This window comes from Thalassolituus alkanivorans (assembly GCF_020447205.1).
Taxonomy (GTDB): Bacteria; Pseudomonadota; Gammaproteobacteria; order Pseudomonadales; family Oceanobacteraceae; genus Venatoribacter; species Venatoribacter alkanivorans.
In genome coordinates this window covers 1-57,671 of the sequence record NZ_JAJAEL010000039.1, presented here as the reverse complement: position 1 = coordinate 57,671, position 57,671 = coordinate 1, and the positions used below count along the sequence as shown (strand labels likewise).

At 52.1% G+C, this 57,671-nt stretch carries 54 protein-coding genes and 1 riboswitch; of the genes, 30 read left to right on the top strand and 24 right to left on the bottom strand.

Going from position 1 to position 57,671, the window contains the following annotated elements; genetic code table 11:
- Positions 1-112: 112 nt before the first annotated feature.
- The 5 genes from LGT44_RS15620 to LGT44_RS15600 form a co-directional block, all read right to left on the bottom strand.
- On the bottom strand, positions 113-280 hold the full coding sequence (locus tag LGT44_RS15620) for a hypothetical protein (protein ID WP_186435843.1): 168 nt from the start codon (positions 278-280) through the stop codon (positions 113-115).
- Positions 277-1,065, bottom strand: a complete 789-nt coding sequence (locus LGT44_RS15615; protein ID WP_230330359.1) for a hypothetical protein — start codon at positions 1,063-1,065, stop codon at positions 277-279. The genes LGT44_RS15620 and LGT44_RS15615 overlap by 4 nt, the downstream gene beginning before the upstream one ends.
- Before the next feature lie 8 nt (positions 1,066-1,073).
- The gene (locus LGT44_RS15610; protein WP_230330358.1) at positions 1,074-1,934 is read right to left on the bottom strand and encodes a hypothetical protein; all 861 of its coding nucleotides are present in this window, start codon (positions 1,932-1,934) and stop codon (positions 1,074-1,076) included.
- A gap of 223 nt (positions 1,935-2,157) precedes the next feature.
- A complete protein-coding gene (locus LGT44_RS15605; RefSeq protein WP_230330357.1) occupies positions 2,158-2,895 on the bottom strand; it encodes an endonuclease in 738 nt (245 codons plus the stop codon).
- A 100-nt stretch (positions 2,896-2,995) separates the two neighbouring features.
- Positions 2,996-3,829 carry a hypothetical protein gene (locus LGT44_RS15600; protein WP_230330356.1) on the bottom strand — a complete coding sequence of 278 codons (834 nt, stop codon included), beginning with the start codon at positions 3,827-3,829 and terminating at the stop codon, positions 2,996-2,998.
- A gap of 401 nt (positions 3,830-4,230) precedes the next feature.
- Positions 4,231-4,404: riboswitch (molybdenum cofactor riboswitch) on the top strand.
- Between LGT44_RS15600 and moaA the strand changes: the two genes are divergently transcribed.
- The 10 genes from moaA to LGT44_RS15550 all read left to right on the top strand — a co-directional run bounded on the left by moaA (position 4,393) and on the right by LGT44_RS15550 (position 14,081).
- Entirely contained in the window at positions 4,393-5,460 is a 1,068-nt protein-coding gene (gene moaA / locus LGT44_RS15595) for a GTP 3',8-cyclase MoaA (RefSeq protein WP_230330355.1), read from the top strand. (Overlaps the previous riboswitch by 12 nt.)
- Entirely contained in the window at positions 5,461-6,075 is a 615-nt protein-coding gene (gene mobA, locus LGT44_RS15590; RefSeq protein ID WP_230330354.1) for a molybdenum cofactor guanylyltransferase, read from the top strand.
- 8 nt (positions 6,076-6,083) lie between these two features.
- Positions 6,084-6,623 (top strand): molybdenum cofactor biosynthesis protein B, encoded by a 540-nt coding sequence (gene moaB / locus LGT44_RS15585; protein ID WP_225691075.1) that lies wholly within the window; start codon positions 6,084-6,086, stop codon positions 6,621-6,623.
- Between the two features lie 51 nt (positions 6,624-6,674).
- Entirely contained in the window at positions 6,675-7,160 is a 486-nt protein-coding gene (moaC, locus tag LGT44_RS15580; RefSeq protein ID WP_145467893.1) for a cyclic pyranopterin monophosphate synthase MoaC, read from the top strand.
- 9 nt (positions 7,161-7,169) lie between these two features.
- Complete coding sequence (locus LGT44_RS15575) at positions 7,170-7,418, top strand: MoaD/ThiS family protein (RefSeq protein ID WP_230330353.1); 249 nt, start codon at positions 7,170-7,172, stop codon at positions 7,416-7,418.
- A gap of 2 nt (positions 7,419-7,420) precedes the next feature.
- On the top strand, positions 7,421-7,900 hold the full coding sequence (moaE, locus tag LGT44_RS15570; protein WP_230330352.1) for a molybdopterin synthase catalytic subunit MoaE: 480 nt from the start codon (positions 7,421-7,423) through the stop codon (positions 7,898-7,900).
- Positions 7,901-8,422: 522 nt separating this feature from the next.
- Complete coding sequence (locus LGT44_RS15565; protein WP_230330351.1) at positions 8,423-8,980, top strand: GNAT family N-acetyltransferase; 558 nt, start codon at positions 8,423-8,425, stop codon at positions 8,978-8,980.
- Positions 8,981-9,118: 138 nt separating this feature from the next.
- Positions 9,119-9,775, top strand: a complete 657-nt coding sequence (locus tag LGT44_RS15560) for a LysE family translocator (RefSeq protein WP_230330350.1) — start codon at positions 9,119-9,121, stop codon at positions 9,773-9,775.
- A 191-nt stretch (positions 9,776-9,966) separates the two neighbouring features.
- Positions 9,967-10,314 (top strand): hypothetical protein, encoded by a 348-nt coding sequence (locus LGT44_RS15555; protein ID WP_145467882.1) that lies wholly within the window; start codon positions 9,967-9,969, stop codon positions 10,312-10,314.
- 275 nt (positions 10,315-10,589) lie between these two features.
- Positions 10,590-14,081: a hypothetical protein gene (locus LGT44_RS15550; RefSeq protein ID WP_230330349.1), complete on the top strand. Its 3,492-nt coding sequence runs from the start codon at positions 10,590-10,592 to the stop codon at positions 14,079-14,081.
- A 64-nt stretch (positions 14,082-14,145) separates the two neighbouring features.
- Here LGT44_RS15550 and LGT44_RS15545 read toward each other — a convergent pair whose 3' ends face one another.
- The 5 genes from LGT44_RS15545 to LGT44_RS15525 form a co-directional block, all read right to left on the bottom strand.
- Positions 14,146-14,934, bottom strand: a complete 789-nt coding sequence (locus LGT44_RS15545) for an ABC transporter permease (protein ID WP_225691082.1) — start codon at positions 14,932-14,934, stop codon at positions 14,146-14,148.
- Positions 14,927-15,712: an ABC transporter ATP-binding protein gene (locus tag LGT44_RS15540; RefSeq protein WP_225691083.1), complete on the bottom strand. Its 786-nt coding sequence runs from the start codon at positions 15,710-15,712 to the stop codon at positions 14,927-14,929. Before LGT44_RS15540 ends, LGT44_RS15545 begins: the two co-directional genes overlap by 8 nt.
- 1 nt (position 15,713) lies before the next feature.
- A complete protein-coding gene (locus LGT44_RS15535) occupies positions 15,714-16,721 on the bottom strand; it encodes an ABC transporter substrate-binding protein (RefSeq protein ID WP_145467874.1) in 1,008 nt (335 codons plus the stop codon).
- Positions 16,722-17,141: 420 nt separating this feature from the next.
- On the bottom strand, positions 17,142-18,257 hold the full coding sequence (locus LGT44_RS15530) for a PilT/PilU family type 4a pilus ATPase (RefSeq protein ID WP_145467872.1): 1,116 nt from the start codon (positions 18,255-18,257) through the stop codon (positions 17,142-17,144).
- Positions 18,258-18,268: 11 nt separating this feature from the next.
- Entirely contained in the window at positions 18,269-19,303 is a 1,035-nt protein-coding gene (locus LGT44_RS15525) for a type IV pilus twitching motility protein PilT (protein ID WP_145467870.1), read from the bottom strand.
- Between the two features lie 127 nt (positions 19,304-19,430).
- Here LGT44_RS15525 and LGT44_RS15520 point away from each other — a divergent pair, with 127 nt between their 5' ends.
- From LGT44_RS15520 to dauA, 5 genes are all read left to right on the top strand, one after another.
- The gene (locus tag LGT44_RS15520) at positions 19,431-20,132 is read left to right on the top strand and encodes a YggS family pyridoxal phosphate-dependent enzyme (RefSeq protein WP_230330348.1); all 702 of its coding nucleotides are present in this window, start codon (positions 19,431-19,433) and stop codon (positions 20,130-20,132) included.
- A gap of 105 nt (positions 20,133-20,237) precedes the next feature.
- The gene (gene proC, locus LGT44_RS15515; RefSeq protein ID WP_225691085.1) at positions 20,238-21,059 is read left to right on the top strand and encodes a pyrroline-5-carboxylate reductase; all 822 of its coding nucleotides are present in this window, start codon (positions 20,238-20,240) and stop codon (positions 21,057-21,059) included.
- 137 nt (positions 21,060-21,196) lie between these two features.
- Positions 21,197-21,784 (top strand): YggT family protein, encoded by a 588-nt coding sequence (locus tag LGT44_RS15510; RefSeq protein WP_145467864.1) that lies wholly within the window; start codon positions 21,197-21,199, stop codon positions 21,782-21,784.
- A complete protein-coding gene (locus tag LGT44_RS15505) occupies positions 21,781-22,092 on the top strand; it encodes a DUF167 family protein (protein WP_230330347.1) in 312 nt (103 codons plus the stop codon). The genes LGT44_RS15510 and LGT44_RS15505 overlap by 4 nt, the downstream gene beginning before the upstream one ends.
- A gap of 107 nt (positions 22,093-22,199) precedes the next feature.
- Positions 22,200-23,903, top strand: a complete 1,704-nt coding sequence (gene dauA / locus LGT44_RS15500; RefSeq protein WP_230330346.1) for a C4-dicarboxylic acid transporter DauA — start codon at positions 22,200-22,202, stop codon at positions 23,901-23,903.
- Between the two features lie 59 nt (positions 23,904-23,962).
- On the opposite strand, the gene LGT44_RS15495 is transcribed toward dauA, so the two are convergent.
- From LGT44_RS15495 to LGT44_RS15450, 10 genes are all read right to left on the bottom strand, one after another.
- Positions 23,963-25,465, bottom strand: a complete 1,503-nt coding sequence (locus LGT44_RS15495; RefSeq protein WP_230330345.1) for a cytochrome D1 domain-containing protein — start codon at positions 25,463-25,465, stop codon at positions 23,963-23,965.
- Positions 25,459-26,277: a uroporphyrinogen-III C-methyltransferase gene (cobA, locus tag LGT44_RS15490; protein ID WP_230330344.1), complete on the bottom strand. Its 819-nt coding sequence runs from the start codon at positions 26,275-26,277 to the stop codon at positions 25,459-25,461. The genes LGT44_RS15495 and cobA overlap by 7 nt, the downstream gene beginning before the upstream one ends.
- Positions 26,278-26,290: 13 nt before the next feature.
- Positions 26,291-27,469 (bottom strand): heme d1 biosynthesis radical SAM protein NirJ, encoded by a 1,179-nt coding sequence (gene nirJ, locus LGT44_RS15485; RefSeq protein WP_230330343.1) that lies wholly within the window; start codon positions 27,467-27,469, stop codon positions 26,291-26,293.
- 12 nt (positions 27,470-27,481) lie between these two features.
- Complete coding sequence (gene ahbB, locus LGT44_RS15480) at positions 27,482-27,967, bottom strand: siroheme decarboxylase subunit beta (RefSeq protein WP_230330342.1); 486 nt, start codon at positions 27,965-27,967, stop codon at positions 27,482-27,484.
- Between the two features lie 4 nt (positions 27,968-27,971).
- Positions 27,972-28,445: an Lrp/AsnC family transcriptional regulator gene (locus tag LGT44_RS15475; RefSeq protein WP_230330341.1), complete on the bottom strand. Its 474-nt coding sequence runs from the start codon at positions 28,443-28,445 to the stop codon at positions 27,972-27,974.
- Positions 28,435-28,944, bottom strand: a complete 510-nt coding sequence (gene ahbB, locus LGT44_RS15470; RefSeq protein WP_230330340.1) for a siroheme decarboxylase subunit beta — start codon at positions 28,942-28,944, stop codon at positions 28,435-28,437. The genes LGT44_RS15475 and ahbB (LGT44_RS15470) overlap by 11 nt, the downstream gene beginning before the upstream one ends.
- Complete coding sequence (locus LGT44_RS15465) at positions 28,922-29,416, bottom strand: Lrp/AsnC family transcriptional regulator (RefSeq protein ID WP_230330339.1); 495 nt, start codon at positions 29,414-29,416, stop codon at positions 28,922-28,924. Before LGT44_RS15465 ends, ahbB (LGT44_RS15470) begins: the two co-directional genes overlap by 23 nt.
- Before the next feature lie 12 nt (positions 29,417-29,428).
- Entirely contained in the window at positions 29,429-30,577 is a 1,149-nt protein-coding gene (locus LGT44_RS15460; protein ID WP_328296356.1) for a cytochrome D1 domain-containing protein, read from the bottom strand.
- Between the two features lie 50 nt (positions 30,578-30,627).
- Entirely contained in the window at positions 30,628-30,957 is a 330-nt protein-coding gene (locus LGT44_RS15455) for a c-type cytochrome (RefSeq protein WP_230330338.1), read from the bottom strand.
- A 384-nt stretch (positions 30,958-31,341) separates the two neighbouring features.
- Entirely contained in the window at positions 31,342-33,837 is a 2,496-nt protein-coding gene (locus tag LGT44_RS15450; protein WP_230330337.1) for a penicillin acylase family protein, read from the bottom strand.
- A 176-nt stretch (positions 33,838-34,013) separates the two neighbouring features.
- Here LGT44_RS15450 and LGT44_RS15445 point away from each other — a divergent pair, with 176 nt between their 5' ends.
- The 3 genes from LGT44_RS15445 to LGT44_RS15435 all read left to right on the top strand — a co-directional run bounded on the left by LGT44_RS15445 (position 34,014) and on the right by LGT44_RS15435 (position 37,251).
- Positions 34,014-35,174, top strand: coding sequence for a helix-turn-helix domain-containing protein (locus LGT44_RS15445; RefSeq protein ID WP_230330336.1), 1,161 nt, complete (start codon positions 34,014-34,016; stop codon positions 35,172-35,174).
- Positions 35,171-35,590, top strand: a complete 420-nt coding sequence (locus LGT44_RS15440; protein ID WP_230330335.1) for a hypothetical protein — start codon at positions 35,171-35,173, stop codon at positions 35,588-35,590. Before LGT44_RS15445 ends, LGT44_RS15440 begins: the two co-directional genes overlap by 4 nt.
- A 707-nt stretch (positions 35,591-36,297) precedes the next feature.
- The gene (locus LGT44_RS15435; protein WP_230330334.1) at positions 36,298-37,251 is read left to right on the top strand and encodes a hypothetical protein; all 954 of its coding nucleotides are present in this window, start codon (positions 36,298-36,300) and stop codon (positions 37,249-37,251) included.
- 645 nt (positions 37,252-37,896) lie between these two features.
- Here LGT44_RS15435 and LGT44_RS15430 read toward each other — a convergent pair.
- Positions 37,897-38,865, bottom strand: a complete 969-nt coding sequence (locus LGT44_RS15430; protein WP_225691099.1) for a helix-turn-helix domain-containing protein — start codon at positions 38,863-38,865, stop codon at positions 37,897-37,899.
- A 285-nt stretch (positions 38,866-39,150) separates the two neighbouring features.
- Between LGT44_RS15430 and LGT44_RS15425 the strand changes: the two genes are divergently transcribed.
- Genes LGT44_RS15425 through eat form a run of 3 tightly spaced genes read left to right on the top strand, consistent with a single transcriptional unit; the run spans position 39,151 to position 43,009 of the window.
- Entirely contained in the window at positions 39,151-40,578 is a 1,428-nt protein-coding gene (locus tag LGT44_RS15425; protein WP_230330333.1) for an ethanolamine ammonia-lyase subunit EutB, read from the top strand.
- On the top strand, positions 40,571-41,524 hold the full coding sequence (gene eutC, locus LGT44_RS15420; protein WP_230330332.1) for an ethanolamine ammonia-lyase subunit EutC: 954 nt from the start codon (positions 40,571-40,573) through the stop codon (positions 41,522-41,524). Before LGT44_RS15425 ends, eutC begins: the two co-directional genes overlap by 8 nt.
- A gap of 54 nt (positions 41,525-41,578) precedes the next feature.
- On the top strand, positions 41,579-43,009 hold the full coding sequence (gene eat, locus LGT44_RS15415) for an ethanolamine permease (protein ID WP_145467832.1): 1,431 nt from the start codon (positions 41,579-41,581) through the stop codon (positions 43,007-43,009).
- Positions 43,010-43,077: 68 nt separating this feature from the next.
- On the opposite strand, the gene LGT44_RS15410 is transcribed toward eat, so the two are convergent.
- Entirely contained in the window at positions 43,078-43,683 is a 606-nt protein-coding gene (locus tag LGT44_RS15410; protein ID WP_225691103.1) for an outer membrane beta-barrel protein, read from the bottom strand.
- 181 nt (positions 43,684-43,864) lie between these two features.
- On the opposite strand from LGT44_RS15410, the gene LGT44_RS15405 reads away from it, so the two are divergent.
- The 4 genes from LGT44_RS15405 to LGT44_RS15390 all read left to right on the top strand — a co-directional run bounded on the left by LGT44_RS15405 (position 43,865) and on the right by LGT44_RS15390 (position 49,850).
- Entirely contained in the window at positions 43,865-44,284 is a 420-nt protein-coding gene (locus LGT44_RS15405; protein WP_230330331.1) for a MarR family winged helix-turn-helix transcriptional regulator, read from the top strand.
- A 69-nt stretch (positions 44,285-44,353) separates the two neighbouring features.
- The gene (locus LGT44_RS15400) at positions 44,354-47,608 is read left to right on the top strand and encodes an outer membrane lipoprotein-sorting protein (protein ID WP_230330330.1); all 3,255 of its coding nucleotides are present in this window, start codon (positions 44,354-44,356) and stop codon (positions 47,606-47,608) included.
- On the top strand, positions 47,609-48,976 hold the full coding sequence (locus LGT44_RS15395) for a DUF1302 family protein (protein WP_230330329.1): 1,368 nt from the start codon (positions 47,609-47,611) through the stop codon (positions 48,974-48,976).
- Between the two features lie 10 nt (positions 48,977-48,986).
- The gene (locus LGT44_RS15390; protein WP_230330328.1) at positions 48,987-49,850 is read left to right on the top strand and encodes an alpha/beta fold hydrolase; all 864 of its coding nucleotides are present in this window, start codon (positions 48,987-48,989) and stop codon (positions 49,848-49,850) included.
- A 105-nt stretch (positions 49,851-49,955) separates the two neighbouring features.
- On the opposite strand, the gene LGT44_RS15385 is transcribed toward LGT44_RS15390, so the two are convergent.
- On the bottom strand, positions 49,956-50,213 hold the full coding sequence (locus tag LGT44_RS15385) for a DUF1145 domain-containing protein (protein ID WP_186435842.1): 258 nt from the start codon (positions 50,211-50,213) through the stop codon (positions 49,956-49,958).
- Between the two features lie 150 nt (positions 50,214-50,363).
- The gene (locus LGT44_RS15380; RefSeq protein ID WP_186435841.1) at positions 50,364-51,122 is read right to left on the bottom strand and encodes a substrate-binding periplasmic protein; all 759 of its coding nucleotides are present in this window, start codon (positions 51,120-51,122) and stop codon (positions 50,364-50,366) included.
- A gap of 192 nt (positions 51,123-51,314) precedes the next feature.
- Between LGT44_RS15380 and ubiE the strand changes: the two genes are divergently transcribed.
- The 5 genes from ubiE to LGT44_RS15355 form a co-directional block, all read left to right on the top strand.
- Positions 51,315-52,064: a bifunctional demethylmenaquinone methyltransferase/2-methoxy-6-polyprenyl-1,4-benzoquinol methylase UbiE gene (ubiE, locus tag LGT44_RS15375; protein ID WP_230330327.1), complete on the top strand. Its 750-nt coding sequence runs from the start codon at positions 51,315-51,317 to the stop codon at positions 52,062-52,064.
- The gene (locus LGT44_RS15370) at positions 52,064-52,825 is read left to right on the top strand and encodes a ubiquinone biosynthesis accessory factor UbiJ (protein ID WP_230330326.1); all 762 of its coding nucleotides are present in this window, start codon (positions 52,064-52,066) and stop codon (positions 52,823-52,825) included. Before ubiE ends, LGT44_RS15370 begins: the two co-directional genes overlap by 1 nt.
- 7 nt (positions 52,826-52,832) lie before the next feature.
- Positions 52,833-54,485, top strand: a complete 1,653-nt coding sequence (gene ubiB / locus LGT44_RS15365; RefSeq protein WP_230330325.1) for a ubiquinone biosynthesis regulatory protein kinase UbiB — start codon at positions 52,833-52,835, stop codon at positions 54,483-54,485.
- Between the two features lie 1,688 nt (positions 54,486-56,173).
- The gene (locus LGT44_RS15360; RefSeq protein WP_230330324.1) at positions 56,174-56,779 is read left to right on the top strand and encodes a hypothetical protein; all 606 of its coding nucleotides are present in this window, start codon (positions 56,174-56,176) and stop codon (positions 56,777-56,779) included.
- A partial coding sequence (locus LGT44_RS15355) for a caspase family protein (RefSeq protein ID WP_230330323.1) occupies positions 56,776-57,671 on the top strand: 896 nt, incomplete at its 3' end. The genes LGT44_RS15360 and LGT44_RS15355, both read left to right, overlap by 4 nt.

Below are 57,671 nucleotides of genomic sequence, written 5' to 3'. Positions count from 1 at the left end.
CGGCCATGGCTTATGTTCAGCGGCCGCATAGCCGCAAACAACATTAAAAAACAATAGTTCAGCGCTAGGGGATGGAAGGCAACATACAGGAATGACCGCTGACAAATATCACTCAGGATGAGCGTTGCCATTCCACGGTCAGAGGAGGTAAGCCGGGAGTATGAACTTCGATACTGATGACCTTATCAGGCTGACGTCTGAGCCAGGCTTCGGCCACCGGACCCAGACGCGCCAGTTCCGCCAGCAGTAACTGCAATTGCTGCTGTTGTGCCGGCGTCATACGGTTTTAAAACGGATGGTTACCTGCGAATACACCGAACTGCTGTTGCTGCTGGGCAGGGGTTTGGCACTGATGCGTACCGGACTGTCGGCCGTGGCCGCGAGGGTTTTATCCAGCGTGGCACCATCGAGAAACAGGGTTTTCTCCAGTGTTTCAGCATCCACCAGCTCTTTTACTCCGCTGCTCAGCGTGCTGTTGACCAGCGTCGTGTTAAGCACTGCATCGGATGCCGCCAGACGCTTAACGCCGCTGACCGCTGTTTTACCATCATTACCCGCTGCTGTTTCGGCGGATGCATCGGTCGCGGTCTGATACAGGCTGCTGAGCTCCAGCTTGGCATTAATTTCACCACTGTCGACCACCAGCCGCGCCTGCTCCATACGATTAAGCAGCGCCTGCAGGCTGGCTTTTTGCTCATCCACAAGCTGCTCATCAATCACTGCGCGCAGCGCTTCAAAGCCATAGTTGGTCAGGCGGTTTTTAAAAATAACCGATTCTTCTTCAAACTCTTCGGTCAGCTCCAGAATAAACGCCTGCCGCTCGGGCGGAACAATCATCTGCCGGGCAATCGGGCTACCGGCAATGAGTGTTTCGCGCGTGAACACCAGCTGCGGATCAATAAACTGCAGCAGAAACTGCTCGTCGGGCAGATCGATTGCCGCCTGCAGTTCAGCATAACGGCGCAGCTGGTATTGCTGCGCGTTAATGGTGGCTTCAAAAGTTTCGGTCAGCAGCTGGCCGACAAACTCCGCAAAACCAAGACTGACATACTGAAAGTCAGACACAAATCACCTCACCCGTTCAGCGGCGCATAATCGGTTTTAAAGCGGATCAGCACACGGCCAAAAATATCGACCTTGGTGCCACTGGTGTCGCGCTGGTAACTCTTGGCGGTATTCACCGTCACCTGACGCTGACGCTCTTTGCGTCTGGCTTTTTTGAAAGCGCCCAAAGCACCTTTGCGCAGTTTGGTTCTGCTGGACTGGCGCGCACGGATTTTGTTTTTGGTTTCCAGTGTGCTTTCACGTTCCTGCCAGGTGGAGAAGGTAATCTTGGTTTCGATTTCACCTTCGGTTACCACCAGACGCATCATCCCCTGCTGCGCCATATTCTGCAGTATGCTGTATTTATTCGAGGAAATCAGGGAAGCAATGGCATCGTGAATCTGCTGATAATTCGGCAGCGTACTGGTAACACCATTGTTATAGGCAGCCAGTGCCTGCAGGTCATCGTGCTGTGACGGGTCGGCAATTTTATCAACCAGCGAATCCACAGCCGGCGCCAATGCATTCATCAACCCACCCCACCAGGTATCGGTTGTGGCTGGCTGGGCCGCATTAACCGGCGAGGATGTGGATGGCGCTTCCAGACTGTTCAGTACGGCTTCCAGCTCGGTTTCGCTGAGCGTCGGCAATTCGTACTTGAGCACAAAATCGCTGATTTCATCAAAGCTGACACCGTCGTTGGTGTTGTTGATATAACTGGATAAATCCTGCGTCAGGGTCTGAACAAATTCGGCATATTCTTCAACCTGCAGAATATGCGCTTCGACCAGCGAATCGAACACGCCGGTAATCAGTTCCTGGGTAAATTCAACAAAAGGGATGTCGCCAAAGCGGGCGGCGGTATCGATGGCAGAATTAAAATTCGGCATGGTCTCTTCCTTGATAAATGGCAGTTTATTGGCCGGTGCGGAAAATATCCGGGCACTGCTGATGCTTTCCCTGCACCACTGATCGCAGCCAGATTACTGCGCACTATCAGGAATGTCTACCGCGCAGAAATGACAATACAGGCCTTATAATGCTCAACCTCCGGTGGCGCAGGATAACGCTGGAATGCCCCCTTTCATTTGCTGTTATCAAACCCGATAGTTATTACTTTTTATTATCACAACTGCGCACATAACAATTACCATTCCCCTGCAACGCGCTGATCCTGCGGTCACGCTCACGTTCGGCATCATCCACCGCATCCAGCTTATGCCAGGCATTAAACAGCTGTGTTTGCTGGCGGCTGATTTTCAGGCCATAGCGGTCACGCATATAGAAATAAACCCGCGCCACATCACCGCGGCGGTCGTCTTTCGGCTCGGCACGGCGCAGTTTGAAATCCACTTCAAAATCACAGCGGCCATAGACACGCGGCTCACCTTCGAGCATACCGAAACGGAAGTTGGAACGGTCGCCGTTTAACTCGCCAACAGCAGGCACAAGATTGTGCAGGTCGGCTTCCATACGGCGGAATTGCGCATCGTTTTTACTGCAGTTCTTGCGGCCACCGTTCTGCCAGCACTGCAGCTGATGGCCAAACTCCCAGGCAGGAACCACATGCTCCCATTCCAGCCGCGCACCGCGTTTGGCATTTTTACGCGCACTGTAGCCGCAGGCTGAAGCATCAATATCTTTGCCGGAGAAAGCACAGTCACAATAAAAGGTGCGCAGACCACCCGGCAGACTGGCGTACAGCTTAGCCGCCATACGCTTGGCTTCACGGAAGGATTGCGGACCGGACTGGCGCTCATCGGCCTGACTGGCCTGCGCTGCCTGCAGAGGTAAACAACAGAATAACAGCAGGGCAACCGCACACTGCCTGACAGTAAAACGCATGATCATTTTTGCCCTCCGGTTTCGCAGCGCGCAATGTATCACTGCCGCCCGGAGGGGTCACGGTTTGCCGTGTGAGCGTGCGTAAAGCCAGCTCATTTAAGCAGCCTCAGAAGCGATAACCGAATACGCCAATATATTCATCAAAGTAAAAACTCTGATCGGCTTTATCGCCTTTATTGCTGGTCAGCACATCATCCATATCGGCATGCCCATATTTACCGAGGAAGCGGAAAAAGAAGCCTTTCCACAGCGTGGCTTCAACACCCACTTTAACCGTGGTGGCATAACCGGCGACATGCCACTCATCATTACGTTCGCCACTAAGCAGTTTAACGTTGCTTTTCGGATACAGAATGCCGGCACCCAAACCGGCAAATACCGCCAGATCCATTTTATTGCCCCAGGACCACAGCGGCAGAAAACGCTCGGTTTCCAGTGAGATCATGTTAAAGCCGTCGGTATGCTCATAATCAAGAAAATCAGTGCTGAGCTTCTGCTGACCACGGGCCGGGTCGGTGCGTTCAAACCCGGGACGATTAATAGTACCGCTGATATCGACGGTCTGATCCTGCACCATCACATACTTCATATGATCAAAGCCGAGCGATACCGACCAGTTATCAGCAACAAAATAACCAACACGCCAGTTGTACTGTGGAATCGTCAGTCGGCCGGGATTCAGATAAGAGTGGAAAACCTCATTCCACGACACCTGATTCTGACGGTCGCGGGCTTTAACGCCGTACAACGTGAAATCGTGATCATCACCTTTAAAGTGAATATCACTGTTGGAATACGTGGCATTGTTCCAGCCCCAGTAGCCATACCACTGCCCCTGAGTACGCAGAGTGGTGACCGCCTGAACAGAAAACGAGAAAAAAGCCGACGCCAGCAGCGTCAACAGCAGGGCCATCCGCTGGCGCAGAGATTTTAACAACATAAGTAACTACCAGGAAAAAGAAGGTGTGAACAGCAGAGACCGGCGGTACCGGGGAGCCTTATGCCCGATGAACAACACCGGAGTGAAGCCAAAGGCCACAAAGAGATACCGGCCAGTCTCATTCGCGCGCACCTTAACAGCCGCTATAGAGAGGCGTAACAACGCCTGCCAGAACAGCCTGATCCACCCGCCAGAACAATGTAAAATATCAGCAACAACGGGAGCTGCAGCGCTGTCAGGCCCTTCATAAGGGATTGATGCAAATGCGCAACAGAGTGTTGGGAGGGGCTTGGCAGGCACTGACGCCAGCGCCTGCAATCAGAAACGCACTCCTGCCAATCCTGAAACAGCCGGTAAAAGTGGCACATTTCGCCTTCAGCTTTCAGCGCAAAGCTCATACACTGGAGTCAAACCACCGAGCTGCCGCGCCTACGTTGCCAACCTGTTTTACAGCCGCAATAGGGCGCGCCAGCCGTGACCGCCACGCACTGCAACCGCACAGCGTCCGGCCACCAGGGTCCGCAAAGAAATGCCCGGGCCTCCCACTCTTGGAAAGGTGAACAATGACACCGCAACAACCGCTGATTCCCCTGCGGCCTGTTGCCGACATCCCGCCAGCACCGGCGTCTGCCACCGGCATTGTGCCGCAATCATCAGACACCACGCTGCAGGATACCCATGGCCGGCGCTTCAGCTATCTGCGTCTGTCGGTAACCGATGTCTGCAACTTCCGCTGCAATTACTGCCTGCCGGATGGCTACCAGTGCAGTGATACGCCTGCGCCCCTCAGTCTGGATGAAATTGCCACGCTGGCGCAGACCTTTGCCGCTCTGGGCACACGTAAAATCCGCATTACCGGCGGCGAGCCCAGCCTGCGCAAAGACCTGCCAGAGATTATCCGCATCCTGAAAAACACCGCCGGTATTGAGCAGGTTGCGCTCACCACCAATGGTTACCGTTTAAGCAAACAGATTGATGACTGGGTAGCTGCCGGACTCGACCAGCTCAATGTCAGCATCGACAGCCTCGACCCGCAGCAGTTTCAGGCCATTACCGGCCACGACAAACTGCAGGAAATTCTTAACGGTATTGAACGTGCACGCGCCCTTGGCTTAACCCGCATTAAAGTGAATGCGGTGCTGCTGAAAACCTTTAATGAAAGCGGCCTTGGCCAGTTTTTAAACTGGTTAAAAGCCACACCGGTAACCCTGCGTTTTATCGAACTGATGCAGACCGGCGACAACGCCGGATTTTTTGCCGCTCAGCATGTGCGTGGTGAAGATATTAAACAGCAGTTACTGCAGGATGGCTGGCAACCGAAATTACGCGGCAGCCACGACGGGCCGGCACAGGAATTTTATCACCCGGATTTCAGCGGACAGATCGGCCTGATCATGCCTTACAGTCAGGATTTCTGTAAAAGCTGCAATCGTCTGCGAATTTCTGCTCAGGGCAAATTACACCTGTGTTTATTCGGTGAAGAAGGCTATGAATTACGGCCACTGCTTCATCATGCCAGTGCTGACATACAGCAGCATATCCGTACCCTGCTCGGCCAGAAAAAAGAAAGCCATTATCTGCAGGCCGGACGCACCGGCGCGATATCTCATTTTGCGATGATTGGTGGCTGAATGAACGCGCCACAGCTTGCTGCCGTATTACTGGCCGGTGGTTCATCACAGCGTATGGGACAGGATAAAGCCCTGCTGCCGGTGAAAGGTTTTCGTCATCTCGGCGAACGCAACTGGCAACAGTTAATTGACCTTAAACCGACTGTGCTCTGGCTCAGCCGCCAGCCGCATCAGGTGGAGCTGGGTTTATCGGCACCCGATGGTTGTCACTATAAAATACTGGCCGATGACATTGCCGGAGCCGGGCCTCTGGCGGGTATTCAGGCTGCAGTTAAAGCAGCACTGAACGATCAGATTGACGAATTAATATTGCTGCCGGTCGATATGCCGCATATCCGCAGTCAGGATTTACAGCTGCTGATCAGCAGCGGACGTGCAGCCTGTAAAGCCGCCTGTTATCAGCAGGATTCTTTACCGATCTGCCTGCCACTTTATTTACCAATCAGTCAGGAGCTGCTGCGCTGGCTGAACGAGCAACTGCAGAATCCGGCGGCACGGCGTTCTGTCGGTTCATTAATTCATACCTTTGCCAGCGTGCAGCTACCCTCTCCCGGCACGCATGCACTGACCAATACCAACACACCGGACGAATGGGCGGAACACGCCCATCACTGAGGACAATCATGGCCAAAACCTTTACCGAAGATTTTATTCCACTGAATATCGCGGTATTAACCGTGTCCGACTCACGCACCGAAGACACCGACACCTCCGGCCAGCTGCTGGTCGAAAAACTGACCGATGCCGGGCACTTTTTAAGCGATAAAAAAATCGTTGTGGATAACGTCTATAAAATCCGCGCCGCCGTATCCCAGTGGATTGCCGACGATAAAACCCAGGCTGTGCTGATTACCGGCGGTACCGGTTTTACCAGCTGCGACTCCACCCCCGAAGCGGTAACGCCACTGCTGGATAAAACCGTTGATGGTTTTGGTGAACTGTTCCGCCAGATTTCCTACAACCAGATCGGCACCTCCACCATTCAGAGCCGTGCCATTGCCGGACTGGCCAACCAGACTATCGTCTTCTGCATGCCCGGTTCCACCAATGCCTGCCGTACCGCCTGGGACGATATTATTCAGACCCAGCTCGACAGCCGCCACCGCCCATGCAACTTTGTACCGCAGTTAAAAAATACCGCCCACTGTGGCAGCCGCGGTTAAAGCACATAAATACCGCCAATATTGTGAGTGATTATTTAAGAATGAAAGCTTATGAGTGAATTTTCCCATATTAATCAGCGCGGCGAAGCCAGCATGGTGGATGTCAGCAATAAAGCCGCCACGGTGCGTGAAGCACGGGCCGAAGGTTACGTGCGCATGAGCGCCGACACCTTGCAGAAAATTCTTGCTGGCGAACATCATAAAGGCGATGTGTTTTCCGTCGCCCGTATTGCCGGCATTCAGGCCGCCAAACAGACCAGCCAGCTGATTCCGCTCTGCCATCCGCTGATGCTGAGTAAAGTGGCCGTCGATTTTGAAGCACAACCGGAGCACAACCGGGTGCGCATCACCAGTCTGGCCAAACTCACCGGCCAGACCGGTGTAGAGATGGAGGCACTTACCGCCGTATCCGTTGCCGCACTCACCCTGTTTGATATGTGCAAGGCCGTTGACCCGGCCATGGTACTCGAAGGCATTCGTGTGCTGGAAAAACAGGGCGGAAAAACCGGCCACTGGCAGGCCGACAGCACAGGATAAAATCTGTTTATGAATATTCTATTTTTTGCCGCCCTGCGCGAACAACTCGGTTGCGCACACTGTGATATCGACCTGCCGTTACCAGCCAGCCTGGCAACCGTGCGCGCTGCGTTAATACAGCATTTTCCACAGCAGGCAAAACGGCTGGCAGTGGGGCATGCACTGGCCGCCATCAATCAGACACTGATCAACGACGAAAACACCCCGATTAACAGCAGTGATGAAGTGGCATTTTTCCCGCCGGTGACCGGAGGCTGACGATGAGTACAGAAAACGCCAGCAACAGCCAACACTATATTGCAGTGCAACAGGCGGATTTCGACGTTGCCCACGAATACGCCGAGCTGCGCAACGATAACCGCAGCGACGGCGCCGTGGTGTTCTTTACCGGACTGGTACGTGAAATGAATCAGGGGGCACAAGTGAGCGGCCTGACGCTGGAGCACTATCCGGGCATGACCGAAAAAGCGCTGCAGCAGATTGTCGCAGATGCCAGTACCCGCTGGCCCATTAACCGCGTGCGCCTGATACACCGCGTTGGCGCCCTGGCGATTTCCGATCAGATTGTTTTTGTGGGAGTCAGCAGCTCACACCGTGAAGCTGCCTTCGATGCCTGCTATTACATAATGGATTATCTGAAAAACCGCGCACCTTTCTGGAAAAAGGAGGTTACCAGCCAGGGTGATCGCTGGGTAGAAGCGCTGGATAAAGACAAACAGGCGCTGGATAAGTGGCAGTAAGGGTTTCCGGCGATCTTATGCCAGCTTCTCCTGCTCTTTCCGCCAGCCCGGCACGGGTGTTCAGCTAGGGCCTGTCGACACTAAGTAAATCCGGCCTGCTGAGAGCCAGTTTTTCTCAGAACAAGGAGAGAGGAGTGATATTAGCGGGCTAAATGAATGACGAGCGACGACGTTTATGTGGAAAACTGGCCTCAGCCCGAAGGGTTATGGCTAAAAATACCTCATTCTGCGTTGCTGTTCGCTCGCTTAACCCGTTAGGCCACACTCTCAGCGCCTTGCCTGAGATATTTTTAGCCGATAACAGGCCTATTTAATTAGTGTCGACAGGCCCTAACACAAACTATTGATAACTAAGTCATCTTAAGTGTACCCTCGTTATCCAGCTTAAATCTTTCTCTCATAGCTAGCTGCTCTGATGCTAGCTACCGCAGCTCACACCGTATTTAAAAAGCACGGCCTTCGCTGGCGCTTGATATTTAACGGGAGCGATATTTCAGGGTTACCTACGAAATGGAGGCGTGCATGCCCGAAGGATTATTTTTTCCGGTTATTGAAACCGAACGCTTATCACTGAAACCTTTGGCGATTAATGATGCGGAAAGCCTGCTGGAAATTTTCTCCGATCCTGAAGTTATGCGCTATTGGAATACGCCCCCCTGGAAAGCCCTTCAGGATTCTCTGGACTTTATAAATGCGAGCAATGATTCGATGCAACGCCAGGAATCGCTGGTTCTCGGGGTGTATCTGCAATCCACTGGTGAGCTGATCGGAAAGTGCATGCTATTCAGCTATGACGCAGAATCCAAACGTGCCGAAATCGGTTTTGGTTTGGGCCACGCAGCCTGGGGAAAGGGTTACATTAATGAGGCAGGCGAGGCCCTGATACAGTACGGTTTCAGTGTATTGGGGCTGCGCCGGATTGAAGCAGAGATCGATCCAGACAATCAGTCATCTGCAAAAACGCTGGAGAAGCTCGGATTTTCCCGGGAAGGTTTGTTAAGGCAGCGCTGGGAGGTCAACGGTATTGTCTCTGACTCAGCCATGTATGGACGGCTGAAGAGTGACCATCCGAAGCCGTAAACCAATCGCGTAATGGCGCAGGATAAGCATGGATAAAATCGCAGAACTGATAAGGGCTCAGGCCAGAGCGCCCTTCACAAATCAACATGGTACTAGACTCCTCTGAAATTCATCAATTTTTATTAAGAAGAGAACCCTATGGAACTTAGTTTGATCAGCATCTTCATCACCGTAGCAATCGCCCATTTCCTTGCGCTACTCAGTCCGGGGCCTGACTTTGTGTTGGTTGTAAAAAGTGCCTTAAAGGGAAATCGTAAAAATGCCATTGGCGTTGCACTTGGGATTGCCTCTGCCAATGCCGTTTACATTGGCCTATGCCTTATTGGTGTAGGAGCAATTCTTTCAGCTTCAACCTCCATAATGATTGCACTTAAAGTTGTTGGCGGTCTTTTCCTTATGTACATTGCGTTTCATGCATTAAAGGCACCCAGAAGTTCATATCAGAATATGGCAACCACATCCGAAGGTACTGAAAGATTCTCGCTGATTTCCTTTTCAAAAGAATTCATTACTGGTTTTCTGTCCGGAATTTTAAACCCTAAAAACCTGTTATTTTACCTGAGTCTCTTCACTGTTGCGCTTACACCAGAGATCAGCTTAAAGTTCAAAATTCTTCTTGGCGCCTGGATGACGGCTATCGTTTTTCTATGGGATGTGGCTATTATCTATTTGTTATCCAACAACAACGTACGCAATAAATTTACCCGAATGGCGTTCTATATCGACAAAGTGACTGGTGCAATTTTAGGTGCCATTGGCTTTGGCATTGTCAAATCAGTTTGGACTAAACAGTAACAACATGACGAACTGCTGCAGTTTTGCCCGGTTAAACTGGCAGCAGAGGATCAGGTACCGAATTTATTGAATCAGGGTTCACCTTCGGTGTACCCTCTCTTTATACAACTCTTCATAAATCCAACTGATATTTTCCAGTACCGAAGAAAATATCAGTCGGTAAAGCTACTGAAATAAGTGAAAACATACCCATGTCTGACAATTACACTTTCTTCGCCAGTGCAACCAACTCCATCGGTACGCTGATAGCTCTGTTTATCCTGTTTGCACCGCTGGCCCTTGCTGTAGCGGCTACGATAAAAATTCATAAACAGTTGGGCGGGGGCGCGGCTCATCTTCTGAGCTTCGGCGTCATCATGTTTTCTCTTTTGCCTCTGGATCTTATGATTTCTATGGCCGGAGCTTTTATGGATACCCAGGCTCTGGCCGAATTTATGCTGGTCAAAAGTTATATATCCATGACTCTGACTTATCTGGGCGCAATCTCCACCGGAATAGGGATACTTATCCTCTGTCAGCGGCAGAAGAATGCAACCTGAAGTAAGAACCTGAGCAGAGCGCTGCTCAGGCCACTAGCTAAAGACAGAGATAATCTTTTGCGGCAGCACGACGACTGCCGTCACGACGGCGTTCATTCCCCAGCTATCCGCCTCCTTACCTGCCGTTACTTTTTTTATCATCTTCACACGCCCTGAGCGGTCATCCTCTGCTATCATTCCCGCTATTTTGAGAAAGCTATCATTACAACCAGAAGGCGCAGTCAGCACAGAATCAGCCTGTGTATTATCACACTGCCGCCACTACAGGGAACCGCATGCATCAGTTCGATAAATCTACTCTTATTGCTTTTAATCCACACGACAGTGAGTCGCTTGCTGCTGCGCTGTTGCAGTATCAGCAGCATCTGGAAGATGGCAGTGCCTTCAGGAAGCAGGTTTTTAATATCGAATTTGTTGCGCTTGAGAATAATGGCCAGCGTCGCCTGCAACTGAGTGATATCAGTGACGAAACACTGCGCACTTATGTCAGAGACGCCCTGAGGCTGACGCCGGATGGTTACAGCGAATCCTCCCATGAGGCCATCGCAGAAGATGATCCGGTCTATATTTCTGAGCCCATCTTCTTTGCCTTAGCGTTGCAGTTTCCACAACTGCAAGAACAGATTATCCATTGTGCCCGCAGTATCGTTGCCTATGCCCGTGACAATAACGATACGGACGATATGTGGCGCGATGATATGGACGTATTCGGCGCCGAAGCCCTGTATTTACTGGCGCGCAGCGATCTGAATAATCTGCCGTTATTGGCGCAGTTTTTTATTCCTTACTGGGATGACGAGCACGCCGGCGAATACCATCAATTTCTTGCCGATATTGTGCATCGCTATGGCTGGTGCCGCGAAGTTATCAGTGCCTATATCTGGTGCGATAACGACCGGTTCCGCTATCAGATGTTTGGCCAGGAGTGGGGCAGCGACACCCACTATCAGCCACTGGGAGAATATCTGCGTGCCAACCCGCAGGAATATCTGTGGTTTAAACAGGCGCTGCAGGAGCGCCTGATCGACACGCCTAAAATGATGGAATCGATACATGATGAAGAAACACACAACCCGGTGCTGGATTTTTATCTGACGCTGTTGCCGATGGATGGTGACCGTTTTGATGATGAAGATTGCGCAGAATTTGCCCAGCAGCATTTTATTCATGCCAGCCTTGAAGACGAAGCACTGGATCTGCAGAACAGAATTCAGGCACACAGCAGCAAGCCGTTATTCTGTTATTCCGCCAGTGATCTGCGTTCACAGGAATCCATGGACCGGGAGGATGCCAGAGGTGATGGTCTGCGCAGGGTTAAACCGCTGATACTCGCTCTGCCTCAGGGCGAAGCACTGTGGCACTACGTTTATGATGGCAGCCAGCAGGATGCGCTGCAGCAATTGCCCGTCACCGAACTTGCAGTACTGGCCAAACATGCAGCGCCGGAATTTTACCGTGATTTACAGGATGAGCTGATCTTTGGCGACAGCAACAAAGACATCTGCGATGACCTGTTTTCCGTTCTGTACAGCGTACGCCGCGAATTACAAAGCGATGATGAAGACGCCGAAGACTTTGCCGATGTATTAACCTCCGACAGTGAAGAACAGCGCGCTCAGCAATACCTGCGTCTGCTGGATATTTTTTACCGCGTACTGGGGCAGGATGAATTTCCCGATAGTATGCGCGAGCTTCTGGTCGACGACGATGAGCTGTTAACCACTGCCGAATATTTCCGCCGTTTCAGCCGTATTCCGGCCGAAGATCAGGAAAAAGCGCTGCAACAAAAAGTGCTGCACAGCCTGCTGGACGAATTCTGCGATATGGATGAGCGGCTGGGCAAGACACTGCTGCAGCGCGCACAACAGCTTATCAGTTCGGAGCGTACTCTGGCCAACCCTGCCCATTGGGCAGACGATGCAGCACAAAGCGATCTCGAAATCGGCCATTTTGCTCTGATGGCCTTTATTCTGCACAACGACTGGCAGCAGAATTTTGCCGATGACCAGACTCCGGTTCTGGCTGAATACCTGCAGCAGGGTAATTTATGGTTAAAAGCCGCAAGCCTGCCACTGAAACGCTTTCATATTGAAGGCGGCCGTTACTGCGCGGAAGGCCGGGGTATGAATACTGAGCAGGTACAGCTTTTCCGCGATTATTTCTGCGCACAGCAACCGGTATTAAATCAGCAACAGATGATCGACCTGATCAACCGCCATGCCCACCGTGACGATTGTACCCGCCGCAGTTCACTGTCGTTTAATCAGTTCAGCGAACTCCAGAATGGCTATCACTTTTTTAACGACCACGACGATGATTACCAACGCATACTGCTGATCTGCTTCTGGTTGCAGCACCTGCCTCTGCCCTGCAGCGTGCCAGCCAAACGTATCTGGAAGCTGATGGTCGCGCTGGCACCGATACGGGTCACCCGGCTGGTGATGCAGGCATTTTCTGATGACAGCTACGATGTGGAATTTGAAGATGTATTGCAGGAAATCAATCATTACGAAGCACTGGAAAAGGCCGGAATTAATCAGGGTTATTTAATGGCCTTCCAGCTCAGCCAGTGCCAGCCGGCTTACCACACCGAAAAATACGTTAGCTGGCTCGATCAGTATGCCGCCATTGATGATACCGACACCTCGATGTTCGGCAGCCGCAGCCGCAAGCTGGCGCAGGAGCTGCAACACGGACTGCGTTATATCAACGAGGCCGATAAAATTCAGTTTTATCGGCTGCTGGAACTGCGCCATCCGCGCTTCAGTTACAGCAGTAATGACGAGCTGCAACAAAACTTCCGCCGCACACTGGAGCGTAATCTGCGCCTCAGCCTGAAACACTGGCACAGCATTCTGGTCAGCGAGAGTGGTTCGTCCCAACTGGATTGCGACAGCAAAGTGCTGAACAAAAAACCGTTGCGTATCGCGGCGGACTATCACACGCGGGAAGATTTTGTTCCCGGTGATATGACCTGGCTCGGCGTCTGGCTGGTTGAAGATATGGGTGACGACTACGAAATATTTGCCGGCCCGGAACTGCAAAGTGCGGAACTGAACCATTGCCGGGGCTATGTATTGTTATTTAAAGGCAATATTGACCGTGCTCAGATTTTAGCCCGCTCTAATGAATTGTTAGACAGCGAAGCCTGCCTGCAGCAACTGTATCAGCAGGTTCTGAATTATCTGGACGGCAATGCCGGTTATGAACAAACCGCCACTCTGGCAGGACATTATCTGCTGGGTGAAGGTCTGGAACTGCAGGCTCCGGAATACACCATGACCGGAGTCGACAGCTTTATCTGGTTGCTGGATGAAGAGCAACGCGACCGTCTGGCGCTACTGTTTTTTAATAACAATTACCGTGGCTTTAAACTTGTGCGTGACACCATTGTTCAGGGCTATCTGAGCGATCAGGTTAAGCAGGGCAAGATGACCTTCAGCGACATGCTGGAGGCTGATGAAGACGACTACGAAGAACAGGCCGCGGCCTTTTTATTGCTGTGGTTACTGCGTCTGGATATCCGCCCTGAACATATCCTGCTGTACTGCGTTAAAAACCGTCAGTTCGAAGCCTGCCGGCATTATGTCATGGTGCTGGCCAATGACGGTCTGCTGAAGCCCTGTGCCGCCTTTCTGCATACTGAGAACCGCGCCATTCTGGTGGAAATGCTCGCAGAGCAGAATAATGGCCGTTCTTTCCTCAGTATTTTCGCCAAAGATAAAGCACGTAAAATACGCGATATTGTTGCGCGCTTTATCGGCTGAAGCAGGTCAGACAAAACAGCGGGCTGCTGTTATCATCCCGGATAACAGCAGCATTCTGTCTGATTCAGCGTTTATTCTTCGGAATACTCCACGGATACAGCCACTGCTGTGCCCATTGCACACTTTTGAATAACACCAGACTGACCACTGCAAGGAATATTAATCCGGCAAATGCCTGCGGAATTTTAAAGAAGGATGTTGAGAACTGAATAAAGTAGCCCAGGCCTTTTTCCGCAGCGACAAACTCCGCCACCACAGCACCGATAATGGCCAGCGTAATGGACACTTTCAGGCCGCTGAAAATATGCGGGATGGCATAAGGAATACGGATCTGCCAGGTTTCCCGGTAACGCGGAGCCCGCAATGATTTACTCAGTTCAATCAGTTCTTCCGGTGTTTCCAGCATGCCGGTTGCCGCCGAAACCACCAGCGGGAAAAAGGTAATCAGACAGGTAATCAATACCCGCGACATATCGCCGGTGCCCATCAGTACAATAATCAGTGGTGCCACCGCCACCACCGGAGTCGACTGAATCACCACCAGCGCCGGATAAATAGTGCGCGATAATACTTCCGAACGAACCATCGCAATGGCCAAAGGAATACTGATACAGATCGACAGTGCAAAACCCATCAGGGCCACCCGCAGTGTTGCCCACAGATGCTCCAGCCAGCGACTGAATTCCACGTCGAAGAAAGCATTCACAATCGATACCGGCGACGGCAGGATATAGACAGGTACCTTACCGAAACGGCAGATCAGTTCCCATAACAGTACAAAGGTAATAAAGAACAGCGCCGCCGCATAACTCAGCAGCCACTGGCGGACAGGAAAAGACGTTGATTTAAGCATGGGCTTCCGGCTCATAAATATGTTTTCTGATACGCGCAGTCAGCTCAGCAAAGCGCGGAGTGTTAATGGTGTTGGCGCTGCGCGGTCTTGGAATATCAATATCAATTAAATCCAGTACGGTTCCCGGACGCTGACTCATCACCAGTACACGATCAGCCAGCAGCACTGCCTCGGAAATTGAGTGGGTAATAAAGAGAACGGTCTTGGGATTTTCTGTCCAGATATTCAACAGATCAAAACCGATCTGTTCACGAGTCATGGCATCCAGTGCCGAGAACGGCTCGTCCATCAATAAAATATCCGGGTTTAATAACAGTGCGCGCACAATGCCGACACGCTGCTGCATACCGCCGGATAATTCATCCGGCATGCGTGCCGAAAACTGTGATAAACCGGCCATCGCCAGTAATTCTTCAGCGCGGTTTTTATCGGCGGCCGTTACCAGCCCGTATTTATGTTTCAGCGGGAACAGCACATTGTCACGTACCGTCAGCCAGGGTAATAACGTCGGCTTCTGAAAAACGATGCCGACATCATCACGCGGCTCAGTCACCTGACGATCAAACACGCTGACTTTACCTGCGCTGGGAATCAGCAGCCCCGCCACCATACGTAACAGCGTGGATTTACCGCAGCCGGACGGCCCCACCACCGCTACAAATTCATGGCGATGAATTTCCAGATCAATCTGCTGTACCGCCATATTGCCGGCAGCCGGGTCATAACAATGACCAACCTGTTCCATGCGTACAAAAGCACGTTCTGACGCCTTACTCATATCAGTTCTGCTCCGGCATAAAATCACGGTTAACGGCGATTTCCGGATTCATAGCATCGGCGGCAATATCGTTAGCCTGCGAAACCCACTTCCAGGTTAACGCCATACGCTCTGGTGTTAAGGCACCAAAACCGTCGTTGCTGGTTACTTCGTTATACACCAGACCGTTAATGCTGCGGATTTGTGCACTGGCAACCGCAGCATCCACCTCAGGTACCATGGCGTGAATATCGGCACCGGCTTTATCCGGGTGGGCATAGGTGAATTGCACGGCTTTGGCGTAGGCTTTAACAAAGCGTTTGGCAACGTCCGGACGCTCGCTGAGGAATTTATCGGCGGCCACTAAGGATGAGCTGTATAAATCCAGACCGCCCTCTGTCCAGGGAATAACACGCAGGGTTTTTCCGGCTTCTGCCGCTTGTTTCTCGAATAAGGCAACATTGGTGACCCAGGCGATAATGCCTTCGATATTGCCGGTCATCAGCATCGGGCTTAATGCTCCCGGGTCCGATTTCACCAGCGTCACACTGTCTTCGGCCATGCCATTTTCTTTTAATACCAACGGTAAAAAGGCATTGGAGGAGGTAAACGGAGAGGTCGCAATTCTTTTACCGGCAACGTCTTTAAGGGTTTTAATCGAGCTGCCTTCAAGGGTGAAAAAAGCATGGGGCGCCTGAGAAAAATACGACAGCACCGCCGATACCGGTACGCCATCGCGCGCTTTGGCTGCCATTAAGGCGCCGATATCTGCAATACCAACGTCCGACTGGCCCGTCGCCATTTTGGTAACGGCATCCGTTGAGCCGCGACCACTGGCAATTTTTACTTCAAGATCTTCGGCGGCAAAAAATCCCTGCTGAATACCAACATAAACCGGTGCTTTATCACCACCGGGCAACCAGTCGAGCTGGAAGGTTACTTTATCCGCCGCCAGTGTCATGGCCGAACAGCCTAACGCAGCCGCCAGTGCGGTAACCTGCAATAAAGGTTTGGTCAGTTTCTTGAACATGGATTTTCTCCTGATTTTTAAGTCGTTTGTCCGCTCCAGAAAATTCTGATCAATCGGACAGTTTTTATTCGCTATCAGCAATAACCGTACCCGAGTTCAGATTTATTTTTCGTAAGCCTGCGCCTTACGCAGAAAACGCCCTGTTGCTGAAAGGAGAGCCTAGGGCCTGTCGAGAAATAAGCTTTCGCCATAGCACCGAGAAAACACTTTATGCTTGCTTGTGGTGCATAAAGGTTGAGTCGTGACTCAATATGGGTGCAAATTTCTGCGCAGTATTCGCAGCTCGTTTGAGTTGTTGATACTTTTCATGGCGGGGAGAATAAAAGAAGGTATTGTCCGCTTTGTCAGCGCACTGCTTTACCGGAAAAAATAAAGGCCTCCTGTGAGGCCTTTATTAATGACGTACTACAGGCTGAGAAATCAGTCCTGCAGCCGCAGATTACGTGTTGCACCATCCAGATGATCGGCGTCGGCTTCGGAGCCGAGTTTAATCATCAGACGCAGATCGTTTGGCGAGTCGGCGTGAGCAATAGCATCTTCATAGGTGATTTCACCCTGCTCGTAGAGTGCATACAACGCCTGATCGTAAGTCTGCATACCGGCTTCGTTGGACTTGGCCATTAATGGCTTCAGTTCGTGCACTTCACCTTTACGGATCAGGTCCGACGCCAGTGGTGTATTCAGCAGAACCTCCACCACCGCGCGGCGTGAACGGCCATCCGGTGTGGCAATTAACTGCTGGGCCACAATAGCGCGCAGGTTAAGGGATAAATCCATCCACACCTGGTTATGACGGTCCGGTGGAAAAAAGTGAATCACACGTTCCAGTGCCTGGTTAGCATTGTTAGCGTGCAGGGTCGCCAGACACAGGTGTCCGGTTTCGGCGAAGGTAATGGCGTGCTCCATGGTTTCGGCAGAACGCACCTCACCAATCATGATCACATCCGGCGCCTGACGCAGACAGTTTTTCAGGGCGGTATCAAAGCTCTCGGTATCTAAGCCCACTTCACGCTGGGTAATAATGCAGCCATCGTGCTGGTGAATAAATTCGATCGGGTCTTCGATGCTGAGAATATGGCCCTTACTGTTTTTATTACGGTGACCAATCATCGACGCCAGCGAGGTCGACTTACCGGCACCGGTGGCACCGACAAACAGAATCAGGCCGCGCTTGGCCATGGATATTTCTTTAATAATATCCGGCAGGCCGAGCTGATCGACACTCGGAATACGGGTTTCGATACGGCGCAGCACCATACCGGAAACGTTACGCTGATAAAAAGCACTGGCACGGAAACGTCCGATACCACTGGCATTAATGGCGAAGTTGAGTTCTTTTTTCTCCTCAAATTCGTCCTGCTGTTTGCTGTTCATCAGCCCCAGTACCACTTCGCGCGTTTGCTCGGCACTGAGCGGGTTTTTGCTTAACGGCATAATTTTACCGTTTACCTTCATGGAAGGCGGAACCCCGGCTGTAATAAACAGATCCGAGGCACCTTTTTCTACCATCAGGCGTAAAAACTTATCCATCGCCATGTTCAGTTACCTCAGAAATTATCCGGGATTTTGGCTTTTTCACGCGCCACATCCCGGCTGATCAGACCTTTGTTCAACAGGTTCTGCAGGCACTGATCCATGGTCTGCATACCGTAGGCCGAACCGGTCTGAATGGCCGAATACATCTGGGCAATTTTATCTTCACGGATCAGGTTACGGATGGCCGGTGTGCCCACCATGATTTCGTGGGCCGCAACCCGGCCGCCGCCATTCTTCTTCAGCAGTGTCTGGGAAATGACCCCCTGCAAAGATTCCGACAGCATGGAACGCACCATGGATTTTTCTTCCGCCGGGAATACGTCGACGATACGGTCGATGGTTTTTGCCGCCGAGCTGGTGTGCAGGGTGCCGAATACAATGTGACCGGTTTCTGCCGCGGTCAGCGCCAGACGAATGGTTTCAAGGTCACGCATCTCACCCACCAGAATCACATCCGGGTCTTCACGCAGCGCCGAGCGCAGTGCTTCGTTAAAGCCTAAGGTGTCACGGTGAACTTCACGCTGGTTAACCAGCGATTTTTTCGATTCGTGTACGAATTCGATCGGGTCTTCCACGGTGAGGATGTGGTCGTATTTGCTTTCGTTGATATAGTCGATCATCGCCGCCAGCGTGGTCGATTTACCGGAACCTGTCGGGCCGGTAACCAGTACGATACCGCGTGGAATCTTCGCCAGATCTTTGAACACCTGACCCATGCCCAGCTGGTCCATGGTCAGAACTTTCGACGGAATGGTACGGAACACCGCACCGGCACCGCGGTTGTGGTTAAAGGCGTTCACACGGAAACGCGCCACACCCGGCACTTCGAACGAGAAGTCAGTCTCAAGGAATTCTTCGAAATCCTTACGCTGCTTATCGTTCATGATGTCATACACCAGGCTATGAACTTCTTTATGCCCCAGTGCTGGCAGGTTGATACGGCGCACATCGCCATCAACCCGGATCATTGGCGGCAAGCCGGCCGATAAATGCAGATCCGACGCGCCTTGCTTGGCACTGAAGGCAAGCAGTTCAGTAATATCCATAGCCACTCCTCGTTATTTTTTACTGGCTGGCCCGGCGAAGGGTGCGCCAGCCGACAAGCTTCTATATTATCAGGATTCACCAACCCGGAATGGGTTGCAGGTCAAAAAGATAAACCAAGCCCCTGAAATGTCTACTCTTGAACTGAATTACCAGAATGTGCTGCAACGCCTGCAACAGGCCTGTACACAAAACAACCGCCCTGCTCAGAGTGTACGCCTGCTTGCGGTCAGTAAGACCAAACCCGCAGCGATGGTCGAGGCTGTCTACGCCCTCGGCCAGCGCAGCTTTGGTGAAAACTACCTGCAGGACGGCATGGACAAAATCACCGCCCTCAGCCATCTGACCGATATTGAATGGCATTTTATCGGCCCGCTGCAGTCCAACAAGACGCGTCCTGTAGCCGAACACTTCCAGTGGGTAGAAACCGTTGACCGTGACAAAATTGCCCGCCGCCTGAGCGAACAACGCCCCGCTGGCCTGCCAGCGCTGAATGTACTGGTGCAGGTGAATATTTCTGCCGAAGAGCAAAAAGCCGGAGTGCTGCCCGCTGAAGCGCACGCCCTCTGCACTCTGGTCAGCGAACTGCCCAATCTGTGCCTGCGCGGCCTGATGTGTATTCCGGAAGCGACCGGTAATGAAGAGCGCCTGCGCACCCAGCTTGAGGCGATGCAGGCGCTGTATCAGCAGCTGGCGGCAGAATTTCCGGCAATGGATACGCTCTCAATGGGTATGTCCGGCGACCTGGAGCTGGCGATAGCCTGCGGCAGTACCGAGATCCGCATCGGTACCGATATTTTTGGTGCCCGCGACTATCCTGCCAACAACTGATACCGGAATGCCGGAAGAAACGGCAAACTGCTCATAATCGACCAGAATTAATGCAGCTCCCGCTCACACCGGGCGCTGCGACTTTATACAAAAGAAGGAACCAGCATGACTCAAATCGCATTTATCGGTGGCGGTAACATGGCCTCCAGCATTATTGGCGGCCTGATCAAACAGGGCGAAACCAAGGCCAGCCTGATTCATGTTTCCGACCCCGGCGCCGAACAACGCAGCAAGCTGGAAAAAGAATTCGGCGTAACTACCCATGCCGATAACCTTGATGCCATCGCCAAAGCCGATGTCGTCATCATGGCGGTCAAACCACAGATGATGAAAGAGGTTCTCGAACCCCTGCAGGCCACCCTGAGCAAGCGTCAGCCACTGCTGATTTCCATTGCCGCCGGTATCAATATGGACAGCCTGGCACGCTGGAGCAGCTGCCGCGCCATCGTACGCTGCATGCCCAACACTCCGTCTCTGCTGGGACTGGGCGCAACCGGCCTGCTCGGCAGCAAAGACGTCAGCCTCGACCAGCGCAACCAGGCCGATTCCCTGCTGCGCGCCGTTGGCCTGACCGTGTGGGTAAAAACCGAAGCCGAAATCGATGCCGTAACCGCTGTTTCCGGCAGTGGCCCGGCGTATTATTTCCTGCTGATGGAAGCCATGATCGAAGCCGGTAAAAAGCTTGGTCTGAGCGAACAGACGGCAACCAAACTGACCCTGCAAACCGCACTGGGCGCGGGTCAGATGGCGATGCAATCCGATGTTGGTCCGGCCGAACTGCGCCGCCGTGTAACCTCTCCGGGTGGCACCACCGAGCGCGCTATTGCCACTTTTGAAGCCGCCCATATGCGCGATATTGTCGATGCTGCCTTAAAAGCCGCCAGCGACCGTGCCGCCGAGCTGAGTGAACAGCTGGGTAAAGCCTGAATAGCCGTACCGGGGTGTGCTGAGGTTTCCTGACAAATAAGACCATTGTCAGGACTGGAAAAGGCGCTGAGGCGCCTATATGTTAAAGGCTGACGGCCATAAGCGGCCGCCAGCCATTAAATATTCACGGAGTTACCATGTCACCGTTCTCTCAGGTCGGACTGTTACTGATCAATACCATCGGCAGCATGGCGCTGTTTATTATTATTCTGCGCTTTCTGCTGCAGCTGGTGCGCGCCGATTTTTACAACCCGATTTCGCAGTTTCTGGTCAAAGCCACCAATCCGGTATTAATTCCGTTACGCCGTATTATTCCGGGCTTTGGCGGACTGGACGTTGCATCACTGGTACTCGCCTATGTTGTTCAGGCGCTGTTGTTTGCCGCTATCTTTATGTTTGCCGGATATGGCCTGCCCTGGGCCAACATTCTCCTGTGGGCGCCGGTCGGACTGTTTGCGCTGCTGCTGAATATCTACTTCTGGGGTCTGGTGATTACCGTGATTGCCTCCTGGATTGCGCCAGGCTCTTACAACCCGGCACTGATTCTTATTAACCAGATTCTCGAACCTGTCGTACGTCCTATCCGCAAAATGATGCCGGATATGGGTGGCCTCGACCTGTCGCCGATTCTGGTTTTTCTGGCAATTAAAATTGTCGAAATAATGCTGCTTGGCCCGCTGGTGCAGATGCTGCAGATTCCGCGCGGACTGATCATCGGCCTGTGAGCACACCCGAACACTCTGCCGCACATTACCAATGGGCAGACGGGGATTTACTCCTCGTCTGCCACCTGCAGCCCAAAGCGTCTAAAAGCGAATTCTCTGGCTTACACGGTGATGCCCTGAAAGTCCGTATTCAGGCGCCACCGGTTGAAGGCAAAGCCAACAGCGAACTGGTTAAATTTCTCGCCAAACAGTTTGGCGTCAGCAAAAGTGCTGTCAGCATTATCAGTGGCGAGCTGAATCGCCATAAACGCGTGCGCATCACACAACCGCAAAGGCTGCCGGCAGAAGCCCTGATCACACAGTCTTAATCCCGCACCTCTTCTTCTCCCATCCCTTATCCCAACCCTGCACCCAACAAAAACCCCACTCTTTGTGTTATAGTGCCGCCCTCTTATCTCCTGCCGGGAGCCCCTGAATGCCGCACCGCGCTCATTTATTTTCCCTGCGCATCGCCAATGCCCTGCGCGAATCCCTGAAAGAATCACCCTACACCGCACAACGTTTTGGCAAAGATATTATTGCCGGTATCACCGTTGGTATTATCGCCATTCCACTGTCGATGGCACTGGCAATCGCCAGCGGAGTCGCACCGCAATACGGTTTATACACCGCCATGATTGCCGGTTTTATTATTGCCCTGACCGGCGGCTCACGCTTCAGCATTTCCGGCCCGACCGCGGCCTTTGTGGTCATTCTTTACCCCATTGCGGAAAAGTTCGGCCTCGGAGGTTTGCTGATTGCCACCCTGTTATCCGGCCTGATTCTGATTGCCATGGCCTTTGCCCGCCTTGGGCGTTTTATCGAATATATTCCCGAGTCGGTAACCCTCGGCTTTACCTCCGGTATTGCCATCGTGATTGCGACTCTGCAATTAAAGGATTTTTTCGGGCTGACTATTCAATACCCGGAAACCTATGTCGAAAAAGTACACACCCTGGCACAGGCGTTACCCGGCTTTGATAGTGCCAGCCTGACCGTCGGTCTCACCACCTTTGCGACTCTGCTGCTGTGGAAAAAAATCAGCAGCCTGCCGCCCCATATTCCGGCACTGCTGGTTGGTGTATTAACCGCCTGGCTGCTGGGCTTACAGGGCCACGAAGTCGACACCATCGGCAGCCGTTTCAGTTATTTATTACCGGATGGTTCGGTTGGCAACGGTATTCCACCAATATTGCCGGAATTTTTCTGGCCCTGGGAACAGCCCGGCGCCGACGGCCAGCCGATTGGTTTGTCCTGGTCGCTGCTGCAGTTATTACTGCCTGCAGCATTTTCCATTGCCATGCTCGGCGCGATTGAATCCCTGCTCTGCGCCGTGGTGCTCGATGGCATGACCAACACCCGCCACAGCGCCAACAGCGAGTTACTGGGTCAGGGCATCGGCAATATTGTGGTGCCATTTTTTGGTGGTATTACCGCCACCGCCGCCATTGCCCGCTCGGCCGCCAATTTCCGCGCCGGTGCGCAAACGCCAATCGCGGCAATGGTTCATGCCCTGGTGGTAATGGCCGGTCTGCTGGTACTGGCACCGGTACTGGCGCACTTGCCCATGGCCTCGATGGCCGCGCTGTTATTACTGGTGGCGTGGAATATCAGTGAGGCCGATAAAGTGCTGCACTTTTTCCGCACCGCGCCCAGAGGCGACATTATGGTGCTGGCAACCTGCCTGAGCCTGACGGTATTGTTCGACATGGTGATCGCCATTGGCGTTGGTATCGTGCTCGCCTCGCTGTTATTTATGCGCGATATTTCCGAAATGACCAAAGTCAGCGATATCAGCGACAACAGCAAATTAATCAGCGAACCTCTGCCTGCAGGCTGGGCAGTTTATAAAATAAACGGGCCGCTGTTTTTTGCCGCCGCTGACCGGATTTTCTCTGAACTGGCGATTCACAGCCGCGATAAAAAAGCCGTGATTCTGTATATGGATGCCGTCCCTGTGATAGATGCCGGCGGCCTGGCGGCCTTGCTGAAATTTTTAAATGCCAGCGCCAAATACAATACCGAAGTGCGTATTGCCGACCTGCAATTTCAGCCGCTGAAAACCCTCGCCCGCGCGGGGCTTAAGCCACAGGATAATATATTGTCTTTTTATCCGAGACTGCAGGATTCATTACCATAAAGAGCAAGAACCAATGATTTAAGCACTGCTGATCTGCCGGTTAATCCACGATTAACCGGCTAATGGCTTGTTCCCCGGACGTAGCGGGTTTTATTGTAAACATTGTATTTTCCCGATGGTTTTTTCATTGGCAGGCGTTTGATCTCTTCCAGTGTTTTGGAATCGTAAACAATCAGCTCACCATCATCATCCCAGATGCTCAGCAGGGCATAACGACCATCACGGGTAAACTCGACATGGCCGGATGTTTTTCCCGGAGAGGGACGCAGGGTTTTAACAATTTCCAGTGACTTTTTATCAATAATATTAATCAGGTCTTTATGCGGACCAAAGAACACATCTGACCAGGCATAAGGACTACCATCATGACTGCGGGTAAAGAAACCCGGCCCCTGAGTATCAAGCTGGCGAATGGTTTTCCAGTTGCTCATATCAATAATGGTTAAGCGGCTGTCTTTCAGGTTTGGCGTCATAAGGACTTCAGTATCCTGATATTTCCAGGTAATTCCTGACCCCAGATGCGGCATGCCTTCTATGCTGAGGTCTGCCACCGTATTACCGGAATCCAGATTCACGACCTGAGCACTGTTACCCTTTCTTGAAGAGCCGATAAGGTACTGATAATTCTGGTCAAAGAAAAAGTCATCCAGATAATCGCTGGTCGGAATGCGGCGTATTTTGGCATCGGTATCTGACGGAGTAATTTCCCAGACCTCGGCAATATCTTTCAGTGCTGCAACAAAGCTGTGGCGCGGTGGTGCGGTGTATACCGCACTGACGCGTGAGGTTGTATCACCACTGCTGGCCGGAATAATCTTAATAAGGCTCAGATCTTTACTGCTCAGTAAAATCAGATTACCCGGCAGGTAATTAGCGGCGATCAGGTATTGGCCATCTGCCGAAATGGCAAGATTGCGGGTATTGATACCAACCCGGATTTCGGCGAGATAGGTCATGTTGTAAATATCGTATTTACTGATCCAGCCATCACGGGAAGCAAAATAAACGTAACGCCCATCCGGTGAAAATTTAGGGCCGCCATGCAGGGCGAAACGGGTTTTAAAACGGGTTATGGCTTCAAATTTATCGCCGTCCAGCAGAGTGGCGGAATGATCACCCAGCTCCACCACAATAAACAGATTCTGCGGGTCTGCACTGAACAGTGGTTTGTCGTTATCAGGAACCGGATAACTTACCCGCGACTGTGTAATATCTTTTTCTTCCCAGCGCGGAGGCTCGGCCGGCGGGCTGTAAATCAGCTCTATCAGCCGCTGCAGTTTTTCTTCCGGAATCTGTCTGGCAAAAGCTGGCATCTGAGTCAGGACCCGACCGTGCAGCATAACATTCAGTGCCTCTGCTTTACGCAAACGTGCCAGGCTTTCCGGCAGCAGTGCCGGCCCCATGGCTCCGGTACGCTGCGCACCATGACAACCGGCACAATGATCCTGATATATCTGCAGGGCCTCAGAGTCTTCTGCCGTGCTGGTCTGCGCCACACAGGTCAGAATGCTCAGGTTGCCGATAAGCAATGGCAGCAGCCAGCGGGAAAGAGGGTTCAACATGCGACAGACTCCTGTACAACCGGCTGGAATTCGTCATAGGCAAGTGCCGTAACGCTGCCAATAATCAGCAGTGATGGCGGACGGATATCTTCGCGGGCAACAAGCCGTGGCAGATCATCCAAAGTGGAGCGCAGGACCCGCTGTTGTGCTGTCGTGCCACGCTCAATCACCGCAACCGGCGTCTCTGCTGCCAGGCCAGCGGCCGTCAGATTCTCAGTAATAACAACCGTACTGTTGACCCCCATATAAAACACCAGGGTTTGTCCGGGCTGAGCAAGCGCCTGCCAGTTGAGGTCAAGCTCGCCATCCTTTTTCAGGTGCCCGGTAACCAGCGTGCAGCTTTGCGCATGATCACGGTGGGTCAGCGGGATACCGGCGTATGTGGCACAGCCGGAAGCGGCGGTAATGCCGGGGATGACCCGATAAGAAAGGCCGGCATGACGCAGATCTTCAATCTCTTCCCCGCCACGGCCAAAAATATAAGGGTCCCCTCCCTTAAGGCGGACAATACGCTTTCCGGTACGGGCCAGACGAACCAGCAACTGGTTGATTTCTTCCTGTGGCAGAACATGGTCTCCGGCGGCTTTGCCCACATAGATGGTCTGACACTGCGGCGGCAGAAGTGCCATGATGCCGGCACCGACCAGGCGGTCATAAATAACCGTGTCAGCCTGGGCCAGCAGGCGCAGCGCCCTTACTGTCAGCAACCCGGGATCGCCGGGACCGGCACCGATCAGCGCGACTTCGCCCGGTTGCAGTGGTGAGTCATCAGGCACTGAGGACAACATCTGATTAAGGATTGGCGGGTGCATAATTAGTCTCCAGTTATCCTTCGGCCTGCAGCAGCGGAATCTGCACGGGCTGATGCGGATTAATTTCGTCATCACTCAGGTAGCAGGCCGGATCTTCAGCCCAGGGATTTCCTGTCATCTGAAAGGCACGTACACGGGTATTTCCGCCACACAGATTCAGGTATTGGCAGGTGGCGCAGCGTCCTTCCAGCGGGCGGGGGGTCTGACGCATTCCCTGCATCAGCGGATCTGTGGTATTGCGCCAGATATCACTGAAGGGACGTTCGCGGACATTGCCGAGATTATGTTTCCACCAGAAAGTGTCCGGATGAACCTGGCCAAGGTTATCGATGTTGGCGATATTCACACCGGATGAATTCCCTCCCCACTGCACCAGCTTTTGCTGTAGCAGATCGGCACGTTCAGGGTAGTGTTGCCGTGCCCACATCAGCAGCCAGACACCATCGGCATCATTATTACCCGTGACGTACTCACGGTTTTTACCGGCTTTAAGTTCGCTCTGGCAGCGTTCAAATAAATCCGTCATTACCCTGCGGGTAGTGTTCAGGAAGGCATCCTGTTTACGGTTACGCCCTCCCCGTCCGGCATAATTCAGGTGGGATAAATAAAATTTGTCGATATCCAGCTGATCCATAAGATCCAGCATGGCGGGCAGCTGTGGTGCATTTTCTTCCGTCAGGGTAAAGCGCCCGCCCACCCGGATACCATGTTCACGGCACAGTGCCATCGCATCCAGAGAGGCACGGTAAGCTCCCTTCATCTGCCGGAAGCGGTCATGGGTTTCTTCATCGCCGTCCAGACTGATGCCAACGTAATCAAACCCCGCCGCCGCCAGCTGCTGAATATTGTCACGGTTGATCAGTGTGCCATTGGTGGATAATCCAACATAAAAACCCAGCTCACGCGCCTTCTGCGCAATATCATAAATATCCGGCCGCATCAGCGGTTCACCGCCGGAAAGTATCAGGGCCGGTACCCGGAACTGGCGCAGATCCTCCAGTGTGCGGAATACTTCTTCTGTGCTCAGCTCGCCGTGGAAGTGGGTGTCAGCCGAGGTTGAATAGCAGTGTTTACAGGTCAGATTGCAGCGCCGGATCAGATTCCAGATCACCACCGGGCCTGGCGGCTTGCGTGCCGGAGGCAGCGGCTGATCCGACAGTAGCCACTCCATCTGCTGAGTCAGTCTGAACATAAGAACCTCCGGTTATTGCGATGTGCCGGCCAGACGAAGACCGGTTTTTTTCAGAATTTGACTGCTGTACAGCACATCATGGCGATGACAGCTGTCCCCCAGCAGAGTGCGGATGCGGCTCACCAGTTCTTCAACCTGTTCGCGGCTGGTGCCGTGTACCATGGCAAACAGGTTATAGGGCCACTGTTCACCTTTGGCCGGACGCTGATAGCAGTGGCTGACATAGCCGCTGGCGGCCAGTCTGGCCCCGGCTGCGGACAGCTGCTGCGGATCGATTTCCCAGACACTCATGCCGTTAAAGCGATAGCCGATAGCGTAATGATTCGGCACCAGCGCAATACGCCGGATCACACCGCTATCCTGCATTTGCTGCAGGCTATCCAGCACCTCCTGTTCACTGACACCTAACTGCCGGGCCAGCTGCAGATAGGGTTTTTCATGCAGCGGCAGCCCCTGCTGGGTCAGCTGCATCAGGCGTTGCATCAGAGGACTGAGCACAGACTCAGACCGGCAGATAGAGCTGCACATAAAACTCCTGCTCCTTGGGAAAATTCAGCATTTCGCAACCGCTGGCTTTTTCCAGCTCGTCCAGTACGCAGGCAACCTGCTGCGGCTGTTCGCAGGCCAGCACAAACCACATATTCAGCCAGTGCTCACGCCGGTAGTTATGGGCAACCTCATGGCGGGCATTAACAATTGCAGCAACCTCGTCAAATCGGTGTTCATCGACGTGCGTGGCAACCAGCGTAAAAGCGCCACCGGCACGCTCAATCTGAAACATCGGGCCAAAACGGGTGGCCAGGCCGCAGTCGAGAAACTGCGTTATGCGTTCCAGAATCACCGCCGGTGTTGTCTGAAGTTCTTCCGCCAGCTGCTGAAAAGGCTCTGAACAAACAGGTAATCCCTGTTGCAAACGGTTGATCAGCGCCCGGTTCAGCTCATCGCTGAGCAACGTCTGATATGTTTCAGTTACCATTGGCCGCACCTTTTGCATCAGACTCAAAATAGTCGCCACCACACTGCTTAAACTGCTGCCGGCTGAACAATATTTGAAAAGGAAAAACCGACAGACCCAGGCTCTGGCGCAACTGCGCAATCTGCTGCAACACCTGATCGCGACAGCGGCCATGAATCATGCAGAACAGGTTGTAATGCCAGCCGGGACGCCGCGGACGCCGGTAGCAAAGTGACACACGGCCACTGGCAGCAATGGTTTCACCAACCAGATCGACCTGCTCTGTTGGAATATCAAATACCAGCATGGCATTGGCGTTGTAGCCCAGCTGATGGTGATCGACGATGGCCCCCATACGTCTGATCAGCCCCTCCTGCTGCCATTGCTGAATCCGTTGCAGAACCTGCTCTTCACTCAGCCCTGTTTGCTGCGCCAATACCCGGTACGGGCGGGAGTCGAGAGGCAATCCCTGCTGCAGCAGGAATTTCAGTTGTTGCTCAGCGTTTTGCACAGACATCATCCGCGCCTCCATTCCAGTTCAGCGGAAATCCGAGGTTGATGTGGTAAGCCTGCTCCATTGGCAGCACCAGTACCGGCCACGGATGACGCTCACATATGGCTTCCAGACGTTGCTGCAAAGCCTGATCATGGCTGGCCGTCAGCACAAACCACAGATTGTATTGATGCTCCCGCTCATAGTTATGATTGATGCCGGCAAAGGTATTCAGGCTGAGCGCTTCCTGTTCCAGCTTGTCAGCCGGAATCGCCATCGCCACCAGCGTACTGGCTCCGGCACGGTGATGATCGAATACCGGGCCAAGACGTCTGATCAGACCCCGCTGAATTAAATCGTCTATAGCAGCAATAACATCGGCTTCGTTGCTGCCCAGTTCGCTGGCCATATCCTGATATGGCGTCAGTGATGACGGCAGGTGTTGCTGGTAACCGTCAATAATGGCCCGCTGTAAATCCGTCAGAGCCGGAGCCGTCATACTCATCTCCTCTTAAAGACCAATGACATGAGCACGGCGGGTCAGAAAAATACCACTCGGACTGTGAACCGGCAGAGTCGCTTTTTTCTCATAGGTGGCAGTGTCATAAAGCTGTACCTGATGATCGTCCCGGACCGATACCCAGACCTGCTCACCACGGGGAGAAAATTCCATATGCAACACTGCAGTACCGGGATTAATGGTGCGTAATAAACTGAAGTTTTCCGCATCAAGAACCTGGACCTGATTATTATCGGGGAAAGCAAAAGAGACCCATATTTCACGGTCATCCGGACGGGCCATAACAAATACAGGTTGTCCGGCAACCGGAATATGCGCCACCTGTTGCCAGGTATCACTGTCAATTACCAGTACCTGATGATGACCGACTCCCGGTACAAATAAATAATTACCAGACTGAGCCCAGCCCTCGAGATGCGGCATTTTGTATACCGGCAGGCGCTGGTCCTTGTTGCCATAATCCGGCAGAACCCGTACCGGAGCCTGCTGCGGATGCCAGAGATCAAGGCGTGCCATACCGGGTTCACCAAACAAACCCGCCACATAAAAACGGCCATTATCGGTAATTAATGCATCGTATGGTTTTTGCCCGATATTTTTATGACGGCGAATATCCCATTCACCATCAACAGCGAAGTGTGAGAAATCCGCGATCCAGATTTCATTGCCATCAAACAGACTGAAAACAAAGCGATTACCAGGCGCATCAACCAAACCAACCGTTTTTGACGATTTTTCTGCGCCACTTTCGTCGGTGTAAACCGCCGGAATATCGGCAACAAGTTCCAGTGTTGCCGCATCAAACACACGTACCCCTCCGGGACTGTAATTAGAGACGGCAATCAGTTTCCCATCCTGAGAAATGGCACCACCAATACTGTTGCCACTTTGCAGAATACGCTTATCGATTTTGTTCAGAATAAGATCGACTTTAGTCAGGCCACCATCACGCCCGAATACATAGGCGAAACGTTCATCGCGGGAAAAAACAACCGACGCGTGTGATAAATCGCCCAGACCATTAATCGTGGCTACAAGGTTCTGCCCGGTACTGTTAAAAACAGCCAGACTTCCGCTTTCCCGTTCAATAATAACGCCGAGATCACCGCTGGCATAAACCGTTTCCGGTTTTTCAGACATTTGACTGCAGGCAGCATTCAGAAGCACCGTTAAGATTAAAATACAATATTTCATTGTCCGGTCTCCGGAAGAGGGCTGAGAATAATATTTACCAGATAATTAATTTCATCATCCTGCAGCAAATGTTCCCAGGGCGGCATGGCCGTACCGCTTATTCCTTTGCTGATAATATGTTGCAGATATTCAGGATCACGGCTGCGCAGATCCTGCGGCAGCAAACTGGGACCAAGCCCGCCTTTAAGCGTCATGCCATGACATGAACCGCAATCATGTTTAAGAAGATGAACCAGCCCCGCCTGCTGTTCTTTTGTAAGATCAGCCCGGGCCGGCATAAACAGCAGACAGAGCAGTGCCAGCAGCAGTATCCGGTTAACGTACATCCTGTTCACCTTGCACCCCGATCCAAACAACTGTTCCGGATACTAGCAGCCTGCTTCTTTCCAAACCTGACTCAACTCAACAACTTAAAGCCATGCATCTGCGCACAGGTGGTATTTACATACCCATTAATTTCCACAAAATCCGGAAAATCACTACCCTAAGCGTATTGCAGAAGAATCCTGAATTACGCTAATGCGATAATCGTTAATAACAATGGAGGCTTACGGTAAGCAGAAATAATGGGGCACTACACGACTTTAAAAAATAAACGCCATTCAGTGGCGACAAGCTAATCAATACCCCTGCATTGCAGATAAGTCATACAACAAACAATAAAAAAGCCCGCGTATAACGCGGGCTTTTTATGTCTGACAACTCGGTAATTACTTACCTTTTAACTGCAGCGTCTCTACCGCCTGCGTTTTAATATCCGCCGCTTTAAACAGCATCGGACGCCACTGCAGGTTGCTGTAGTTCAGCGTCTGGTCGGTGAAGAATTCCGACTCAGGATCATGTGACTGACCGTAGCTCAGGAACATTTCTGCCTCAGGGCCGTTATCACCGTATTGCAGCGCCATCACAAAGCTGGAGCCGTAGTTAATGCGGTAACGCTCGGTCGCACCATTGCCGTCTTCATCCAGTGATACCAGCGGCGAATCGGCGCGTTTGCTGCCCACCAGGTTGGTCGCCAGCTCGGAAGTTGAGCGTGATGGCACGGCACTGGAAGCCATATTAAATACGCCTTCATACGAGTTGGCGCCGGTAATCGCAATCGGATCTTTGCCTGCCGCTTTAATCACGTACTGCACCGAACCCAGCGTCGCATCCAGTGCGATATCAGCATCGGTCAGGCGTTTCGCCGCCGCCGCCAGTGCCTGCAGTACCGGGTCGTTATCAACATCACCGGCGTCAATCGCCACCAGACCAGACGGCGTGGTTGCTGCCTGCTGGGCACTGAAAGGTACGGCGAACAGGCTGTCAGACAAATCACGGTGACCGGAAACACGGAAGGCCGCAAGGAATTCACGCATCACCTGCGCACCGGTACTGTTCAGGTTGTACTTACCATCCCAGTTGGCCAGCGCGGTACAGGCGGCGGTTAAATCAAACGCCGAGCCGTTTACCTGAATGCTGTTGTGGTTGGTACAGCGGGTTACCAGTTCGTTGCGGAAGTCACCGCCAAACAGCGAGCCATTATGGGTCAGCACGGTTTCCAGCTCACTCAGGGTAAAGCGGTTATCAGCACCGGCCAGACCGGTTCCCGACATATCGCTGATCAGCTGGGCGTTGTAGCGGGTACGCGGGCTGCGCACAATCTGCTCCGGGCCGTACATCAGGCTGTAGCCGGTCAGAGGTTCAGCCACGTTGGTCAGCCAGTGGCTGCTGTTGGCGTTGTATACATAGTCGCTGCGCGTAACCTGTGGCGCCTTGCTGAACGGCACCAGACCCGGCGCTCCGGCATCACCCGTGTCGACCCACTCGTACAATGAGTTATTACCCGGTAACAGCACGCTGCCGGCGCCGTCCTGCCAGATCGGTGCTAACTGCGGGCTCTGGGAAGCCATACCCCAGTAAGCTTCAGCCTGTGGACTGAGCTGCGGTACCTGAGTGCCGTCGATATAAGAAGCCGTACCGTCATCGGCAATCATCAGGGTATTTACCCACGGAATGCCCTGATGATCGGCAAAGGCCTGGAAGAATTCTTCGCGGTTTTTCGCTTTATCCATTGCGATCCACTGTTCCAGCATGCGGGTGTTACCGGCGTTGGCATCGCGGAAGGTGACGGCCGAACTGGTTGTCCAGCCCAGTGCCGGAGACAGTGACGCCAGGTTCACCATCGGCCCGAAGTGGCTGAAGTACAGGGTGTGCGGCACATCCACCAGCGAGCCGTCGCCCTGCTTCACTTTTACCGTGACGGTTTTGCTGCTGAGCTCGCGGTATTCACCATCAAACCTGTAGCGCAGCGGATCGGCCGGATCGAGCTCCAGCTGATACAGGGTAAAGCGCTTCGACTGCGACACGGTGTGCGTCCAGCCCAGATTCTGGTTGTAGCCGATCACCACCGCTGGCAGACCCACCATGCCTACGCCGTTAACATCCAGTTCACCGGGAATGGTCAGGTGTTGCTGGTAAAAGCGCAGCTCGCCGTCCCATGGGAAGTGAGGGTTTCCTAACAGCGCAGAGCTGGCGCCATCAACACGATCACTGCCCAGCGCCCAGCCATTACTGCCAATACCTTCAGAGGTAAAAACATGACCGGCATCCAGTTGTGCACTGTCGACCGCAGCAACCGTAGCGACCGGCGGCTGTGCCGCAGCCATCGCCGCGAGGAAGTTACGTGCGCTCGACAGCCCCGCCAGATCCAGCTGATAAGCGAGCAGATCCTGCGGCGTAATGCTGGTCACCCAGTCAGCACCGCGACACGGCGACGGATATTCCTGCGGACCGGCACGCTCACTCAGCGAGCGGTTAAAGCCGGCGGCATAGCCCTGCAGCAGCCCTCTGGTCGTTGCTGATAAACCACTGTACAGCTGGGCGGCTTCAGCCGGATAATCCATGGCTTTGTAGCCCAGATCCGACAGCAGATTGGCATTGCCGCTACCGGCGCCAAAGTATTCGGACTTCTGTGATTTAAGCTTCAGCAGTTGTTCGGACAGGGTGCAGAGGTTTTCTCTGGCCTGCGCATAACCGATACCGTAACCCAGACTGGGATAGTCTTTGGCCTCAATATGCGGCACACCATGGGCGGTATAGGTGATCTGTGCTTCGTAGGAATGGCTTGCATTGCTCTTATCGTCATTGCAGCCTGTTAATAAGGCGCAGCTTAATGCGCTCAGCGCGTACAGGCCGGGCTTCTTCAGGACACTGCCTAAATGCATCGGGGTTTCCTCACTTGTTATGATTATGTGACAGGAAATAGTATTAGACGCCGGAACGACAACAGGATCGTCCGTATCGATAGATCCGACACCAAAGAAAAATAACTTTAAAAACAAACACTTAAACGTACGGTTCGATCTATCCGAACTTTAGTTGGTCTCTCTGAGAGGTATTGATGAACTACGAAGCAGGCGCCGCCGCGCTGATCGGACTGTGCCTCAGCAGTGTGCTGCTGCTGGCCACCCTGAGCTGGATGGTAAATCATGCCCACACCCGCCTGACCATCGCCTGGCTTTTGGGGCTGGCAACACTGGTGATGCTGCAATCGCTGGAGTTTCTCTATCACGCCACCGATATGTTTCTGCGCTGGCCGTTCTTTCTGAAACTGATCGACCCACTGGTTGTGCTGCTGCCACTCACATTGTATGGCTATCAGCGCGCACTGCAGGGCGACAATATTTTTCACCCGCGCAGGCAAATTCTGCTGCACTTATCTCCGGCCTTCATCGTCGCGTTAATGGACGTTCCTTACTGGAACCTGCCCGCGGCCGAACGCATCGACTGGATGCTGAAGGTACGGATCGACGAAAGCCTGTGGCAGCCTCTGGCCCCTTACGGCAACGACTACCTCGCCATTATCGCCGGACTCAGCCTGCTGTACTGGTGGCGGCAGCGCACTCTGGGCTACCAGGGACGCAAAGCCAGACTCGGCAGCTGGATTAATAAACTGCAGACCGTACAACTGATTATTGCCCTCTCGTTGCTGGGCCGTATTCTGCTCAGCCAGGGCTTTGGCTGGAACCTGTCGGTGGCCTTTGCCCTCGCGCCTACCAGCGCCTACCTGCTGTATCTGATGCTCAGCCACGCCCAGCTGCCGCAAAGCCTGCCACCACGTCAGCCGTTGGCAACGTCATCCAAACCAGACAACACAGACCCGGGCAGCGCAGACCCGGACAGCAGCAACGTCACACCAGCCGATGCCAGCGCAGCTACCGCCAACAATGCCCAGCAGGAACTCTTCGCCGAGCTGCAGCAGGCACTGGCCAATGGCGCATTCCGCGATAACGAACTGTCGCTCGGCAAGCTGGCCGGCATGTGTGGCATGACCACCCATCAGGCATCGGCGGCCATTAACCAGTGTTCGGGCAGTAATTTTTACGACTGGCTCAACCGCTACCGGATTGATGCCGCGCAACAGGCACTGCGCAACAGCGATACACCGGTGTCACGCATCTGTTTTGATGTCGGCTTTAATTCGAAGTCGACCTTTAACACCGCCTTCCGCCGCCTGAGCGGGGTTACTCCCAGTGAGTTCCGCAAAAGGCACCAATCATGACCCTGATATTTCATGATCTGGCTCTGATCCTGCTGCTATGCGTATTGCTGGCCAGTGCAGAGACGCTGCAGGGAATTGTCAGAGCTACGGTGCTGGTGCCACGGCTGGGTAAAAAAACCGCCCTTAAAATCAGCGCCATAACCGGTTCACTGTTAGCACTTCTGTTGTGCGCCTGGATGATTCCCAAAACCAGCCTGAACTCTGCCGCAGGCCTGTTGCTGGCGGGTGTCATACTGGCGGCATTTATGGCGCTGTTTGATGTACTGATTGGACGATGGGTAATGAAACTGAACTGGGAAAAAATCGGCCGGGACTTTAACCCGGCCAATGGCAATTACCTGAGTATCGCGCTGTTGCTGCTGATCACCTACCCGTGGGTGGTAATGCAGATACTAGGGCCTGTGGACACTCAGTGAAACAGGCCCTAGCTCCGTAATAATATCGGCGGGGCAGAAAAATGATCGTTCGCTGCAGCGGGCCCAGACGTATACATTCAGGCGCATAAAGTCAGACGCAATATCGGATACAGAACCAGGCTCTGCCATGTAGGAGCGGATCTTATCCGCGACCAGAATTCCGATCCCGTTTGCTGATTCCAGAGCTCAAGCTGTACGCTTCAGAACATTGACTAAAAACTCAATGCCAGACAGTATGGTTCCCAGGCCAAAAGACATAAAGTAAGCATTGCGGTATATACAAGGCTCGTTGCTCCAGGGACTGGATTTACACGCTGATCAAAATCAGTAACCCATGTACTCCACACCCCGAATTAACCATCAAACCAGGATAACGCGAAAAATAGTTTCCAAAAAAACACTCAGGAAGTAACGTTTCATCAGCTTATTAATATTCATTTATACGAAACAAAACATCAACCTTAATCATAAGAATTATTCACACCAAAAAAATAACAACAGAAGCAATCAACAATATCCTATTACTTGGTACAAAGCGATCTTCAATCGCCATTCGATAAATAATAAATTAGTTATAAGAATAATTCTAAATTCGACACGTCCCTTAATGCTTTATCGTTATTTTTTAATATGTGAAAATTAATAATTGCCAACACGCTATATTTTGCTAGCTTGAACTCTTAACTCCAAAATATAGGGTAAAATTTATGAGCTATGAGATCACTGTAAAAACAGCCTGTTCAAGTGAAGCAGGACACGAAACATCCAGAGATGGAATGATATACTTTAATTTATATGGAGATACAGGATTAAAGCAGGATGTTGCATTCTCTTCTGGAGATCATAGAGATAAATGGGTTCACTGTAGAACTGATAAATTCATATACACAGAGGATGAACTAAACAACCTTGGAAGACCATATGCTATGGAGCTCTATCTGGACCCACACGGTGATAGAGACGACTCATGGGCAGTAGAATATGTTGAAATAAGATACAACGGGAATACTTTTCGTTTTGACTTCAGAACCTGGTTAACCTTTCGTGAAAAAGGCATTGGAAAAGGATCTTGGCACATACCAGGAAAGCGTCCATTTTATGGCGTAATAGAGAGCAATATAACTCCATCAACTTCAAATATCACTAAAGTTATAAAAACAAAATGGTATGTTTTTGACAACCGAAATAGCGACTTGGATTTTCCTATAAAAACAAATACCGAAGTATCTGTATCCAGAACAGATTTTTGGGAGCACATTGTTAATCACACGCACTCAACTTCGGCAAAATTTACTATATCTTCGGGAAAAATTTGGACACCAAAAGCATCTGCTGAATTTAAATACCAATTTACCTGGTCATCAACGACAACGAACTCATCTACGGACGTTTTTAGTCAAAATATTAAAGAAGAAATTAACATCATCGTCCCTAAAAGAACTCTCTATCTTTGGTATGTTAACGTTCTTGCAGATTCAGTAGTAACAGAGTTATACGATCACGACAAAAGATTTGGGGCAGATTTTTATAATTTTCCAAGCGAACTATCAGGACAAACTGCAGCGAAACCATATTCATTTTCTGCTACTGATGCCCTAGACGCTAAAACTCAAGAAATTGTTGATGGTGCAACCAGAATAATATCCACCCCCATAAATTAACAATAATATAATTTATTAAAAATAAAATACAAATAAAACAATCAAGGTCATACCAATTATGGCCTTGATCATAAAAACATAAAAATTTTTAATGAAATTTAACTTTAAAATATGATTTTAATAACTCACAATATAGACATGATCGTAAAAATACCATATAGTTTCCCACCCCCTATAATCCTAATCTCACTGCGAACATTAAAACACATAGTTTCAGAATATAACCATTCAGAGAACACTATAAATGCCAGAATATGACTGGGTGTGCCATGTATGCGAAGCATCAAATCAGCGTCATACCGATGCCTGCTTAATCTGTCACACCAAAGCCGAATTAAACGCTCAGGATATTAGCGCCAGAAAACTTGTATACCGGATAAACAAGCTGAAATGTGAGCTTTGCGGAGAGCCTGTCGACGTAAAATTATCTGATGATGATTATAACAGCTGGCGAAATCTGTTCCGGATTCTGTATGTCGAGGCAACCTGCACAGGATGCGGACAGGAGCACTCTTTTGAAAAGACCGTTCCTTTCGCGCGGCGTTGGTACAGATCAAAATTTGGTGAAACCAAACCCCGTTGGTTTTTCTACATTTAACGGGCTGTAAGAACGTTCTTTCTGAAAATCACTTCCCAGCCAACCTATCATCCCCTCCCCATAAACCCGCGCTTTAATGTCTCCGACGGGTTTTCACCAAACAGTTGTTTGTAGTCATGGGCAAACTGGCCGGCGTGCCAGAAGCCCCAGTGGCTGGCGATGCGCTGCACGGTTACGTCGTCCTGTTCAACATCGAGAATGGCATCAGGCTGTGACAGTGCACGACGTACAGAATTTAAGCGCGATACACGTAAATAACGTAACGGGCTGATGCCCAGAATACTTTCAAAACTGTATTGCAGGGTGCGGCGGCTTACATGGGTTAATTCGCACAGTTCGGTCATGGTGACCGGTGCATTGGGGTTAGCAGCGAGGAAATCTTTTACCCGGTCAACCACCGCTTTACGCCGTGCATAGGCCGGCAGCGTACTGCTGTTGTTGTCTGGTTGTTGCAGCACTTCGAGTACGGCCATTAACAGCATGTCCTGCTGTAATGGCCCGGCCAGACCGCTGTGCTTGGGTGCCAGTAAACGCTGTAATACATAGCGCAGGGCGTTGAGTTTTTGTTCCTGCCAGCCGCGCCGTGGTGATTGCCATAAACGCGCATCAAGGTTAATGCCCTGTGCCTCAGCACACTGTGTCAGCGCCTGCTGGCTGACCACGATGCCGTAAATATCGAAGCTTTGCGGTGTTACTAATTCAAAGCCGGTGTTTCCCGGCCGGCACATTAATTCATTGCTGGCCACTTCCTGGCCGTTAATACGGCAGTCCTGTTCGCCGGCGGCAAATCCCAGCCAGACAGAATCCGGCCAGACGTTGCACTGCTGGCGCAGCGCCTGGCTGGTGTGTTCACGGAATACCTGCAAATGCTCCAGCGCCAGTTCGTCGATGCGGCCATAAAAAGCACCGTCGCTGAGCTGATCGTATTCCTGTTGCCAGTCTCGCAGGTTGTGAGCGTGCTCGTCCGCATCGGTTGCTTCGGTTATGCACCAATCGGGGGCGGTTGCATGCTGCATCGCTACATTACTGTGCGCACTATCAGATGCGACTGGGAAGAATGGTGACGCTTTCACAATAGTCCTGTGTTACCAGCTCGTGATCTATAAGCTTTTACCATCATTAATCCGCTGATTTAAATAACAAAAACCACATTTGCCAAAATTCGATAGGCCGCCGGAACGCTATTCGCTGAGTTGTACATAAAGGATAAGGCTGCCAGCAGTATCTGCGTCAGCAATATCTGTTCCGGCCGGGCCCATCTTATTGCCCGCCGCAACACGTCATTGTTTCAGGAAACCGCTATGCATAAAGCGTATCGCTACTCTCTGGGTAGCAAGACTTACGAATTCCGTAATCTGGCCGACCTGATGGCCAGAGCAACCCCTGCCCGCTCCGGCGACCGTCTGGCCGGGGTGATTGCCCGTTCGGCTGAAGAACGTGCCGTGGCACAGATGGCGCTGGCCGAGGTGCCACTGAAGAATTTTCTTAACGAGGTATTAATTCCTTATGAACAGGATGAAGTCACCCGTTTAATTATCGACGAACACGATGCGCTGGCATTTGCACCTATCAGCCATTTTACCGTGGGCGATTTCCGTAACTGGCTGCTTTCAGATCTGGCCAGCAGCGACATGCTGGCCAGTATCCGCAACGGTATTACGCCGGAAATGGCTGCGGCGGTGAGTAAAATCATGCGCAATCAGGATTTAATTCTGGTCGCGCAAAAATGCCGTGTTATTACCGCTTTCCGCAGCACCATTGGTTTACCCAAGCGTCTGGCGACACGTCTGCAACCGAATCATCCGACCGACGATATGAATGGTATTGCCGCCAGTATTCTCGATGGTCTGCTGTATGGCAGCGGCGATGCGGTGATTGGTATTAACCCGGCCACCGACAACGTTGCCCAGGCCACCCGGCTGATGAAATTAATGGATGAAGTCATCAGCAAATACGAAATTCCAACCCAGTCCTGTGTGCTGACCCATGTCACCAATACGCTGGAATGCATCGAACAGGGCGCACCGGTCGATCTGGTATTTCAGTCGATTGGCGGCACCGAGGCCACCAACTCCAGCTTTGGTTTTAATTTAGCCACACTGGCCGAAGCCGAGCAGGCCGCACTGTCATTACAGCGCGGCACCGTGGGCAATAACGTGATGTATTTTGAAACCGGTCAGGGCAGCGCATTATCAGCCAATGCTCATCACGGGCTGGATCAGCAAACCTGTGAGACCCGCGCCTATGCCGTAGCGCGCAAATTTAATCCGCTGCTGGTGAATACCGTGGTGGGTTTTATTGGCCCGGAATATTTATTCGACGGTAAAGAAATTATCCGCGCCGGTCTGGAAGATCATTTCTGCGCCAAATTACTCGGCCTGCCAATGGGCTGTGACGTTTGCTACACCAACCACGCCGAAGCCGATCAGAACGATATGGATAACCTGCTGACCTTACTGGGCACTGCCGGTTGTTCGTTTGTGATGGGCATTCCCGGCTCCGACGACATTATGCTCAATTATCAGACTACCTCATTCCACGACGCGTTATACGCACGCCGTGTTCTGGGCCTTGGGCCATCGCCTGAATTCGAAGCCTGGCTGGAAAAAATGCAGATTATGAGCAACGCCGCCGGCGCCTGCTTAAACGATGCATTACCTCCGGCGTTTGCGGCGTCATTAAAAACTTTACCGGCCGGTAATTCAGCATCGGAGGTGTCCAATGGTTGATCAGCCTGATATCCACAACGACGACTGGAACGGCGTTATTGATAACCCATGGCGTCGCCTGCGCCAGTTTACCGCAGCGCGTATTGGCCTCGGGCGCAGCGGTGTCAGCCTGCCCACCAAAGAAATGCTGGAATTTCAGTTAGCCCACGCTCAGGCGCGCGATGCCGTGCATACGCCATTGGATTTTCCGGCGCTGACACAACAGCTGGAAACCCTGGCCGAACAGTATCCGCTGTTAAGCGACGAGCCACCATTAAAGCTGCACAGCGAAGCCGTTGACCGCATGACCTATTTACAGCGCCCCGATTTAGGCCGCCGTCTGGATGAAGCATCACGGGTATTACTGCAGCAGGAACAACAAACGCCGGAACAGCCCTTCGATCTGGCGCTGGTCATTGCCGACGGTTTATCCGCCACTGCTATTGCCCATAACGCCGTGCCTTTTATTCAGGCCTTATGTGAAGAATTACAGGCCGATAAGCAACCGTGGAAGCTTGCCCCCATTACTCTGGTAGAACAGGGTCGGGTCGCGGTCGGTGATGATGTCGGCGAATTATTAAATGCTAAAACCGTACTGGTATTAATTGGCGAACGGCCGGGGTTAAGTTCTCCCGATAGTCTGGGGTTATATCTCACCTGGGCACCGGTGCGCGGCCTGACCGATGCCCGCCGTAATTGTATTTCCAACGTTCGGCCAGAAGGCCTGAACTTCAGCGAAGCGGCCCATAAGGCCGGTTATTTACTGCGCGAATCACGCCGGCTGCAGCTATCCGGCGTACAACTTAAAGACCGCAGCGGCTCGCTGACCGGCCCCGCAGACAGCCTGTCAGAAAGTACCGCACAAGCGGCGACCATTGATCATCAGCCCGATTTTCCGGATGAGCATACAACAATAAAACCCGCCTCTTCCCCCGCGGCAGAGACGAAAAATTTTCTGCTCGGCTGATTGTATTTTTTCTGTTTGAGAAAACACCATTTATTCAACGTATGAGGTAATACCATGTCCACATCCCATCAGGACTACCTTGCCAAACGGCAACTGAAAAAAGGCACCGCCGGCTGGATTCTTCTCGCCGGTCTCGGGGTTTCTTATGTAATTTCCGGTGATTTTGCCGGCTGGAACTTTGGTATCGCTCAGGCAGGCTGGGGTGGTTTTGCCATCGCCGCGCTGTTAATGGCGGTGATGTATTTTACCCTGGTGCTGTCACTGGCTGAAATGTCGGCGGCTATTCCGGCCGCCGGTGGCGGTTACAGTTTTGCCCGGCAGGCAATGGGCCCGGCAGGCGGTTATTTAACCGGCCTTGCGGTATTAATTGAATATGCACTGGCGCCGGCGGCGATTGTGATCTTTATCGGTTCGGCGGTTGAAGCTTTACTCGGCTTTAATGGCCCCTGGGTGTATGCCGCCTTTTATTTAGTCTTTATCGGTATTCACCTGGCCGGTGTGGGCGAAGCATTAAAAGTGATGATGGTGATTTCCGGTCTGGCTGTACTGGCCATTATTGCCACCGCGATTGCTTTAATCGGTAATTTTGACAGCGCCAACCTGTTTGATATTGCCGCCAGCGAAGGCGCTTCGGCCATGCTGCCACTGGGCTGGTACGGTGTATGGGCCGCACTGCCTTTTGCTATGTGGTTATTCCTGGCGGTAGAAGGTGTGCCACTGGCCGCCGAAGAATCCAAAGACCCGGCCAAAGATGTACCTAAAGGTATTATCGGCGCCATGGTTTTCCTGCTGTTTACCGCCCTGCTGGTTGTGCTGTTAATTCCGGGCGCGGCTGGTGCACAGGCGATGGGCGCAAGTGCCGTACCTCTGGTGGATGCCCTGAATGCAACCGGTAACAGCCAACTGGCTACCGTCGTTAACGTACTGGGTCTGGTCGGTTTAATTGCATCCTTCTTCTCCATTATTTACGGTTACAGCCGTCTGGTTTTTGCCCTGTCGCGTGCCGGCTATTTGCCACAAAGTCTGTCGGTAACCACAGAACGTAAAGTACCGGCGCGTGCCCTGATCGTTCCTGGCGTACTGGGTTTTGCTGCCTCGCTGAGCGGTGAAGGCGACCTGATGCTGGCCATGGCCGTGGTTGGCGCAACCGTGTCTTACGCCCTGATGGCACTGAGCCATATTATGCTGCGCGTTAAACAGCCTGAGCTGGTGCGTCCGTATAAAACACCGGGTGGTGTATTTACCTCCGGCATTGCCCTGCTGTTGTCGCTGATTGCATTAACCGGTGTGTATGCCTTCGACCCGCGCGCCTTCTTCTACACGCTGATCCTCTTTGTGATTGGTGCAGCCTATTATTTTGGCTACAGCAAAAACCATCTGGTGGCCAAAACCGCCGAAGAAGAATTCGCCATGCTGGAACAGGCCGAAGCGGATTTATACCCGGAAGAAAACGCAGAAAACTCTGCAACCGCTCAGACGGTGTAATAACAGCCATCTGAAAATAAAAAAAACGCAGCCATTGGCTGCGTTTTTTATATCTGCAAAAAGCAGGATTAAAGCTGAAAAGAAATTCCGATACCCAGCCCTGAGCCATCAAAAGTAGCATCAGCAGGCTGATAGTAATATTCAATGCTCTGGTATTTGGCACTGATGGCAAAACGCGGATTCAGGTGGTACTGGTATTCGATCAGACTGCCGGTCGGTGAATCAAAGGTATACTCTGTGCCGTCCATATCCAGTTTCGGATTCATATGATACGTCAGGCCAGCTCCCAGACTGTGCTTGCCCAGCTGGTAGTGCAGCATCAGATCCAGCGGATAGGTCGAAAACTCAATGGTAACCGGATCGTTGTCGTCATCCAGACCATTGGCAGAATCACTCAGCCAGTTCAGGCGGGCTTCAGCACGAAACTGGTTCAGGGTGTAATACACACCGGCACCAAGGTTAATACCGGCACCGGCATTAATATCGTCAGAAGTGCCACGTTCGTATTCCATCTCCGCCAACTTATCACCACCCGCCATCAGGTCAGCACTGAAGCTGAACCCTAAGCCTTGCTTTGTTGCGGTGGTGCTTTCCGCGTCAACCGCAGAATCTGTATCGGCATACGCCAGTGTTGTGGCCGAGGCCAGTAATAAAGTCAGCAGGCTTTTTTTCATTCCCTTGTACTCTGTCCATCATTGTTGGATTTAAGCCGCATAGGGTACGAATATTTCAGAAAATAGAAAGTCTTTATCCGTTTTCTTCTTTTCCGGGGAGCCCCGATCATGCACCGAAAGTGCGCTGACAGAGCCCGCTTGTCTGAGCTATGATTGCTGTGTTCTGCAGCCGGATACTCTTATGAATATTACTCCCTGCTTTAATCTCAAGCTGCGCCAGGCCGACCGGGTTCTGACCAGCTACTACGACAACAGCCTGCGCGATCTGGGTATTACCATTGCGCAGTTCTCTGTTCTGCGTGTGCTGTCGATGCTGAAAAACCCATCACAGAAAGAACTGCAGGAAGTTCTGGTGCTGCAGCAAACCACCCTGACGCGTAATCTGAAACCGCTGATCCGCAGCGGCTATGTTCAGACCAATCCCAGCCCCGATGATGGCCGGGTGACTCTGGTGTCTCTGACCGACGAAGGTAAGGCCTTGTTTAATAAGGCAAAAGTTCGCTGGAAACAGGCACAGAGCGGCATTTCCCAGCACCTTGGTGACGAGCTTTCTGCACAGCTGTTGCAGGTCGCCGACGCTATTCTCACCCTGCGCAGCTAAAAAAAATTTGCCATTTGCATGCATATACATTTACATATAGATGCATATACATTCATTTGAGGGCGAATTATGAATACCTACAGGGAAAAGCACTGGCTGCTGTCAGTCGTGAGAAGTGGCATTCAGGCGGGAGTTAATTACCCGAAAACCGTTCTGTTTGCCGGCTTTCTGTTAATGGCACTACTGATAACCGGCCTCGGACAACTGCATAAAGACACCCGTGCCGATGCCTTTCTCGAAGCCGACAATCCGGCGCTGGTGTATAAAAATAAGGTGCGGGAGATTTTTGGTTTAAGTGACCCGCTGATCGTTGCCATATATGACCGTTCGGCAGAAGGCATTTACCGCAAACAGACTCTCGATCTGATCGGGCAGCTGACCGATCAGTTAAATGCCCTGCCGATGATTAATACGGCGCGGACCATCAGTCTGGCCAGTGAAAATAATATCAGCGCCTCGGCCGACGGGATGGATGTTGCACCATTCTATGACTTACGCACTCAGCATGATGCGGCCCTGCGTCAGGCAATAGAAGACTTTCCGCTGTATCACGGCATGCTGGTTTCTGACGACGGTGCGATGAGTATGATCGTGCTGGAATTGTACGATGACAGCCAGGCTGAAACCGCCTACGACGCCATCAATAAGTTGCTGCAACAGACACAGGTGCCTGCTGGTGTCGAACTCCATGTTGCCGGTGAAGGCGCCGTTCTCGGCTATCTCGGTCACTATATCGACCATGATGCCAGCCGTCTTAATCCGCTCGCCGGATTAATTATTACCATTATGCTGATCGTTGCATTCCGCCGTTTATTACCGGCCCTGCTGGGTAATCTGGTGATTGCCGCCTCGGTACTGATGACCCTCGGTTTTATGGCTTACTGCGGTGTACCTTTTTTTGTTATCACCAACGCTATGCCGGTTATTTTAATCGGTATGGCCGTCGCCGATTCGATTCATATCTTCAGCCACTATTACGAAATGCAGGCACGACATCCGGACTGGTCGCTGCAGGCCTGTATCCGTGAAGCCGTTGCCGTTATGGCACGCCCGGTAACTCTGACGTCGCTGACCACTATTGCCGGATTTCTTGGCCTGTACGCGTCATCTTATATGCCACCCTTTGAATACTTTGGTTTATTCACCGCCTTCGGCGTGCTGGTTGCCTGGTTTTATTCGCTCTTTGTTTTACCGGCCTGCATCACCTTACTGAAACCCAGAGTCAGCCAGCGCTGGATTCGCCTTGAACAGAACAGTCAGCAGGATACCTTTGCCCGCCTGATGACTTATCTCGGTGGAATCTGTGTACGCCATCCACGCGCCACACTGTCATTATTTGCGCTGCTCAGCATCAGCGGCGCCCTGCTGGCCACCCAGATTCAGGTAAACGAAAACCGCATTAATACCTTTCATCCCAGCGAAGCAATCTATCAGGCTGACAAGGTCATTAATCAACATCTGGAAGGCACCAATACGCTGGACATTGTCATTACCAGCAGCCGTAACGAAGGGATTTTTTCACCGCAGGTGCTGAATGCTATGGAAGCTCTGCAGGCCTACGCGGAAACCCTGCCGCATGTAAATGGTTCATCATCGGTGGTGGATTATTTAAAGCAGATGAATAAATCCCTGAACGAAGGTCAGAGCGATGCTTACCGTCTGCCGCAGGATGCCGATCTGATTGCGCAGTACTTTCTGCTCTACTCGGCCAGTTCTGATCCTGCCGATTTTTCTGAAGAAATTGACTATGACTACCGTCTGGCCAATATCCGTCTGAATATCGACAGTGCCGATTTTATTGCCACCAAACCGGTGGTTGAAGCCCTGCAGCAATATATCGATCAGCACTTTAACAATGCCGTTATGGATGAGCCGGTTACTGCCAGCCTCAGTGGTCGCGTCAATGTTAATTACCACTGGATTAAAGATCTGGGCGTCAGCCATTTTTACAGCGTGGTTATTTCGCTGCTCTGTGTCTTTCTGGTCTCGGCGTTATTATTCCGTTCCTGGGCCGCCGGTCTGCTCGCAACCCTGCCGGTAATCTGTTCCATTCTTACGGTTTATGCGGCGATGGCATTGCTGGGGATTAACCTTGGCATCGGCACCTCCATGTTTGCCTCGGTAGCCATTGGCCTGGGTATCGACTTTGCTATTCATACCCTCGAACGCCTGAAAACCCTGGTGGCAGACGGACTGAAAGGCAGCGGATTATTCACCGAATTATTCCGCTCCACAGGCCGGGCGCTGCTGTTTAATTATCTGGCGATTGCCTTTGGCTTTGGCGTGCTGATCAGCTCGCAGGTTGTGCCACTGACTCACTTCGGCACCATTGTCGTGTTATCGGTGAGTATGAGTTTTATCGCCGCCATGACACTGCTGCCGGCACTGATCGTGCTGTTACAACCGGCATTTATTTTCGCCAATAGAAAAAGCCCCGAAGCCGATGCTGTGCCGGCAGAAAAACACGCGGCTGGCAGTACTGTACTGACACTGTTAGTCACCACTGGTCTGGGTTCGGCAGCCTTGTACGGGGCACTCTTGTATTCTGCAGTGCACAGCCAGCCGTTGCAGGCAGAAGAAGCTGTTAATACAGAATTACTGGCAACACTCAGAGCCGACGATATTGCACAGCGGGTAAACGCGGTGGATGACGGCCAGCACGTCAGCAGCCAGCTGAGCATGTTGCTGACCGACAGCCGCGGCAAAGAACGGCGCCGCGAAACACTGTCTTACCGCAAATATTTTGGTGACGATAAAAAGACCGTATTTTTTTATAAATCACCGGCCAATGTTAAAGACACCGCTTTTCTGACCTTCGACTATGCCGCCGCAGATCAGGAAGATGATCAGTGGCTGTACCTGCCAGCACTGCGTAAGGTGCGGCGGATTTCCGCATCTGACCGGGGCGACTATTTTATGGGTACCGATTTTACCTATGAAGATATTAAGCAGAACGGTCATATCAGTATTGCCGACTATCAGCTGCAACGCCTGCCAGACGATGACGGAAAACTGGTGGTAAAAGCCATCCCAAAAACGGCTGCTATTGCTCAGGAACTGGGGTATGGCGAAGTAATCTTTTATATTGATCCGCAAAACTGGATCGTGGTGAAAAGCGACTACCTGGATATTAAACAGGTGCCGCTGAAAACCGTGCAGGTAACGGATATCCGTATGATCGACGGAATCTGGACGCGGCATCAGCTGCTGGCCGAAAACCATATCAGCGGTCACCGCTCGCTGTTTATTTTTTCTGCCGTCGATTACCAACAGGATGTGGCCGACCACCTGTTTACCCAGAATACCCTGCGCCGGGGGCTGTAAATGAATATCCGGCAGCAACTCCGACAGCAGCTCCGACAGCAATATCGGCTAAGCGCCGGTGCTTTCACCCTGATATTGCTGAGCAGTGCCGTGCACAGCGACTTCAGCTCTGGATTTAGTTCAGAGCTAAGTTCAGAACTGGCCTGGAGCGATGCTCCGGCCGCACTGAGCAAAGCTGAAGTGCAGCTGCAAAGTGAATGGCAATACCGCACGGCCGATACGTCGTTTAATCTGCAACCGCGTCTGCGTGCTGATTTTTCTGACACCCTGTACGCAGAGCAGCCAACCAGCCGGACAGATAATTATCCGGCGGGCAGCCTGCATAGCAGCGGGCCACTGGCTCAATGGGATAACGTGCGTTTTGATATTGCCGAAGCCTATGCTGACCAGTATTTCTACGGTGTGTCTCTGCGCAGTGGTAAACAACAGGTCGTCTGGGGTCAGGCCGACGGCCTGCGGGTGCTGGATATTATTAACCCGCAGGATCTGCGCGAATTTAATCTGCCCGATGCCGAAGATTCACGCATCGCTACCTGGATGTTTAATGCGCATATTCCTCTGCCCAATGAACAGTCTCTGCAATGGTTAATTATTCCCGACTTAACCTTCAGTGAGCTGGCAGAGCCGGGCACCGCGTTCGCTATTACCAGCCCGGAGCTGGCTCCGCAACCGGTCGCCGGAGTCGCGGTTAATCAACGGCCAACCCGGCGCCCGGACGGTAATGACTGGGAGCATGGATTGCGCTGGAGTGCCTTTGCCGGTGGCTGGGATATCAGCGCCAGCTATTTTAATTTTTACCACGACACACCCGTTGTTTACCGCAGGTTAAACACAACCGGCAGCACGATTCAGGTCGATGTCGAAGCCGTGTACCGCCGCAGCCGCCTGTTCGGCCTGAGCGCCAGCACAGCCTTCAGCAGCGTGGTGCTGCGCCTTGAAGCCGGGCATATCAGCCGGGCATTTTTTCTGCGCGACGATCTGCAAAATAACGGCATTAGCCAAAGCCCGGAGCTGGCGACGGTAACCGCACTGGATTATCAGGCCCCGGCGGATGTGTTTGTCAGTTACCAGTTTTACCAGAGCCGCATTCTTGCTTACCGGCCGCAGATGATCCGCCGCGAAATCAGCACCCGTCACACCCTGCTGCTGAAAAAAACCTTACTCAACGACACGCTGGAACTGAGCTTTTTTGCTCTGCTTAACCGCGATTACAACGACGGTCAGCTGCGCAGCAAAGTCAGTTACCAGCTTAACGACCGCTGGTCTTTATGGAGCGGTGCCGATTATTTTTTTGGCAACCGCGCCGGGCCATTCGGTCAGTTCTCATCATCCAGCCGCTTTTTAATTGGCTGGCAGAGTGCATTTTAAGGAGTAACTCATGAACCCGATTACACTGCTGCGTATGCAGAACTCAGTCCTCGGCCATCTGCTGCCGGCAACCGTTGCCCGCCGTCATGCCCGGATGTTTTTAACACCCAGACAACTGCCACTGAAAGAATGGGAACTGGCCACTGAAAAACAGGCACAGCGCCTGAATTTTGCCGGACATCTCAGTGCTCTGCGCTGGGCTAACAGCGGCCCACGCATTTTACTAATGCATGGCTGGGAAAGCCGGGCAACGCACATGGCAGTTATCGCCAATGCTCTGGTGGCACAGGGGTTTGATGTATTCGCGCTGGATGCGCCACTCCATGGTCAATCCGGCGGCAATAAGAGTAACCCGATGGAATTTGCCCGTGCCATTATCGAAGCCGATATTGCTTTCGGCCCTTTTTATGGTGCTTTGGGTCATTCAATGGGCGGAGCAGCACTGGCAATTGCCTCTGCTCAGGGCGTACAGACAGAACGCTGCGTACTGATGTCTTCACCCGCCAGCCTGCTGGACGTATTAAAAGGGTTTGCGCGTTTTATGCGGCTGCCCGCCGCCAGCACGGCACATTTTATCCGCTGCATTGAAGCAGAAGTCGGATGCCCGGCTGGCGAACTCCACAGCGGCCATCTGCTCAGCCAGAGCAGCCCGGTGACATTATTAATTCATGCCCAGAATGATATTGAAATTCCCAGTGCTTCAGTACATGCAATCCGCCAGCACCTGAATAATGCCGAGGTATTTATACCGCCCGCTCTGGGACACCGGAAAATCATCCGCGACCCGATGATTGCCGCGCGCATTCAACAGTTTTTCAGCGATGAATTAATTCAGGAAAGCGAAACAGAACACGGCGAAGAAATAGTGCCGTAACACGATACTCAACGGGTATTTGTCGTGGTAATAAAAAGCCTGAACACCGCAGGTGTTCAGGCTTTGGCTGACTCTGCTGCCAGCGGCAGCAGTATATTGCTCTACTCAGGCAGTTTCTGTCTGAATAAAACGGCGCATATGGAAAATACCAAAAATAAATATCTGCACCGCATCGGCAATCTGATTGCTGCTCTTATGCTTCAGCGCCATCCAGAAGTACGCTACTTCCAGCACATGAACACCCGCAACAACCATAGCAATGGTTGGCAACCAGCCCAGCAGACCACCCCAGCCCTGCACTCCCGCCATAATAGCCAGAATCCAGAACACCAGAGTGACCACTTTATTTAACAGAATAAACATAGATACCTCGCTGCATGCGTCATTCATGCATTGTTATTGTCGTTATCAAAGCCGCAAGCTTGCACTGCTGCATCGCATTTGCACAGGTGAAAATGCGACAGCCTGCGATAACCCTGCCACAACCCTGTTACACCAGAGAAAAACAAAGAATTATTCAGCGGCCGGGGAAACCGTCAGCGTTAATGGCGTGATACGCGGGCAGCGTTGCTTCGGACGCGGCGGGAATTCTTTATTCAGCCGCTGCAACAGCGCTTTAACCCGCTCGTTACGGGCAAACTGAAAGCCCATCGGCGCACAGCCATATACGCGTTTGGAGAAGGTCAGTGGTAAGGCCTGTAATTGTGGCTGTTTGGCCACATACCACTGTGCCACATCGCGCCCGATAATCAGCGCGCGGGCACTTTCCGCCTGACTGATCAGCAAGGTATTGAGCATGTCCTGCTCGGTGGGTTTATCCAGCCGGATCAGGCTGCCGTTGGCAAAGGCCGGCTGCAGTGCCGGATAGGCATAACCCAGATGAGTGATGATTTCGCCACCCAGCAGGCCGTCTTCCTGCTCCAGATCAAACGGCTGGTCATTGCGGTACACAAGCACATCTTCCAGCCACACCACCAGATCGCTCCACAGATAGTTCTCCGGCTGCTCGATCCAGTAAGGGGATTCCATACGGCCATCGATCTTGCCGGAGTCGAGCATATGCTGAGAGCGCAGCTCTGGCAGGTACACAAACTCCAGCTCTATACCGGCACGCTGTGCGGCCTTACGCAGCGGTTCTATCAGTAAGCCCTGTGGCTGACCATCGTGCAGCACAACATAAGGCGGATAGCCGTCATCCGGCACCGATATGCGCAATTGTGGCAGGCCGTCTGCCGCCAGACAGCCCGCTGCCATGGTTAGCCAACAGAGCATCAGCCCTGCGCACTGGCCTATTGCTGTAAACAGCTTACTTTCTGTCACGTGCTTCTCCGCGTTATAACTCTTTAAGTTTAACTCAGGCCCTGCACCCGGCGGCGGCCAAAAGCCGACACAGCGCAAGACTTTCACGACTTGCACCGTTAAAATGGCCGCCCATCTACAGGTCGTCAGCGGGAGAAGATTCGCATGTCCGAGGAAAAAACCACGCATTTTGGCTACAAAACCGTCGCTACCGAGCAGAAGCAGGCCATGGTTGCCGATGTATTCCACTCGGTGGCCGCCAAGTACGACCTGATGAACGACCTGATGTCGTTCGGCGTACACCGCCTGTGGAAACGCATCACCATTGATATGTCGGGCGTACGCCCGGGCGATCAGGTACTCGACCTGGCTGGCGGAACCGGCGACCTGACCAAGAAATTTGCCAGGATCGTTGGCCCGCAGGGCAAAGTGGTTCTGGCCGATATCAACTCTTCCATGCTGAACGTCGGCCGTGACCGTCTGACCGATCAGGGCTACGTTGGCAATATCGAATACGTTCAGGCCAATGCCGAATGTCTGCCGTTTGAAGACAACAGCTTTGATGTCATCACCATCGCCTTCGGTCTGCGTAACGTCACCGATAAAGATGCTGCACTGCGTTCCATGACCCGCGTGCTGAAGCCGGGCGGCCGTCTGCTGGTGCTGGAATTCTCCAAGCCGACCAACCCGCTGATGAGCAAAGCCTACGACCTGTATTCCTTCACCGCCCTGCCGTTTATGGGCAAGCTGGTGACCAACGATTCCGAAAGCTACAAGTATCTGGCCGAATCCATCCGCATGCACCCCGATCAGGAAACCCTGAAAAGCATGATGGAAAACGCCGGCCTGGTACGTTGCAGCTTCCACAATATGACCAGCGGCGTGGTCGCCCTGCACCGCGGAATCAAACCCTGATGCTGAGTAAGCTGCCGGCCGAGTTACTGCAGGCTGCCTGCGTTCCCTTTGAGGCGGCCATTAATCATGTGCTGCGTTACGACCCGGCGGCATTAAACTCGCTGCGTCGCCAGCAGGGCCGCTTGCTGTGTGTGCGCATCGACGCCATAAACCCGGTGCTGATCCGCATCGTCGATAACGGCATTGTGCTCAGCCTTGCGCACAGCAACAGCAACGAACCCGGTGCCGATGGTCTTAGTAGCGCTGATGGTCTTAGTAGCGCCGATGGTCTGAGCAGCGCCGATGGTCTGAACAGCGCCGATGCAACGCTCAGCGGTTCCGCCGCCGATTTCTTTGCCCTCGCCCGCGCCAGTGATAAAGCCCACGCCCTGATCAGCAGTGCCATTGATATGGACGGCGACAGCGAGTTTGCCTTATCGCTGACCCGCGTTGCGCAAAACCTCGATATCGACTGGGAAGCCCTGATCACACCGCTGACCGGCGGCCTGCTCGCCCATCAGCTGGGCAAAGGTTTACGCGGCTTACTGAACTGGGGCAAAAGCAGCGCACCGGCTTACCGCAATGCCGTTAAAGAATATCTCGAAGACGAAGCGCAACTGCTGACACCGGAACCGCTGGCGGCACAATTTGCCGACGAGGTTGACCAGCTGCGTCTGGCGACCGACCGTTTAGAAGCCCGCACCCAGCGTTTAGCAGCGCGCATGCAACAGAACGATTCGACAAACAAGTCGACGATCCCCCCTTCTCTGCCCAAGGAATAATATCGACGTGGCAAACCTCTGGCGTCTGTGGAAAATTCTGTTTGTCTTCACCCGCTACCGGCTCGACAGTCTGGTGCCGACCGAACAGCTGCCGCTGTCGTTGCGCATTGCCCTGTGGCTCGCGCCCTGGCGTTTAAATCCGGTGCCGTCGCGCCTTAACCGTGGCGAACGTCTGCGTTTAGCACTGGAAGCCTTAGGGCCGATTTTTATTAAATTCGGCCAGATTTTATCCACCCGCCCGGATCTGATTCCCGACGATATTGTTAAAGAATTAAAACGCCTGCAGGACGACGTTCCGCCCTTCGCCAGCGATAAAGCCATGGCGTTAATCGAAGACCAGCTGGGGCAGAAAATCAGCGCATTATTTGCCGAATTTTCTGCCGAGCCACTGGCTTCCGCTTCTATTGCTCAGGTACACGCAGCCCGTTTATTCGATGCCAATGGTGAAGCCGGTCGGGAAGTGGTGGTTAAGGTGGTGCGCCCGGGTATCGAGCACACAATCGAGCGCGACCTGCAGTTGCTGGAAACCATGGCCCGCCTGCTGGTGAAATATTCCGAAGACGGCCGCCGCTTAAAACCGCTGGAAGTGGTCGATGATTACCGCCACACCATTTACGGCGAACTGAATTTACAGATCGAAGCCTCCAATGCCACCCAGCTGAAGCGCAACTTCGCCAACTCCGAACTGCTGTATATGCCGGAAGTATTCTGGGAATACACGCGCAGCAAGGTAATGGTCAGCGAACGTATTTACGGTATTCCGGTAGCCGATATCGATGCCCTGCAGGCGCAGAACACCAATATGAAACTGCTGGCCGAGCGCGGTGTGGAAATCTTTTTCACCCAGGTATTCCGCGACAGCTTCTTTCATGCCGACATGCACCCGGGCAATATTTTCGTCTCCCGTAATAACCCGCAGGCACCGCAATACATTGCCATCGACTGTGGTATTGTTGGCAGCCTGACCGAAGAAGATCAGAATTATCTGGCGATGAACCTGCTGGCATTTTTTAATCAGGATTACCATCAGGTGGCGCAGCTGCATATCGACTCCGGCTGGGTGCCGGCCACCACCAAAGTGCACGAATTTTCTGCCGCTATCCGCAGCGTGTGCGAACCGATTTTTGATAAACCGCTGGCCGAAATTTCCTTTGGTCAGGTATTAATTCAGTTATTCAGCACCGCGCGCCGCTTTAATATGGAAGTGCAGCCGCAGCTGGTTTTACTGCAGAAAACCCTGCTCAATATTGAAGGCCTTGGCCGTCAGCTGTATCCGCAGCTGGATTTATGGAGCACCGCCAAGCCTTATCTAGAACGCTGGATGCGCGAACGTTTTGGCCCCAAAGCCGCGTTTAAAGAATTAAAACGCCAGCTGCCGGGCTGGATTGAAAAAGCCCCGCAAATTCCCGGACTGGTACACGGCGCCTTAAGCCGCCTGAACCATATGGACGAAAACCAGCAGGCACTGCAAAAAGAAATTGTTGCCCTGCGTCAGGAACTGGCCGCGCAAAAAGCACAGAAGCGCCAGCAGGCGCTGGCAACCCTCGCCATTGGCAGTGGTTTATTTACCTGGTGGCAGGCCTTTGCTCTCGGAGTACCGGAAGTGGTGGGGCTGAGTCTGGCGGGTGCTGGTATGTTGTTGTTGATCGTGCGCGCCTGAGGGCGATGGTTGGTGCGGGCGATAGTTGGTGTGAGTGCTATAAACCAGCGGGTTTATTCAGGCACTGGCTATGAGGCAGATACTTGTAGGAGTGGATCTTATCCACGACTGAATCAGAAGATTCTGTTTACCCTCAAATGATGTTGTGGGAGCTACTACCGGTGGGAGCGGCTTTCAGCCGCGATGGCTGGTTTGTTTTGCAGCCGCTGCGCGGACTGACTTTTGTAATTCACTCAAAGCCAATGCGGGGCAAGCCCCTGCGCCCCTATGCAAGGAGAGGTATCTCCTTACGATCCTCTCTTGCGGCTGTCCGGCGCTGTTCAGCCAACTGCAGCGATTATGCGGCACGCAAAACAATTCGCCCCGGATCGACTATGTAAAACATCTATCCAAATGCATCGCTCCGGGGCAGGGTTTTGCTCTGAAGGCCGCAGAATCACTTGGTTGACTGGCGCCGTACAAATGCCGCGTTACTTCAGACGCAACGCCGCATATTAAATCAGGCACAGCACTGTAGGAGTGGATCTTATCCACGACTGGATCAGAAGATTCCGTTCACCCTGAAACAAATCGCTACTACGGGTGGGAGCGGCTTTCAGCCGCGATGGCTGGCTTGTTTTGTGGCCGCTACGCGGGCTCGGCTCGCTACTACGCTCTGCGTAGTAGTGCCTGCCGCTTTGTTGGCTCTGGAAATGATTGCGTTCCGAGTTGTAAGCACTGTCGCCTGCACCTGTAACCAGTTTTATCAATTATTGAACCCATCCCCAATCTTCAGTATTCTCGAACTAAAGCAGGGATGCAGCATATCGTAAGGACACACGCCCAACGACCGCATTCCCCGCTTAGCATTCCTGATATAACACCACGTCATTCCTGCCCTGCGCTTACAAGGACGGGCGGCTGCGTGTCTGGATCATCAATCAGTGTTTTTTTATGGGTAATGGCAAAATTTTCAATGTAAAGAAATACTGATATACATACAGCATATTTCCGGATTTTAACGAAATCTGACACGTTTTACATTCGTGCCTGCTCGTTTTCCGGCGGGTAGAAATGTAAACGTCAATTGAATTAATAACTTACAACGTTGGTTGACAAGTTTATGCGCACAGAAAACCGGAATTAACAGGCGTGCGCGTTTTTCTGGAAGGGGTTTTTAAGTTATGGAAGATTTCTTAGAAGAGTCAATGAGTTACGCAGGCTTTCTCGAAAGCTCCGCTCAGGATAAATGCGCACGCACACTAATAAGCTGTTAAAAGGCAATGCAAATGAGCGATGAGGGTCAATATGTCGAATGTAGCGAGCATGACAAGCAGCAGGCGACATATGTTTGCCAACATATAGTGCAAAGTCTACGTGATGGAAAGCCGCGAGGATTTTGGTCTTCGGAAGAAAGCCCAGGGAACCCCCGTCCGGATTCTTGGTGTTCGGCCTGCGAGGATGTCGTAAATCGCGTAGGCGAGTGGAACGATGAATCTGAAGCGTTTGCTGGCGTAAAACTGCTTTGTGGAGCCTGCTACGATAAAGCCAAGAAAATGAACTTGGTAAACCGGAAGAGATGGTGGCAACTCTGGAAGTAAAGCCTTTTAACAAGGCCAAGCACGGCGACGGCTTTTCCGTTGCGGCTTCACCTAAACTACAAAGCCGCGCGTGCTGGCGGCGTTATGTTTCCACAGCAGGAGAGTCATTTGCCATTTTCTTATAAGACTGAATCAAAAGAGTTTGGAAAAGCCCTGCTTGAGATGGCTGTTAGAGCGCATAGAGAGCAGATTTCTCAGTATGTGTCTAAGGATAATATGCATAGCTTTCAACACGGAAGAAGCTGGCTGACGGTTAGAGAAGATGGGACAGAAGAATCATCATTCAAAGAGACTGGCGTTGAGCTAAGCATTGGATATGAAGACCTTATTAAAAACGACATTAATCAGTTCTTTCAATTCCTTAATACCTTTATTGAAGGCTTTACCTCTCAAACCATGCAGGGCATGTTTCAGACGATAAGCGAAAGCTGTGACAAAGTTGGGAATACCGTAAACCAAAAAGAGTACGCCTCCCAAGCTGAGGCGTTTTTAGAGATGCTGAAAAAAGTTGAATTTAGCGTTAACGAAAATGGCCAAGTAGAACTCCCGCAGATTCATGTCGGCACTGGTGCTGCGGAACATCTAATGCAGTCACTGGAAGCACAGGGTGAAGAGTTTCATGCAGAAGTAGAAAGAATAAAACAAGAAAAATCCGAGGCAGCACTAAAAAAAGAAAAAGAGAGACTAAATAAGTACAAAGGTATAGATATATGAAGGCTTATTTAATCTCTATTGGTTGTGACAACTACCAGAGTGAAACGCTTGATAATCTATCTGGCGCTGAAAATGATGCATCAGCTGTTTATGATGTCTTAGTTGACTCAGAATATTCGATATACGAAAAAGAAAGTTCATATTTTCTGAAGTCCCCAGTAATAAGCGATGTTAAAGGAGCGCTCGAAGAAGCTCTATTCGATAAAGAATGCCCAGATATTTTTACGTTATTCTTTGCGGGGCACGGAGGTGTGGTTGACGGTACGTACTACCTTTGCCTAAACGAAACTAAAACAGACAGAATGAGCTTAACTGGGCTATCGCTAACCGAGATCTTTAGAATAGTCTCCTCTTCGGGGGTTAAGCACGTAAATTTAGTCATTGACGCCTGCAACACCGCAGGGTTGGTTAATGACTTGTTGTCTCTGATAAAACCCGAACTTATGGGAGCTAAAGGTTCATTTGGTATTTCAATACTGGCTGCAGCTGCCTCAGATGAGTATGCTGGTGAGGTAGCGGGCCAAGGGCTACTAACAGGTAGTCTAATCGATCTAATTTCTGGAAGAGATAAAGTTAATTCAGAAGTTGAATTCCTCGATCTTGTGAATTTGGGACGTGTAATATCGACGAAATTTATACAAGAAGGAAGGGATCAGACACCTTCTTCGTGGGGGATGAATCTCTACGGGCCAAGCATATTTTCTAAAAACCCATATCATAGTCAAGACGACACAATTTCAACTCATGATTTTTCGTTTATTCCGCCGGCGTCTAGAGTCGGAATGGTGCTACTGAAGGTAGTGTTCAGAATTCTGTGTCATTTCTTTATCCTATACAAAACAGAGATGACACATGACCAAACCAACCTTCGACATGGAAGCCGCGCTGCAGG

Bases quoted from the DNA above. Each gene is read 5' to 3' on its own strand.
- eat (WP_145467832.1), top strand. From the start codon at position 41,579: ATGTCCACATCCCATCAGGACTACCTTGCCAAACGGCAACTGAAAAAA.
- LGT44_RS15395 (WP_230330329.1), top strand. From the start codon at position 47,609: ATGAATATCCGGCAGCAACTCCGACAGCAGCTCCGACAGCAATATCGG.
- LGT44_RS15380 (WP_186435841.1), bottom strand. From the start codon at position 51,122: ATGCTCTGTTGGCTAACCATGGCAGCGGGCTGTCTGGCGGCAGACGGC.
- LGT44_RS15410 (WP_225691103.1), bottom strand. From the start codon at position 43,683: ATGAAAAAAAGCCTGCTGACTTTATTACTGGCCTCGGCCACAACACTG.
- mobA (WP_230330354.1), top strand. From the start codon at position 5,461: ATGAACGCGCCACAGCTTGCTGCCGTATTACTGGCCGGTGGTTCATCA.
- LGT44_RS15510 (WP_145467864.1), top strand. From the start codon at position 21,197: ATGTCACCGTTCTCTCAGGTCGGACTGTTACTGATCAATACCATCGGC.
- ahbB (WP_230330340.1), bottom strand. From the start codon at position 28,944: ATGATGTCTGTGCAAAACGCTGAGCAACAACTGAAATTCCTGCTGCAG.
- moaC (WP_145467893.1), top strand. From the start codon at position 6,675: ATGAGTGAATTTTCCCATATTAATCAGCGCGGCGAAGCCAGCATGGTG.
- LGT44_RS15455 (WP_230330338.1), bottom strand. From the start codon at position 30,957: ATGTACGTTAACCGGATACTGCTGCTGGCACTGCTCTGTCTGCTGTTT.
- LGT44_RS15525 (WP_145467870.1), bottom strand. From the start codon at position 19,303: ATGGATATTACTGAACTGCTTGCCTTCAGTGCCAAGCAAGGCGCGTCG.
- LGT44_RS15405 (WP_230330331.1), top strand. From the start codon at position 43,865: ATGAATATTACTCCCTGCTTTAATCTCAAGCTGCGCCAGGCCGACCGG.
- LGT44_RS15520 (WP_230330348.1), top strand. From the start codon at position 19,431: ATGTCTACTCTTGAACTGAATTACCAGAATGTGCTGCAACGCCTGCAA.
- LGT44_RS15600 (WP_230330356.1), bottom strand. From the start codon at position 3,829: ATGTTGTTAAAATCTCTGCGCCAGCGGATGGCCCTGCTGTTGACGCTG.
- LGT44_RS15370 (WP_230330326.1), top strand. From the start codon at position 52,064: ATGCTGAGTAAGCTGCCGGCCGAGTTACTGCAGGCTGCCTGCGTTCCC.
- nirJ (WP_230330343.1), bottom strand. From the start codon at position 27,469: ATGTTCAGACTGACTCAGCAGATGGAGTGGCTACTGTCGGATCAGCCG.
- LGT44_RS15450 (WP_230330337.1), bottom strand. From the start codon at position 33,837: ATGCATTTAGGCAGTGTCCTGAAGAAGCCCGGCCTGTACGCGCTGAGC.
- LGT44_RS15535 (WP_145467874.1), bottom strand. From the start codon at position 16,721: ATGTTCAAGAAACTGACCAAACCTTTATTGCAGGTTACCGCACTGGCG.
- LGT44_RS15475 (WP_230330341.1), bottom strand. From the start codon at position 28,445: ATGGTAACTGAAACATATCAGACGTTGCTCAGCGATGAGCTGAACCGG.
- LGT44_RS15565 (WP_230330351.1), top strand. From the start codon at position 8,423: ATGCCCGAAGGATTATTTTTTCCGGTTATTGAAACCGAACGCTTATCA.
- LGT44_RS15560 (WP_230330350.1), top strand. From the start codon at position 9,119: ATGGAACTTAGTTTGATCAGCATCTTCATCACCGTAGCAATCGCCCAT.
- ubiE (WP_230330327.1), top strand. From the start codon at position 51,315: ATGTCCGAGGAAAAAACCACGCATTTTGGCTACAAAACCGTCGCTACC.
- eutC (WP_230330332.1), top strand. From the start codon at position 40,571: ATGGTTGATCAGCCTGATATCCACAACGACGACTGGAACGGCGTTATT.
- LGT44_RS15605 (WP_230330357.1), bottom strand. From the start codon at position 2,895: ATGATCATGCGTTTTACTGTCAGGCAGTGTGCGGTTGCCCTGCTGTTA.
- LGT44_RS15575 (WP_230330353.1), top strand. From the start codon at position 7,170: ATGAATATTCTATTTTTTGCCGCCCTGCGCGAACAACTCGGTTGCGCA.
- LGT44_RS15460 (WP_328296356.1), bottom strand. From the start codon at position 30,577: ATGTCTGAAAAACCGGAAACGGTTTATGCCAGCGGTGATCTCGGCGTT.
- cobA (WP_230330344.1), bottom strand. From the start codon at position 26,277: ATGCACCCGCCAATCCTTAATCAGATGTTGTCCTCAGTGCCTGATGAC.
- LGT44_RS15530 (WP_145467872.1), bottom strand. From the start codon at position 18,257: ATGGCGATGGATAAGTTTTTACGCCTGATGGTAGAAAAAGGTGCCTCG.
- LGT44_RS15385 (WP_186435842.1), bottom strand. From the start codon at position 50,213: ATGTTTATTCTGTTAAATAAAGTGGTCACTCTGGTGTTCTGGATTCTG.
- LGT44_RS15540 (WP_225691083.1), bottom strand. From the start codon at position 15,712: ATGAGTAAGGCGTCAGAACGTGCTTTTGTACGCATGGAACAGGTTGGT.
- LGT44_RS15435 (WP_230330334.1), top strand. From the start codon at position 36,298: ATGAGCTATGAGATCACTGTAAAAACAGCCTGTTCAAGTGAAGCAGGA.
- LGT44_RS15465 (WP_230330339.1), bottom strand. From the start codon at position 29,416: ATGACGGCTCCGGCTCTGACGGATTTACAGCGGGCCATTATTGACGGT.
- dauA (WP_230330346.1), top strand. From the start codon at position 22,200: ATGCCGCACCGCGCTCATTTATTTTCCCTGCGCATCGCCAATGCCCTG.
- LGT44_RS15545 (WP_225691082.1), bottom strand. From the start codon at position 14,934: ATGCTTAAATCAACGTCTTTTCCTGTCCGCCAGTGGCTGCTGAGTTAT.
- moaA (WP_230330355.1), top strand. From the start codon at position 4,393: ATGACACCGCAACAACCGCTGATTCCCCTGCGGCCTGTTGCCGACATC.
- moaB (WP_225691075.1), top strand. From the start codon at position 6,084: ATGGCCAAAACCTTTACCGAAGATTTTATTCCACTGAATATCGCGGTA.
- LGT44_RS15555 (WP_145467882.1), top strand. From the start codon at position 9,967: ATGTCTGACAATTACACTTTCTTCGCCAGTGCAACCAACTCCATCGGT.
- LGT44_RS15610 (WP_230330358.1), bottom strand. From the start codon at position 1,934: ATGCCGAATTTTAATTCTGCCATCGATACCGCCGCCCGCTTTGGCGAC.
- LGT44_RS15550 (WP_230330349.1), top strand. From the start codon at position 10,590: ATGCATCAGTTCGATAAATCTACTCTTATTGCTTTTAATCCACACGAC.
- LGT44_RS15495 (WP_230330345.1), bottom strand. From the start codon at position 25,465: ATGTTGAACCCTCTTTCCCGCTGGCTGCTGCCATTGCTTATCGGCAAC.
- LGT44_RS15400 (WP_230330330.1), top strand. From the start codon at position 44,354: ATGAATACCTACAGGGAAAAGCACTGGCTGCTGTCAGTCGTGAGAAGT.
- LGT44_RS15440 (WP_230330335.1), top strand. From the start codon at position 35,171: ATGACCCTGATATTTCATGATCTGGCTCTGATCCTGCTGCTATGCGTA.
- LGT44_RS15430 (WP_225691099.1), bottom strand. From the start codon at position 38,865: ATGCAGCATGCAACCGCCCCCGATTGGTGCATAACCGAAGCAACCGAT.
- LGT44_RS15390 (WP_230330328.1), top strand. From the start codon at position 48,987: ATGAACCCGATTACACTGCTGCGTATGCAGAACTCAGTCCTCGGCCAT.
- moaE (WP_230330352.1), top strand. From the start codon at position 7,421: ATGAGTACAGAAAACGCCAGCAACAGCCAACACTATATTGCAGTGCAA.
- LGT44_RS15425 (WP_230330333.1), top strand. From the start codon at position 39,151: ATGCATAAAGCGTATCGCTACTCTCTGGGTAGCAAGACTTACGAATTC.
- LGT44_RS15620 (WP_186435843.1), bottom strand. From the start codon at position 280: ATGACGCCGGCACAACAGCAGCAATTGCAGTTACTGCTGGCGGAACTG.
- proC (WP_225691085.1), top strand. From the start codon at position 20,238: ATGACTCAAATCGCATTTATCGGTGGCGGTAACATGGCCTCCAGCATT.
- LGT44_RS15445 (WP_230330336.1), top strand. From the start codon at position 34,014: ATGAACTACGAAGCAGGCGCCGCCGCGCTGATCGGACTGTGCCTCAGC.